General features: G+C 54.7%; 47 protein-coding genes, 3 tRNA genes, 1 rRNA gene and 1 other annotated feature (1 of these 52 running past the window's edge). Of the genes, 19 read left to right on the top strand and 32 right to left on the bottom strand.

The genetic code is table 11. The annotated features are described in order from the left end of the window. The 4 genes from GS12_RS13425 to rluD all read right to left on the bottom strand — a co-directional run. Positions 1-147: ribosomal RNA gene (locus GS12_RS13425) — 16S ribosomal RNA — on the bottom strand; the annotation flags it as partial. A gap of 454 nt (positions 148-601) precedes the next feature. Further along, positions 602-3175, bottom strand: a complete 2574-nt coding sequence (gene clpB / locus GS12_RS13430) for an ATP-dependent chaperone ClpB (protein WP_034947879.1) — start codon at positions 3173-3175, stop codon at positions 602-604. Between the two features lie 124 nt (positions 3176-3299). Further along, a complete protein-coding gene (gene yfiH, locus GS12_RS13435; protein WP_034947882.1) occupies positions 3300-4025 on the bottom strand; it encodes a purine nucleoside phosphorylase YfiH in 726 nt (241 codons plus the stop codon). Further along, positions 4025-5002: a 23S rRNA pseudouridine(1911/1915/1917) synthase RluD gene (rluD, locus tag GS12_RS13440; protein ID WP_034916503.1), complete on the bottom strand. Its 978-nt coding sequence runs from the start codon at positions 5000-5002 to the stop codon at positions 4025-4027. Before rluD ends, yfiH begins: the two co-directional genes overlap by 1 nt. 129 nt (positions 5003-5131) lie before the next feature. On the opposite strand from rluD, the gene bamD reads away from it, so the two are divergent. From bamD to GS12_RS13465, 5 genes are all read left to right on the top strand, one after another. Next, positions 5132-5863 (top strand): outer membrane protein assembly factor BamD, encoded by a 732-nt coding sequence (bamD, locus tag GS12_RS13445; RefSeq protein ID WP_034916504.1) that lies wholly within the window; start codon positions 5132-5134, stop codon positions 5861-5863. A 266-nt stretch (positions 5864-6129) separates the two neighbouring features. Further along, the gene (raiA, locus tag GS12_RS13450; RefSeq protein WP_034916506.1) at positions 6130-6462 is read left to right on the top strand and encodes a ribosome-associated translation inhibitor RaiA; all 333 of its coding nucleotides are present in this window, start codon (positions 6130-6132) and stop codon (positions 6460-6462) included. 92 nt (positions 6463-6554) lie between these two features. Continuing rightward, positions 6555-6680 (top strand) — a sequence feature (Phe leader region). A 20-nt stretch (positions 6681-6700) separates the two neighbouring features. Then, entirely contained in the window at positions 6701-7861 is a 1161-nt protein-coding gene (gene pheA / locus GS12_RS13455) for a bifunctional chorismate mutase/prephenate dehydratase (protein WP_034947885.1), read from the top strand. Positions 7862-7968: 107 nt separating this feature from the next. Beyond that, positions 7969-9027: an ABC transporter substrate-binding protein gene (locus tag GS12_RS13460; protein ID WP_034947887.1), complete on the top strand. Its 1059-nt coding sequence runs from the start codon at positions 7969-7971 to the stop codon at positions 9025-9027. Next, entirely contained in the window at positions 9020-9760 is a 741-nt protein-coding gene (locus tag GS12_RS13465) for a substrate-binding domain-containing protein (protein WP_034947890.1), read from the top strand. The genes GS12_RS13460 and GS12_RS13465 overlap by 8 nt, the downstream gene beginning before the upstream one ends. A 6-nt stretch (positions 9761-9766) precedes the next feature. Here the strand turns inward: GS12_RS13465 and tyrA are convergent, their stop codons facing one another. Both tyrA and GS12_RS13475 read right to left on the bottom strand, forming a co-directional pair. After that, positions 9767-10888 (bottom strand): bifunctional chorismate mutase/prephenate dehydrogenase, encoded by a 1122-nt coding sequence (gene tyrA / locus GS12_RS13470; protein ID WP_034947892.1) that lies wholly within the window; start codon positions 10886-10888, stop codon positions 9767-9769. A 2-nt stretch (positions 10889-10890) separates the two neighbouring features. After that, the gene (locus GS12_RS13475; RefSeq protein WP_034916514.1) at positions 10891-11961 is read right to left on the bottom strand and encodes a 3-deoxy-7-phosphoheptulonate synthase; all 1071 of its coding nucleotides are present in this window, start codon (positions 11959-11961) and stop codon (positions 10891-10893) included. Positions 11962-12316: 355 nt separating this feature from the next. Here GS12_RS13475 and GS12_RS13480 point away from each other — a divergent pair, with 355 nt between their 5' ends. Continuing rightward, positions 12317-12835: a GNAT family N-acetyltransferase gene (locus GS12_RS13480; protein ID WP_034916516.1), complete on the top strand. Its 519-nt coding sequence runs from the start codon at positions 12317-12319 to the stop codon at positions 12833-12835. A gap of 128 nt (positions 12836-12963) precedes the next feature. Here the strand turns inward: GS12_RS13480 and rplS are convergent, their stop codons facing one another. From rplS to ffh, 5 genes are all read right to left on the bottom strand, one after another. Next, a complete protein-coding gene (rplS, locus tag GS12_RS13485; RefSeq protein ID WP_034916518.1) occupies positions 12964-13311 on the bottom strand; it encodes a 50S ribosomal protein L19 in 348 nt (115 codons plus the stop codon). A gap of 32 nt (positions 13312-13343) precedes the next feature. Beyond that, a complete protein-coding gene (trmD, locus tag GS12_RS13490) occupies positions 13344-14126 on the bottom strand; it encodes a tRNA (guanosine(37)-N1)-methyltransferase TrmD (protein ID WP_052118457.1) in 783 nt (260 codons plus the stop codon). A 35-nt stretch (positions 14127-14161) separates the two neighbouring features. Then, positions 14162-14710, bottom strand: a complete 549-nt coding sequence (gene rimM, locus GS12_RS13495; RefSeq protein ID WP_034916519.1) for a ribosome maturation factor RimM — start codon at positions 14708-14710, stop codon at positions 14162-14164. A gap of 18 nt (positions 14711-14728) precedes the next feature. After that, a complete protein-coding gene (gene rpsP, locus GS12_RS13500) occupies positions 14729-14977 on the bottom strand; it encodes a 30S ribosomal protein S16 (RefSeq protein WP_034916521.1) in 249 nt (82 codons plus the stop codon). A gap of 135 nt (positions 14978-15112) precedes the next feature. Beyond that, complete coding sequence (gene ffh, locus GS12_RS13505; RefSeq protein WP_034916523.1) at positions 15113-16474, bottom strand: signal recognition particle protein; 1362 nt, start codon at positions 16472-16474, stop codon at positions 15113-15115. Between the two features lie 192 nt (positions 16475-16666). On the opposite strand from ffh, the gene GS12_RS13510 reads away from it, so the two are divergent. Beyond that, entirely contained in the window at positions 16667-17458 is a 792-nt protein-coding gene (locus GS12_RS13510) for a cytochrome C assembly family protein (protein WP_034916525.1), read from the top strand. Between the two features lie 25 nt (positions 17459-17483). Then, entirely contained in the window at positions 17484-18770 is a 1287-nt protein-coding gene (locus GS12_RS13515; protein ID WP_034916527.1) for an HlyC/CorC family transporter, read from the top strand. Between the two features lie 40 nt (positions 18771-18810). On the opposite strand, the gene luxS is transcribed toward GS12_RS13515, so the two are convergent. The 17 genes from luxS to GS12_RS13600 all read right to left on the bottom strand — a co-directional run bounded on the left by luxS (position 18811) and on the right by GS12_RS13600 (position 38001). Next, complete coding sequence (gene luxS, locus GS12_RS13520) at positions 18811-19326, bottom strand: S-ribosylhomocysteine lyase (protein ID WP_034916528.1); 516 nt, start codon at positions 19324-19326, stop codon at positions 18811-18813. Between the two features lie 152 nt (positions 19327-19478). Continuing rightward, positions 19479-21080 carry a glutamate--cysteine ligase gene (gene gshA / locus GS12_RS13525; RefSeq protein ID WP_034947959.1) on the bottom strand — a complete coding sequence of 534 codons (1602 nt, stop codon included), beginning with the start codon at positions 21078-21080 and terminating at the stop codon, positions 19479-19481. Between the two features lie 175 nt (positions 21081-21255). Then, positions 21256-21828, bottom strand: coding sequence for a fructose-1-phosphate/6-phosphogluconate phosphatase (gene yqaB / locus GS12_RS13530; protein WP_034947895.1), 573 nt, complete (start codon positions 21826-21828; stop codon positions 21256-21258). A 231-nt stretch (positions 21829-22059) separates the two neighbouring features. After that, positions 22060-22136, bottom strand: a tRNA-Arg gene (locus GS12_RS13535). 81 nt (positions 22137-22217) lie between these two features. Further along, positions 22218-22294, bottom strand: a tRNA-Arg gene (locus GS12_RS13540). A 3-nt stretch (positions 22295-22297) separates the two neighbouring features. Continuing rightward, positions 22298-22390 (bottom strand) — tRNA-Ser (locus tag GS12_RS13545). A 311-nt stretch (positions 22391-22701) separates the two neighbouring features. After that, positions 22702-22887, bottom strand: coding sequence for a carbon storage regulator CsrA (gene csrA / locus GS12_RS13550; RefSeq protein WP_026112062.1), 186 nt, complete (start codon positions 22885-22887; stop codon positions 22702-22704). Positions 22888-23134: 247 nt separating this feature from the next. Beyond that, the gene (gene alaS, locus GS12_RS13555) at positions 23135-25762 is read right to left on the bottom strand and encodes an alanine--tRNA ligase (protein WP_034947897.1); all 2628 of its coding nucleotides are present in this window, start codon (positions 25760-25762) and stop codon (positions 23135-23137) included. 138 nt (positions 25763-25900) lie between these two features. Continuing rightward, positions 25901-26416, bottom strand: a complete 516-nt coding sequence (locus GS12_RS13560; protein ID WP_034947900.1) for a regulatory protein RecX — start codon at positions 26414-26416, stop codon at positions 25901-25903. A gap of 136 nt (positions 26417-26552) precedes the next feature. Then, complete coding sequence (gene recA, locus GS12_RS13565) at positions 26553-27620, bottom strand: recombinase RecA (RefSeq protein ID WP_034916538.1); 1068 nt, start codon at positions 27618-27620, stop codon at positions 26553-26555. Positions 27621-27708: 88 nt separating this feature from the next. Continuing rightward, a complete protein-coding gene (gene pncC / locus GS12_RS13570) occupies positions 27709-28203 on the bottom strand; it encodes a nicotinamide-nucleotide amidase (protein WP_034947902.1) in 495 nt (164 codons plus the stop codon). A 128-nt stretch (positions 28204-28331) separates the two neighbouring features. Then, positions 28332-29411, bottom strand: a complete 1080-nt coding sequence (mltB, locus tag GS12_RS13575) for a lytic murein transglycosylase B (RefSeq protein WP_034947904.1) — start codon at positions 29409-29411, stop codon at positions 28332-28334. A gap of 192 nt (positions 29412-29603) precedes the next feature. Further along, the gene (gene narI / locus GS12_RS13580; RefSeq protein ID WP_034916543.1) at positions 29604-30281 is read right to left on the bottom strand and encodes a respiratory nitrate reductase subunit gamma; all 678 of its coding nucleotides are present in this window, start codon (positions 30279-30281) and stop codon (positions 29604-29606) included. A 2-nt stretch (positions 30282-30283) separates the two neighbouring features. Beyond that, positions 30284-31006 (bottom strand): nitrate reductase molybdenum cofactor assembly chaperone, encoded by a 723-nt coding sequence (gene narJ / locus GS12_RS13585; RefSeq protein WP_034947906.1) that lies wholly within the window; start codon positions 31004-31006, stop codon positions 30284-30286. Further along, the gene (gene narH, locus GS12_RS13590) at positions 31003-32547 is read right to left on the bottom strand and encodes a nitrate reductase subunit beta (RefSeq protein WP_034947909.1); all 1545 of its coding nucleotides are present in this window, start codon (positions 32545-32547) and stop codon (positions 31003-31005) included. Before narH ends, narJ begins: the two co-directional genes overlap by 4 nt. Further along, a complete protein-coding gene (locus GS12_RS13595; RefSeq protein ID WP_034947911.1) occupies positions 32544-36305 on the bottom strand; it encodes a nitrate reductase subunit alpha in 3762 nt (1253 codons plus the stop codon). Before GS12_RS13595 ends, narH begins: the two co-directional genes overlap by 4 nt. A gap of 301 nt (positions 36306-36606) precedes the next feature. Then, the gene (locus tag GS12_RS13600; protein WP_034947914.1) at positions 36607-38001 is read right to left on the bottom strand and encodes a NarK family nitrate/nitrite MFS transporter; all 1395 of its coding nucleotides are present in this window, start codon (positions 37999-38001) and stop codon (positions 36607-36609) included. A 328-nt stretch (positions 38002-38329) separates the two neighbouring features. On the opposite strand from GS12_RS13600, the gene narL reads away from it, so the two are divergent. The 3 genes from narL to dcuR are packed head-to-tail and all read left to right on the top strand — an operon-like array spanning position 38330 to position 41346. After that, entirely contained in the window at positions 38330-38977 is a 648-nt protein-coding gene (gene narL, locus GS12_RS13605; RefSeq protein WP_034916551.1) for a two-component system response regulator NarL, read from the top strand. Between the two features lie 18 nt (positions 38978-38995). After that, positions 38996-40627 carry a sensor histidine kinase gene (locus tag GS12_RS13610; protein ID WP_034947917.1) on the top strand — a complete coding sequence of 544 codons (1632 nt, stop codon included), beginning with the start codon at positions 38996-38998 and terminating at the stop codon, positions 40625-40627. After that, positions 40624-41346, top strand: coding sequence for a two-component system response regulator DcuR (dcuR, locus tag GS12_RS13615; RefSeq protein WP_034916554.1), 723 nt, complete (start codon positions 40624-40626; stop codon positions 41344-41346). The genes GS12_RS13610 and dcuR overlap by 4 nt, the downstream gene beginning before the upstream one ends. Here the strand turns inward: dcuR and GS12_RS13620 are convergent. Beyond that, positions 41340-42302, bottom strand: coding sequence for an FAD:protein FMN transferase (locus GS12_RS13620; RefSeq protein ID WP_034947921.1), 963 nt, complete (start codon positions 42300-42302; stop codon positions 41340-41342). The two genes, dcuR and GS12_RS13620, sit on opposite strands and share 7 nt — an antisense overlap. A 45-nt stretch (positions 42303-42347) precedes the next feature. Further along, positions 42348-45125 carry a flavocytochrome c gene (locus GS12_RS13625; protein ID WP_034947923.1) on the bottom strand — a complete coding sequence of 926 codons (2778 nt, stop codon included), beginning with the start codon at positions 45123-45125 and terminating at the stop codon, positions 42348-42350. A 579-nt stretch (positions 45126-45704) separates the two neighbouring features. Here GS12_RS13625 and GS12_RS13630 point away from each other — a divergent pair. Both GS12_RS13630 and fumA read left to right on the top strand, forming a co-directional pair. After that, on the top strand, positions 45705-47216 hold the full coding sequence (locus tag GS12_RS13630; protein WP_034947925.1) for an anion permease: 1512 nt from the start codon (positions 45705-45707) through the stop codon (positions 47214-47216). A 131-nt stretch (positions 47217-47347) separates the two neighbouring features. Next, positions 47348-48994, top strand: coding sequence for a class I fumarate hydratase FumA (gene fumA / locus GS12_RS13635; RefSeq protein ID WP_034916560.1), 1647 nt, complete (start codon positions 47348-47350; stop codon positions 48992-48994). Positions 48995-49010: 16 nt separating this feature from the next. Here the strand turns inward: fumA and GS12_RS24625 are convergent, their stop codons facing one another. Together GS12_RS24625 and GS12_RS13645 are read right to left on the bottom strand one after the other, a co-directional pair. After that, a complete protein-coding gene (locus GS12_RS24625) occupies positions 49011-49166 on the bottom strand; it encodes a hypothetical protein (RefSeq protein WP_160279917.1) in 156 nt (51 codons plus the stop codon). A 90-nt stretch (positions 49167-49256) separates the two neighbouring features. Further along, positions 49257-49838, bottom strand: coding sequence for a CGNR zinc finger domain-containing protein (locus GS12_RS13645; protein ID WP_034947929.1), 582 nt, complete (start codon positions 49836-49838; stop codon positions 49257-49259). Positions 49839-50071: 233 nt separating this feature from the next. Between GS12_RS13645 and GS12_RS13650 the strand changes: the two genes are divergently transcribed. The 6 genes from GS12_RS13650 to GS12_RS13675 all read left to right on the top strand — a co-directional run. Then, a complete protein-coding gene (locus GS12_RS13650; protein WP_034947931.1) occupies positions 50072-50944 on the top strand; it encodes an alpha/beta fold hydrolase in 873 nt (290 codons plus the stop codon). Between the two features lie 500 nt (positions 50945-51444). After that, a complete protein-coding gene (locus GS12_RS13655; protein WP_034947933.1) occupies positions 51445-51906 on the top strand; it encodes a GNAT family N-acetyltransferase in 462 nt (153 codons plus the stop codon). Positions 51907-52358: 452 nt separating this feature from the next. After that, positions 52359-53921: a pyridoxal phosphate-dependent decarboxylase family protein gene (locus GS12_RS13660; protein ID WP_034947935.1), complete on the top strand. Its 1563-nt coding sequence runs from the start codon at positions 52359-52361 to the stop codon at positions 53919-53921. After that, positions 53914-55206: a lysine N(6)-hydroxylase/L-ornithine N(5)-oxygenase family protein gene (locus GS12_RS13665; protein WP_034947936.1), complete on the top strand. Its 1293-nt coding sequence runs from the start codon at positions 53914-53916 to the stop codon at positions 55204-55206. Before GS12_RS13660 ends, GS12_RS13665 begins: the two co-directional genes overlap by 8 nt. A gap of 1 nt (position 55207) precedes the next feature. Beyond that, entirely contained in the window at positions 55208-57562 is a 2355-nt protein-coding gene (locus GS12_RS13670) for a GNAT family N-acetyltransferase (RefSeq protein WP_034947938.1), read from the top strand. A 94-nt stretch (positions 57563-57656) separates the two neighbouring features. Then, positions 57657-57671: the 5' end (the start) of an MFS transporter gene (locus GS12_RS13675; RefSeq protein WP_034947940.1), read on the top strand. The gene runs 1221 nt beyond the window's last position; 15 of the gene's 1236 nt are visible here — the first part of the coding sequence; the start codon lies at positions 57657-57659; its stop codon lies off the right edge, out of view.

Genomic DNA, 57671 nt, shown 5'->3' on the forward strand with positions numbered 1-57671 from the left:
CCCCTCTACCGGGCAGATCCCCAGACATTACTCACCCGTCCGCCACTCGTCACCCGAGGAGCAAGCTCCTCTGTGCTACCGTTCGACTTGCATGTGTTAGGCCTGCCGCCAGCGTTCAATCTGAGCCATGATCAAACTCTTCAATTAAAGTCTGATTTGCCATCACGTGGATGGCGGTGCTCTGTGAATTAAAACGTCGTAATGAATTACGTGTTCACTCAACAAAGACTTGATAGTTCATCTGCCCGAAGGCTGTGATATCAATCCTGCGAGTGCCCACACAGATTGTCTGATAAATTGTTAAAGAGCAGTGCGAACGCGGCTTAACCGGCGGTTCGCGAGGTGGCGTATATTACGCTTTCCTCTTACAGAGTCAACCCTGTTTTACAGAATTTTCTCTTCATCATTCAGCGCCGGGCGTCTGCCCTGCTGCCGTTCGATGGAGGCGCATTATAGGGATGCGTCCGGGGAAGGCAAGCGCTGATTTTAGAAAAACATACCGAACGCTTATTTTTTGCGCTGAAACAGGCGAATCCAGAGTTTCCAGAAGAATTTACCAACAAAAATGGGCCTTTCGGCCCACTTTGTTCACTAAAAATGTTTACTGGTGCGTAACAATTACACCTTCTTTCACATCCATTTCAATTGTTTTGCCCGGCACCAGTTCACCAGAAAGAATCTGCTGCGCCAGCGGATTTTCAATCTGTTGCTGAATCGCACGCTTGAGCGGCCTTGCGCCGTATACCGGATCGTATCCATTCTCGCCCAGTAATTGCAGTGCGGCATCGGTAATATGTAATGTATAGCCTTTGTCGGCCAGACGATCATAGAGCCGCTGAAGCTGAATTTTTGCAATAGAGGCAATATGCTGTTCGCCCAGCGGATGGAAAACCACCAGCTCGTCAATACGGTTAATAAACTCCGGACGGAAGTGGTGCCCGACAACGGTCATCACCATATCCTTCATTTCCGGGTAGCTCAACGCCCCAAAGCGCTCCTGAATCAGGTCGGATCCAAGGTTAGACGTCATGATCACCACCGTATTACGGAAGTCGACGGTTCTGCCCTGTCCGTCGGTGAGCCGTCCGTCATCCAGTACCTGAAGCAGAATATTGAACACATCCGGGTGTGCTTTTTCCACTTCATCCAACAGGATCACCGAATAGGGTCGGCGTCGTACGGCTTCGGTAAGATAGCCGCCCTCTTCGTAACCCACATAGCCGGGCGGTGCGCCGACCAGACGCGACACCGCATGTTTTTCCATAAATTCCGACATATCAAGGCGCACCATCGCGTCGTCGCTGTCGAACATAAAGTTTGCCAGCGCTTTACACAGCTCAGTTTTACCCACGCCGGTTGGCCCCAGGAACAGGAACGAGCCGATGGGACGATTAGGGTCGGCCAGGCCAGCGCGGCTGCGCCGAATTGCGTTAGAAACCGCCTCAACCGCTTCGTTCTGCCCGATTACGCGCTGATGAAGTTCCTGCTCCATGCGGAGCAGTTTGTCACGCTCGCCTTCCATCATGCGGTCAACGGGAATGCCGGTCCAGCGCGCCAGCACGTCCGCAATCTCTACGTCGGTGACCCGGTTACGCAACAGCCGCATGGTTTTGCCTTCTGCTTGCGTAGCGGATGCGAGCTGCTTCTCAAGCTCGGGAATTTTGCCATATTGCAGTTCTGACATCTGCGCCAGATCGCCGGAGCGCCGTGCCTGCTCCATTGAAAGTTTTGCCTGCTCCAACTGCGATTTTATGGTTTGCGTGCCTGAAAGAGAGGCTTTTTCCGCTTTCCACTCCTCTTCAAGCTCGGAATATTCACTCTCTTTTTGGCCCAGCTCATTCTCCAGCATCTCCAGGCGCTTGATGCTGGCATCGTCAGATTCCTTTTTCAGCGCCTGCTGCTCCAGCTTGAGCTGAATAATACGCCGCTCAAGGCGGTCAAGCGATTCCGGTTTGGAGTCGATCTGCATACGGATGCTGGACGCGGCCTCGTCAATCAGGTCGATGGCTTTATCGGGAAGCTGCCGATCGGCAATATAACGATGCGAGAGCGTGGCGGCAGCGACGATAGCCGGATCGGTAATCTGCACATGGTGATGCAGCTCATAGCGCTCTTTCAGGCCGCGCAAAATCGCGATGGTGTCCTCAACGCTCGGCTCGGCAACAAACACCTTCTGGAAACGACGCTCCAGTGCGGCGTCCTTTTCGATATACTGCCGGTACTCGTCCAGCGTGGTCGCGCCGACGCAGTGCAGTTCGCCACGCGCCAGCGCGGGTTTGAGCATGTTACCGGCGTCCATAGCGCCATCCGCTTTACCGGCGCCGACCATGGTATGCAATTCATCAATAAAAAGAATGACGTTGCCTTCGTGTTTGGCGAGATCGTTAAGCACGCCTTTCAGCCGCTCTTCGAATTCGCCGCGATATTTCGCACCCGCCACCAGCGCGCCCATATCCAGCGCCAGTACGCGGCGACCCTTCAGCCCTTCCGGCACTTCGCCATTAATAATGCGCTGCGCCAGCCCTTCGACAATGGCGGTTTTACCCACGCCGGGCTCGCCGATGAGCACCGGATTATTTTTCGTGCGGCGCTGTAGCACCTGAATTGTCCGGCGGATCTCTTCATCGCGCCCGATAACCGGATCGAGCTTGCCCTGCTCGGCGCGCTCGGTCAGATCGATGGTGTATTTTTTCAAAGCCTGGCGCTGGTCTTCAGCTCCCTGGTCGTTCACGTTCTCTCCTCCACGCATTTGCTCAATGGCCTGCGATAATTTATCGCTGCTGGCGCCGGCAGATTTAAGTAAATCAGCCAGTGAACCGCGTGAGTCCAGTGCAGCTAATACGAACAGTTCAGATGAAATAAAGTTGTCGGCGCGTTTTTGCGCCAGCTTGTCGCACAGGTTGAGTACACGGACAAGATCCGCCGACGGCTGCACGTCTCCGTCAGCGCCCTCGACCTGCGGAAGCCGTCCAATCGCCTGCTCTACACTGCTTTGCAGCGTTGAAACATTAACGCTCGCGGCGGTCAGTAAAGGACGAACGGAACCGCCCTCCTGATTGAGCAGGGCGCTCATCAGATGGAGTGGTTCGATAAATTGATTGTCGCGCCCGAGTGCTAAAGACTGGGCGTCGGCGAGAGCAAGCTGGAATTTGTTAGTAAGACGATCCAGGCGCATATTTCCCCCATTCAGGCCAAATTGCTACTGGAGATTAAATGAGGTCACCCCTCAAATTTTCAAGTTAATGGCCCAAATATTTTGGCGAAAAAAACAACAGCATGGATCGTCTTAGGGCGCCAGGTTACACCAACCAGATCAAACTTACCATACGGCCGGTGACGCCATCGCGTCGGAAGGAGAAAAATTGCTCAGTTGCGGAGAAGGTGCACAGCCCGCCGCCAGAGATATCACGGACGCCTTTTCGCGCCAGACGCAAGCGTGCGAGCTGCCAGATATCGGCGAAATATTTGCGGCCTGAAGGGCGAAAAGCGACGCCGTCGTGGCGATGCTGCGCCATAAACGCCTCGCGGACTTCAGGCCCGACTTCGAAAGCATCCGGGCCAATAGCCGGCCCCAGCCAGGCGATAATCTCTTTCGGCGGACACGTAAAGGCATCTATCGTATTTTCAAGCACGCCCGCGCACAATCCGCGCCAGCCTGCGTGCGCCGCCGCCACCTCTTTGCCGTCCTGCGAGCAAAACAGCACCGGCAAACAGTCAGCGGTCATCGCCGCGCAGACCATGCCGCGCCGATCGCTCCAGGCTGCATCCGCCTCCCCTTCCTGCCTCTCACCCGTCAGGCGCAAAACGCGCGTACCGTGAACCTGGGTCAGCCACGCAGGCATGGCGGGAAGATCGGCGACGGTCGCCAGACGTTCGCGGTTAATCTGCACATCATGCGGGCTGTCGCCCACGTGATCGCCAACGTTGAGCGACGACCAGGGCGCCTGACTGATGCCGCCAGCGCGCGTGGTGGAACAGGCACGCACGCTGGCGGGCGCGGGCCAGTCAGGAAAAATCAAAGACATCACCAGTCCATCTGATCTTTAAACTGTTCGGTATCATCCTTTAATGCGGCGATCAGATCGACCATATCCTGTGGAATTGGCGCATGCCACTCCATTTCGATACCGCTGATAGGATGGTACAGGCGCAGCATAGTCGCATGCAGCGCCTGACGATCGAACTGACGCAGCGTGGCGATGAAGGCGTCGGAAGCGCCTTTCGGCGGACGCGGGCGGCCGCCATAAAGCGGGTCGCCAACCAGCGGATGGTTGATATGTGACATATGCACGCGGATCTGGTGCGTACGGCCGGTTTCCAGACGCAGGCGCAGACGCGTATGCGCACGAAAGTGTTCCATGATGCGGTAGTGCGTGGTGGCCGGCTTGCCCATCGGATGCACCGCCATGTGCGTACGTTTGGTTGAATGACGACTGATGGGCTCGTTCACGGTGCCGCCGGCGGTCATGCGGCCAATGGCAACGGCTTCATACTCGCGGGTTATCTCCCTCAACTGAAGCGTTTCCACCAGATGCGTCTGCGCAGGAACCGTTTTAGCGACCACCATCAGGCCGGTTGTGTCCTTATCCAGACGGTGTACGATACCGGCGCGAGGCACATCCATAATGGCAGGATAGTGATGCAGCAGCGCATTCAGCACCGTGCCATCGGGATTTCCGGCGCCGGGATGCACAACCAGATCGCGCGGTTTATTGATCACCAGAATATCGTCATCTTCATAAACGATATCGAGCGGAATGTCTTGAGCCTCCCAGCGGGCGTCTTCTTCGATTTCTGCATCAAGAGTGATTTGTTCGCCCCCCAGTACTTTTTCTTTGGGTTTGTCGATAATTACGCCGTTGACAGCGATACGACGGTCGAGAATCCACTCTTTTATGCGAGATCGGGAATAGTCAGGGAACAATTCGGCCAAAGCCTGATCTAAGCGTTGTCCGAGTTGCGATTCGGAGACCGTTGCGTTGAGTTTTACTTGTTGTGCCATAAACAGCTTCTTCGTTAACGTTGGGTTTTCACGGCGATGCCGTTTAATATAATGTGCTATCGTACTGGTCACTATCGGGAGCTTAATGGACAGCTTCCTGAATAACACTCTGAGGATAATCAAATCGTCATGACGCGTATGAAATATCTGGTGGTTGCAGCCACGTTGAGCCTGGTATTAGCGGGTTGTTCCGGCTCGAAAGAGACGGTGCCTGACAACCCGCCTTCCGAGATTTATGCTACAGCCCAGCAAAAACTCCAGGACGGTAACTTTAAAGGCGCCATAACGCAACTGGAAGCGCTGGATAATCGCTATCCGTTCGGGCCTTACTCTCAGCAGGTTCAGCTTGATCTGATCTACGCTTACTACAAAAATGCCGATTTGCCGCTGGCGCAGGCCGCCATTGACCGCTTTATGCGTCTTAATCCAACGCATCCGAATATTGATTACGTGATTTATATGCGTGGTCTGACGGACATGGCGCTTGACGACAGCGCATTGCAGGGCTTTTTCGGCATCGATCGCTCCGACCGCGATCCCACGCATGCGCGCGACGCGTTCCATGACTTCTCTCAGCTGCTGCGGGGTTACCCAAACAGCCAGTACGCGACCGATGCCAGAAAGCGTCTCGTGTATCTGAAAGATCGTCTGGCTAAATATGAACTATCCGTGGCGCAATTCTACACTAAGCGCGAGGCGTATGTCGCTGTTGTTAACCGCGTAGAGCAAATGATGAAGGACTATCCTGATACGCAGTCAACGCGTACGGCGCTGCCGCTGATGGAAAACGCCTATCGTCATCTGCAACTGAATGCAGAAGCGGAGAAAGTCGCGAAGATTATCGCGGCCAATCCTGCGTAACTCTCAATGACGTAAAAGGCAGCCCGCGGGCTGCCTTTTTTATTCTTAAAGCCCGGAGTTCTGCGCGAACCCGCTGGATTATCTCATCAATAATGCCCATCTTACTGGCTCGCAGCAACCTCATTTTGCAGGTTTACCGTGATGTCTCACAAATTTGTCATGATTGACAAAAAGTGACAAAAAAACACGATCTCAATCACCTGCCAGGGGCTTTTTAGGGTTATGCTAAATCTACATTTGACGGAAATGACAGAGAGGTAAGTACTATGGTTCTGAACATTACCAGCAAGCACATGGAGATCACCCCGGCGATCCGCCAACATGTCGAAGACCGTCTTGCCAAGCTTGAAAAGTGGCAAACCCATCTGATTAACCCGCATATCATTCTTTCAAAGGAGCCGAAGGAATTCGTCGCCGATGCAACAATCAATACGCCGAATGGCCCGCTGGTCGCCAGCGCCAAGCATGATGATATGTATGTCGCCATTAATGAACTTATCAATAAGCTGGAGCGACAGCTGAATAAAGTTCAGCACAAAGGTGAAGCGCGCCGCGCGAACGCCAGTGTGAAAGACCTTAGCATCATTGATGAAGAGTAGAACGGCAAAACGACGCGCCTCAGGGCGCGTTTTTTATTGACAGAAATAAATTGCAGCGGTTACTTTACCCTTTCGACCATGCCGGACATGACGATGACCAGATTCCCGTTTTTCTTCGCATTCTTTTTTACCTTCCCCCGATCGGGAGGCCATTCGTCGTGTAAGAAGCCATGCGAAGACGAACAATAAAGCCTCCCGAAAAGGGAGGTTTTTTTTTGCATACCAGACAGGAAAGACTATGACCACTGACAATCCCTTGCTGGCTCTGCGCGATAAAATCACCGCGCTGGATGAAGAGCTGTTGAGTCTGCTTGCTCGCCGCCGTGAACTGGCGATCGACGTTGCTAAAACTAAAATGAACACACGCCGTCCCATTCGCGATATCGATCGCGAGCGCGACCTGCTTGAACGCCTGATTGCCTCCGGGAAAAATCACAAGCTGGACGGCCATTTCATTACCCGCGTTTTTCAACTTATTATTGAAGATTCCGTGCTGACTCAACAGGCGCTGCTGCAAAAACATCTCAACAATACCAGCGCTCAGTCGGCCCGTATTGCGTTTTTAGGGCCAAAAGGCTCCTATTCACATCTGGCAGCGCGCCGCTACGCCGCCCGTCATTTCGACAATTTTATTGAAAGCGGCTGTCAGAAGTTCCATGAGATTTTTCAACAGGTTGAAAGCGGGCAGGCAGACTATGCGGTGGTGCCGATTGAAAACACCAGCTCCGGCTCCATCAATGACGTTTACGATCTGTTGCAGCAAACCAGCCTCTCTATTGTTGGCGAAATGACGCTGCCCATCGATCACTGCGTGCTGGTGACCGGCACCACCGATCTGCAAAAAATTAAAACGGTTTACAGCCATCCGCAGCCTTTTCAGCAGTGCAGCCACTTCCTCCAGCGCTATCCGCACTGGAAAATCGAGTACACCGAAAGTACCGCGGCAGCAATGGAGAAAGTAGCCGCGCTCGATTCACCGGAAGCTGCCGCGCTGGGAAGCGAAGCAGGCGGCGCGCTGTATGGATTACAGGTTCTTGAACGTAACCTGGCGAATCAGCAGCAAAACATCACCCGTTTCATCATTCTTGCCCGCAAAGCGGTGGAGGTGACGCTTCAGGTGCCGGCTAAAACTACGCTGATTATGGCAACCGGCCAGCAGGCTGGCGCGCTGGTGGAAGCGCTGTTGGTGCTGCGTAAGCACAATCTGGTAATGAGCAAACTGGAATCGCGTCCCATTAACGGCAATCCCTGGGAAGAGATGTTTTATATTGATTTTCAGGGCAATCTTCGCGCCGAAGAGGTTGAGCAGGCGCTGCACGAGTTGATGCCTATTACGCGTTCACTGAAAGTGCTGGGCTGCTATCCCAGCGAAAATATTGTGCCGGTAATACCGGAGTAGTCCCGCGCCCGGCAGACGGCCGGGCGTCATCTACCTCTTGAGAGTCATTCCCATGGAAACGCCATCGTTATATCATAAGGTATATAACGATATTTCAGAGGTTCTCTATGCGCGTTTTTTCCAGGGTGTGCTCGTCTGCTCTCTTTGCTTTACTCCTTCCTTTTGCCGCCCACGCCGACCGGCAGGTGACTGACCAGCTTGGCCGGCAGGTTACCGTTCCCGATCGCGTGGATCGCGTGGTTGTCCTTCAGCATCAGACCCTGAATTTACTGGTACAGCTTGATGCCACTGATACGATGGTGGGCGTTATGGCTAACTGGAAACAGCAATTGGGCGAGGGCTATGCGCGCCTGGTTCCTCAACTCAACAACATCCCTACGCTCGGTGACCTCACCCACGTCGACCTGGAAAAGCTGGTTGCGCTGCATCCACAGGTGGTTTTCGTCACCAATTATGCGCCGCAGGCGATGATCGATCAGATCCAGCATCTGGGCATCGCGGTGATTGCCATTTCCCTGCGTGCCGGTGATAAAGAACAGCAGAACAAACTCAACCCCGATCTGATTAGCGAAGAGCAGGCCTACAACCAGGGGCTGAAAGAGGGCATTCGTCTGATAGGCAACGTCGTGAATCATCAGAAGCAGGCAGAAACGCTGATTGAGGCAACGTTTCGGCAGCGCGCACTTACCGAAGCGCGTCTGAAGTCGCTGCCTGACGCACAGCGCGTTCGGGCATATATGGCAAATCCCGATCTTACCACCTACGGCTCAGGTAAATACACGGGCCTGATGATGGCGCATGCGGGCGCGCTCAACGTCGCGGCGGCAACGGTAAAAGGCTTTAAGCAGGTGTCGATGGAACAGATCCTTGCCTGGGATCCTCAGGTAATATTTGTACAGGATCGCTACCCGCAGGTCATCGCCGAAATTAATCAGCAGCCCGCCTGGCAGGCCGTAGACGCCGTGCAGCACCATCGCGTTTACCTGATGCCTGAATATGCCAAGGCATGGGGTTATCCGATGCCGGAAGCAATGGCCCTTGGCGAACTGTGGATGGCGAAAAAGCTGTATCCTGAAAAATTCAGCGATATCGATATGCAGAAAAAAGCTGATGCGTGGTATCAGCAGTTTTACCGCACGCACTATGTCGGGGGAGCAAATGAATAAGATCCGCGTGCTGGCTGCCGGAAGCTTGCGGCTGGTCTGGCCCGTTCTGGTAGACGCATTCGAAAAACAGCATCCTCCGCTGACCGTTGAGACGCTGTTTGGCCCGGCGGGGCTGTTGCGGCAGCGCTTTGAACAGGGAGAACGCTGCGATCTTTTCGCTTCCGCCAATGTTGCTCATCCGCACACGCTGCTTCAGGAGGGCAACGCACTGAGCGTCAGCGTTTTTACCAGTAACCGGCTTTGCCTCACGCTGCTGCCGCACCTGAAGGCGCGATCACCGCTGGATCTGCTGAGCGATCCGAACCTGCGTATTGCAACCTCCACGCCGCTCAGCGATCCCTCCGGTGACTACACCTGGCAGCTTTTCGACCGCATTGAGCAGCAGCATCCTGAGGTGGGAAACGGGCTGAAAAAGCGTGCATTGCAACTGGTCGGCGGTGCACAGAGTTCCCCGGTTCCGCCCGACGAGGTGGCCGGTTGCTGGCTGCTCAAAACTGGCCAGGCGGATATATTTATTGGCTATCGAAGCTATGCGCAGCGGGTAGAACAAGATCGGGCGTTTGCCCTCGTTGACCTTCCTGAATCGTGGCAGATCCGCGCAGATTATGCGTTCGCGATGTGCGAAGCGAAAGCCCGACCGCTGGCGAATTTTTTGTTATCGCCTCGCGCACAGGAAATTTTACAGGCAAGCGGTTTTGATCAGATAAGGAAAGGCCATCCGTTGGCCTTATGAATCAGATTAACGACGACTGTCGTTGGCCTGTCGCAGCAGGGCGCGGCTCTCTAACATGAAACGCTCAGCATAATCGCCAAACCAGTGCTCCACTTTACGAAAGCTGTCGATAAAGGCCTGTTTATCGCCCTGTTCCAACAAGGCAATGGCTTCACCAAAACGCTGGTAGTAACGCTTAATGAGCGCCAGATTGCTTTCAGAAGACATAATGATGTCCGCGTACAACTGCGGGTCCTGCGCAAACAGCCGCCCCACCATCGCCAGCTCCAGCCGATAAATTGGAGAAGAGAGCGCCAGCAGTTGCTCAAGCTGGACGTTTTCTTCAGCAAGATGCAGGCCGTAAGCGAAGGTGGCAAAATGGCGAAGCGCCTGAATAAACGCCATATTTTGATCGTGCTCCACCGCGCTGATGCGATGCAGCCGCGCACCCCAAACCTGAATCTGCTCAAGAAACCACTGATAGGCTTCCGGTTGACGCCCGTCGCACCACACCACCACCTGTTTCGCCAGGCTGCCGCTGTCCGGCCCAAACATCGGATGCAGGCCCAGTACCGGGCCGTGATGCGCCGCCAGCATCGCCTGAAGCGGCGAATTTTTCACCGATGCAATGTCAACCAGAATGCAGTCTTCCGGCAGTGGAGGCAGCTCCCTTATCACCTTTTCAGTCAGGTGGATCGGCACGCTGACAATGACCATTCCGGCATCGGAGAGCAGGCTCTCCGCCTCAGGCCACTCCTCTTTATCGAGGATCTTCACCTGATAGCCGGAAAGCGTAAGCATTTTTTCGAACAGGCGCCCCATCTGCCCCTTACCGCCAACAATTACTATCGGCCGCAGCGTCGGGCAAAGCGTTTTAAAGCCCTTGTCGTTTTCGCTGGAATAGGATTCGCGCATTACCCGGCGCAAAACGTCTTCGATCAGGTCGGGCGGAACGCCCAGCTGCTCTGCTTCTTCGCGCCGCGAGGCCAACATCGAGGCTTCGCGCTCGGGCACGTAGATCGGCAGCCCGTAACGGCTTTTAACCTCGCCAACTTCAGCAACCAGATTCAGACGCCGCGCCAGAAGGTCGAGCAGCGCTTTATCCACTTCATCAATTTGATCGCGCAATGCGGTCAGTTCAGCCACCATAATCAGTCCTTACGTGAAGCCAGTACGCCGTCCAGATCCTGATGTATTTCACGCAGCAGCGTTTCGGTCGTTTCCCAGTTGATGCAGGCATCGGTGACGGAAACGCCGTAGCGCATCTCGCGCTTTGGCTGCTCGGAAGACTGGTTGCCCTCGTTCAGATGGCTTTCCAGCATCAGGCCGATAATTGAACGGTTGCCGTCTTTGATCTGCGCAATGGCAGATTCAGCAACGCCAGGCTGGCGGCGATAGTCTTTGTTCGAATTACCATGGCTGCAATCTATCATCAGTGACGGACGGAGTCCTGCCTGGCGCATCTCTTTTTCACACTGCGCCACATCTTCCGGGCCATAGTTCGGATTTTTTCCACCGCGCAGGATCACATGACCATCCGGGTTGCCCTGCGTTTGCAGCAGACAAACCTGACCGCCCTGGTTAATACCCACAAACCGGTGAGGCATGGCGGCGGCGCGCATGGCATTGATGGCCGTTGCCAGGCTGCCATCGGTGCCGTTTTTGAAACCGACAGGCATAGAGAGACCCGAGGCCATTTCCCGGTGCGTCTGCGATTCCGTGGTTCTGGCGCCGATTGCTGACCAGCTGAACAGATCGCCCAGGTATTGCGGGCTATTGGGATCGAGCGCTTCGGTCGCCAGCGGCAGGCCCATTGCAACCAGATCGAGCAACAAACGACGGGCAATATGCAGCCCTGCTTCCATATCGAACGAGTTATCCATATGCGGATCGTTGATCAGACCTTTCCAGCCAACGGTGGTGCGGGGTTTCTCAAAATAGACGCGCATAACGATATACAGCCGATCCTTCAGCTGTTCTGAGAGCGTTTTCAGGTGGCGGGCATAGTCCAGAGCGGCTTCGGTGTCATGAATCGAGCAAGGGCCACAGACAATAAGCAGGCGCGGATCTTTACCACTGATGATATTGGAAATCGTCTCACGGGAAGCAGCAACCTGCTGCTCTAAGGCAGCGTTGAGCGGAAACTGCTTTTTCAGCTCTTCCGGCGTGATTAAGATTTGTTCATCAGCGATATGTACGTTATTCAGCGCATCTTTTTGCATGGTCGTATCCCTTAGCTCTCATTATGCTCGTTTCAGTCTTGGTTAAGATGAGGAGTAATGTATCATAATGCGTACAATACTCAAGGCTACCGTGTACATATATTATTACCACCATTGATAGCCTAAAAATACACTATATAAATCAAGTTATTAACTTTTAGAGCAAAGTCGAGGCGCGCACCAAGTGTAAATATAATATTACAGTAGAGATTTTCTTGTGATGCGCAAGCGCCATTTTCCTCTGATATAAACGGATTGGGTTTACGTCATAAGGTAACTTCGCGCAATTGAACATCTCGTAAAATCCCGATATAAATCAAGGTAACCCAGCGTAAAGATTGTCCGGAGAGATAATATGGAAATAGTGCTTCGTCCTTACCGTGAGGAAGACGCAACAGCCTTTACCCACGCAGTCCACGAATCGTTAGATACCCTTACTCCCTGGATGACCTGGGCACATGCTGATTTCACCGAGCAGGAAGCTCGCTGCTGGTTTGCCGTGACCCGACTGATGCGCGAAAAAGGCAGCGCGGACGAGCTTGGGCTGTTCGCGAAGGACGGCCGTCTGCTGGGCGGCGCGGGGCTGCGCTTTTCGCCCGAAGAACCTCATCTCTGCTCTATTGGCTACTGGGTGCGCAGCAGTGAACAACGGAAAGGGATTGCCAGCGAAGCGGTGCGACGGCTGGTCGCGCTGGCCTGGCAAACGCCGAACCGTGACACCGTCGAAATTCTGGCGGCAGAGGATAACGTTGCCAGCCGTGGCGTTGCGGTGCGAAGCGGCGCGAAGTTTATGGGTATTCTGTACGGACTGGTGGTGTTAGACAGCGGGCCGGTCAATACCGCCGTTTACCATTTCCTGCGTCCTGAACGGTAAACGCAGCCTTCGTAAACTGCTCTCGCTCTGCCGTTGCAAAAATGGCGTGACCTGTAACTTAAAAAAAAGGGCTGACCCTGCGGTCAGCCCTCATGCTATTAACTTTCAGATGTCGCGTTAGCGAAACCTTAGTTAAGACGCTCTTTGATACGAGCAGACTTACCGGTACGCTCACGCAGGTAGTACAGTTTGGCTTTACGCACGGCACCACGACGTTTCACAGTAATGCTGTCGATTACCGGAGAGTGAGTCTGGAATACACGCTCAACGCCTTCGCCGTTAGAAATTTTACGAACAGTGAATGCAGAGTGCAGACCGCGGTTACGAATAGCGATAACCACGCCCTCGAATGCCTGCAGACGTTTCTTGGAGCCTTCAACGACCCATACTTTCACTTCCAGGGTATCACCCGGGCGGAAGGAAGGTACGTCCTGCTTCATCTGCTCTTGTTCAATTTGCTTGATAATGTTGCTCATAATTTAATCTCTTATCCTGGGTAAACTGATATTCAGGCGCCGCGGCCGTAGCCATCGTGCCCATCATCGTTATGTTGCTGTTTACATTCCTGCTGGAACTCTTTCAGCAACCTTGCTTGCTCTTCAGTCAGAGCCAGGTTTTCCAGAAGTTCAGGTCTTCTAAGCCAGGTGCGGCCCAGCGACTGTTTCAGACGCCACCGGCGAATTTCAGCATGGTTGCCCGACAGCAGAACTGGCGGTACTTCCATCCCCTCTAACACTTCAGGTCGGGTGTAGTGCGGACAATCCAGCAACCCCTCGGAGAATGAATCCTCTTCGGCCGACGCCTGTTTGCCCAGCACGCCAGGTATAAACCGGGCGACAGAGTCAATCAACGTCATTGCTGGCAGCTCGCCACCACTGAGAACGTAATCACCAATCGACCATTCTTCATCGACTTCGGTTTTGATTACGCGCTCGTCAATCCCTTCATAGCGACCACAAACAAGAATTAACTTCTCGCTGGTCGCCAGTTCGCACACGCCCGACTGATCGAGCCTGCGACCCTGAGGTGACAGATAAATCACCTTCGCGCCTTCTCCTGCCGCCGCTTTTGCTGCGTGGATGGCGTCCCGTAAAGGCTGCACCATCATTAGCATTCCCGGCCCGCCGCCATAAGGACGTTCGTCCACGGTGCGGTGCCGATCATGAGTGAAGTCACGAGGACTCCAGCTCTGAATGCTGAGCAGGCCATTTTTTACTGCCCGGCCGGTGACTCCGTAATCGGTAACAGCGCGAAACATCTCCGGGAAAAGGCTGATAATGCCAATCCACATCGATTTTGCCGGTGCCGTACCGCTCAGTTCGGAGCTCAAAAACCAGGATCCCAATCTACTTCAACGATGCGAGTAGTGAGATCGACATTCTTGATAACCTGTCCATCAAGGAACGGAACCAGCCGCTCCTTCGCACCAAATGCATCCTTCAGGTTTGCCTTTACGACGAGGACGTCGTTCGAACCGGTTTCCATCAGCTCAGTGATTTTCCCCAGATTGTAGCCTTCAGTGGTGATGACCTGGCAACCGATAAGGTCTTTCCAGTAATAATCACCGCTTTCCAGCTCAGGCAGCTGCTCAGAATCCACGACAATTTCGCAATTAGTCAGCAGACCGGCAACTTCGCGATCGTCAAAGCCTTTGACCTTGATGATCAGATCCTGATTGTGGCGCTTCCAGCCTTCCAGCTCGACAAGCTGCCATTGACCTGCGCGTTGAATAAACCACGGCTGATAGTCAAAAATGCTTTCGGCATCTTCGGTGGAGGAAAACACTTTGAGCCAACCACGGATGCCGTAGGCCGATCCCATCTTCCCTACGGTAATAGGGTTAGCAGGGGGCTGCGCGGCGAGTTGCTTGCTCATTTTCACCACCGTGACAGATTAAGCTGCTTTCTTAGCTTCTTTGATCAGCGCGCCAACGCGATCAGAGAGAGTAGCGCCCTGGCCAACCCAGTGCTCGATGCGATCCAGATCCAGACGCAGTGATTCAGCCTGACCTGATGCGATCGGGTTGAAGAAACCTACGCGCTCGATAAAGCGACCGTTACGTGCATTACGGCTGTCAGTAACGACTACCTGATAAAACGGACGCTTTTTAGCGCCGTGACGTGCCAAACGAATTGTTACCATAACATCCTCTTTAGTTAATAAAACAACCGGGCCCCATTGAGGGAACGGGGCCCGGATGCAATATAAAAAGCCCGAAAATTTTACTCATTTTGGCGTAAAAAGCAATCTAATTCGCCCTGAACCTTTTCGGCTGACTTAACGACCCGGGAAGCCAGGCGGCATCATACCCTTCATGCCGCGCATCATCTTCGCCATGCCGCCCTTTTTCATCTTCTTCATCATGCGTTGCATGTCGTCAAACTGCTTGAGCAGGCGGTTAACATCCTGCACCTGTAAACCGGAACCGGTCGCAATGCGGCGCTTGCGGGAACCTTTAATAATTTCAGGCTTTTCGCGCTCTTTGCGGGTCATGGAGTTGATCATCGCTTCCATGCGCACCAGCACCTTATCGTCCATCTGTGACTTCACGTTGTCCGGTATCTGTCCCATGCCGGGCAGCTTGCCCATCAGGCTGGCCATGCCGCCCATGTTGCGCATCTGCTTGAGCTGGTCCAGGAAGTCATTGAGATCGAAGCCGTCGCCTTTTTTCAGCTTGCCGGCCAGTTTTTCAGCCTGAGCGCGATCGACTTTGCTTTCGATATCCTCAATCAGCGACAGCATATCGCCCATGCCTAAAATGCGTGAGGCGATACGGTCAGGATAGAACGGCTCCAGCGCTTCGGTCTTCTCGCCGACGCCCATAAATTTGATAGGCTTGCCGGTAATGTGACGAATGGAGAGCGCCGCACCGCCGCGCGCATCGCCGTCCACCTTGGTCAGCACCACGCCGGTCAACGGCAGCGCTTCATTAAACGCCTTCGCCGTGTTGGCGGCGTCCTGACCGGTCATGGCATCGACCACAAACAGCGTTTCAACCGGATTGATGGCGGCATGAACCTGCTTGATTTCGTCCATCATCGCTTCGTCAACGTGCAGACGACCGGCAGTATCCACCAGCAGCACGTCATAAAACTTCAGCTTCGCCTGCTGTAATGCGTTTTTAACAATATCAACCGGCTTCTGACTGAGATCGGACGGACAAAAATCGACGCTGACCTGCTCTGCAAGCGTTTCAAGCTGCCGGATGGCCGCCGGACGGTAGACGTCGGCAGACACCACCAGCACCTTTTTCTTATGCTTTTCACGCAGGAATTTACCAAGCTTGGCGACGCTGGTGGTTTTGCCGGCGCCTTGCAGGCCCGCCATCAGCACCACGGCGGGCGGTTGGGCAGCAAGATTGAGCGTATTGTTTTCCGCGCCCATCGCCGCGACCAGCTCGCTCTGCACGATCTTGATGAACTCCTGACCCGGCGTCAGGCTTTTATTAACGTCCTGCCCGACCGCACGATCTTTCACGCGGCCAATAAAATCGCGCACCACCGGCAGCGCGACATCCGCTTCGAGCAGCGCCATGCGCACTTCGCGCAGGGTGTCTTTGATATTGTCTTCGGTCAGCCGTCCGCGACCGCTGACGTTTCGGAGGGTTTTCGACAGTCTGTCAGTTAAATTATCAAACATCGTCTCTCGCTCTGCGTAATGAGAGGTCGCCAGGCGACACAATGGCGCGGATTATAACAGAAGCAGCCTGGCTTGTGACCCGCAATTGAAAGCGAACCTTGCACAAACCTGAAACCCCGCTGAGATCGTTTGGAGCCAGGCGTCGCTGGCGCTATACTGCTCTTTTCCCGGACCGGCGGTACTGACACCTATATGTCTGTTTTTGCGATTCTGGCGCTGTTCGCCTACTCTTTCAGCCTTGCTCTGATTATTCCCAGCCTGCTGCGCAAACAGAGCGCGTGGCGTCGTCTGGCTATCCTTTCTGCGATTATCGCGCTTGTCTGTCACGCCGTGGCGCTGCAACAGCGCATCTTTGCCATGGACAGCGGACAAAACCTCAGCCTGCTGAATATCGGCTCGCTGGTGAGCCTGCTGATTTGCATCATTATGACCATTGTGGCGTCGCGCAACCGCGGTTGGATACTGTTGCCAATCGTTTACAGTTTTGCCTTGATCAATCTGGCGTTTGCCACCTTTGTGCCCAATGCGTTCATCACGCATCTTGAAACGGCACCGGGCATGATGGTGCATATTGGGCTGGCGCTGTTTGCCTATGCAACGCTGATTATTGCAGCGCTCTATGCGCTTCAGCTGGCGTGGATTGACTATCTTCTCAAACATAAAAAGCTGGCGTTCAGCAGCGATATTCCTCCGCTGATGACCATTGAGCGCAAGATGTTCCACATTACCCAGGTTGGCGTGGTGCTGCTGACGCTGGTGCTCTGCACCGGCCTGTTTTATATGCAGGATCTCTTCACTCGCGAAAACGTTGATAAGGCGGTTTTGTCTATTCTCGCCTGGTTTGTCTATATTGTTCTGTTGTGGGGACACTATCACGAAGGCTGGCGTGGACGCCGCGTGGTCTGGTTCAACTGTGGCGGCGCGTTTTTGCTGACCATGGCCTACTTTGGCAGCCGGACGCTGCAACATTTCCTGACCTCCTGATCCCTGACTACAAGGAACCTCCTCGTTGGAACATGTTTCAACCACTGCCCTGATCATCACCCTGTTCATCATGATTATTGTTTCCGCCTGGTTCGCCGGTTCAGAAACCAGTATGATGACGCTGAATCGCTACAAGCTGCGCCACCTGGCGAAAAACGGCAATCGCGCCGCCCGTCGCGTAGAAAAACTGCTACGTCGCCCCGATCGGCTGATCAGCCTGGTGCTGATCGGCAACAACCTTGTCAATATTCTCGCCTCCTCGCTGGCTACCATTGTGGGTATCCGTCTGTATGGCAATGCGGGCGTGGCGATTGCCACCGGCATCCTGACCTTTGCCGTACTGGTTTTCGCCGAGGTATTGCCTAAAACCATCGCCGCGCTCTACCCGGAAAAGGTTGCCTATCCCAGCAGCTTTCTGCTTGGGCCATTGCAGATCGTGATGATGCCGCTGGTTTGGCTGCTGAATACCATCGCGCGCATGCTGATGCGGATGGTTGGTATTAAAACCGAAGGCGCAATCAGTGCGGCGCTCAGTAAAGAAGAATTACGCACCATCGTTTATGAGTCGCGTTCGCTGATGTCGCGCCGCAATCAGGATATGCTGCTCTCGGTATTGGATTTGGAAAAGGTCAACGTTGACGACATCATGGTGCCGCGCAATGAAATTGTCGGCATCAACATCAACGATGACTGGAAATCTATTGTCCGCCAGCTCACCCACTCTCCGCACGGGCGCATCGTTTTGCACCGCGACTCGCTTGACGACGCCATCAGTATGCTGCGCGTGCGTGAAGCTTATCGCCTGATGACTGAAAAGAAAGAGTTTACCAAAGAGGTGATGCTGCGCGCGGCCGATGAAATTTATTACGTGCCGGAGGGCACGCCGCTGAATGTGCAACTGGTAAAATTTCAGCGCAATAAGAAAAAGGTGGGACTGGTCGTTGATGAATATGGCGATATCAAAGGCCTGGTGACCATCGACGACATCCTTGAGGAGATCGTTGGCGATTTCACTACCTCCATGTCGCCCACGCTGGCAGAAGAAGTTATGCCGCAGAACGATGGTTCGGTATTGATTGAGGGGAGCGCCAACGTACGCGAGCTGAATAAAGCCTTCAACTGGACGCTGCCGGAAGAAGAAGCGCGTACGGTTAACGGCATGATACTGGAAGTATTAGAAGATATTCCGCTGCCGGATACCACCGTGCGTATTGGTCATTACGCGGTAGATATTCTCGCCGTGCAGGAAAACATGATTAAACAGGTGAGAATTACGCCGCAGACCTCGCTGAAGGATTCAGTGGGTTCATAAAGGATATAGCGGGCGAACGCGCCGCCCGCTGTGGCATCGACTAAATGTGCAGCTCTTGCAATTTTTCCTGCGGTAGCGCCAGCTCATCGTTACGATTGACACGAATATCATTACCAATAATATGACGCGCGATATCCTGCGCTTCATCCAGCGAATGCATCTGATACGTACCGCACTGATACTCGTTCAGTTCCGGGATCTTGTTCTGATCGCTCACTTTCAACACGTCCTGCATGGCTTCTTTCCACGCTTTCGCCACGCGCGCTTCGTCAGGCGTGCCAATCAGGCTCATATAAAAGCCGGTGCGGCATCCCATTGGGGAAATATCAATAATTTCAACGCCGTCGCCGTTCAGGTGATTACGCATGAAGCCGGCAAACAGGTGCTCAAGCGTGTGAATTCCCCGCTCGGGCATCACTTCTTTATTGGGTTTGCAGAAGCGCAGGTCGAACACGGTCAGCGTGTCGCCATGAGGCGTTTTCATGGTCTTGGCAACGCGCACAGCAGGCGCTGCCATGATTGTATGATCAACGGTAAAGCTATCCAGCAATGGCATATGATTACCTCAACTTAAGAATTTATTTGTACGTCGGTGAAACTTTTTCTGTGGTGGCCGGTCTGAATTAATGAAAGACGCGCATTTTGTTATCATCATCCCTGACAACACAGAGATGTTACTTGGGCCACAGTGACGTGGCCTTTTTCTTTTCAGCTTCGGCTCTTCAGAAAATCTTCAAAACTAAGCGTATCACTCTCTTCAATTTCCTGCTGATTAACCTTCGAGCGTACGGCTTCCTGCATGAGCTGTGGTTCATTGAGGATCTCCAGCGATTCTTCCGTAAGCTGATGCCGATATTGCTCCGCCAGCGCCAGGCCGGTTCCGCAGAGACCATGCTCTTTCATCTGCGCCAGAATGCGCGCCGAGTAGGTTAACTCCGGATCGTCAAACGAAGCGACCAGCCGATCGCACACGTCCTGATAGTGACGTTCGCCCTGCTGACCGTCGAGCGTTTCAGCCACGCGACGCAGATCCTTAAACAGCAGCTTGCCAGTATCTGCCAGCAGCGTCTGCGCTTCACCGCAGCCAACGCCCAGCAGCAGACCCGGCTTGCGTCCTTCCAGAATCACGCGGTTCCAGTTTGCGCGGGTACAGAGCAGTTCTTCGCTGCTCATCTCCGGCGCCTCCGCCAGTGCGCACCAAATCAGGAACAGATCGAGAAAACGAACCTGGTTGGCATCCACGCCCGTTGCTGAGAACGGGTTAATATCCAGAGAGCGCACTTCAATATACTCAATGCCGCCGCGCAGCAGCGCATCGGAAGGATTTTCACCAGAGCGGGTGACGCGCTTAGGGCGAATCGGCGCATACAGTTCATTTTCAATCTGCAAAACGTTGGTATTAAGCTGGAGCCAGTTGCCCTGCGCATCTTTGGTTCCCATGCGGGCATACTCTTCCGACGGCGTTTTTATTGCCGCCTTCAGGGCTTCCACATAGCCCGCCAAGCTGTTAAAGGTGATACCAAGGCCGCTTTGCGACTTGTTGGTATAGCCCAGATCGCTCAGGCGCAGCGAGGTTGCCCACGGCAGATACATTGTGCCATTTTCGGTGCGTTCGAAAGGCAGTCTGGTCTCTTTTCCCTGTAAAAAAGAGGAACAGATGGCAGGCGACGCGCCAAATAAATAGGGAATAATCCAGCCGAACCGATAGTAGTTACGGATCAGGCGCAAATAGCCGTCTGAGATCGCTTCCTGACCGCTTTTTTCATCTTTCACGCCGGCCCAGGCCTGCCAGAACGTTAGCGGAAGAGAAAAGTTATAATGCACACCGGATATAACCTGCATCAGCGCGCCATAGCGATTCTTTAAGCCTTCGCGATAGAGCGTTTTCATCCGGCCGATATTCGATTTGCCGTATTGTGCCAGTTGAATAGTCGCACTGTCTTCAATCATGCACGGCATACTCATTGGCCACATATACTCTTCGCCCAGCTCGCGCGCCGTGTGACGATGAATATCGCGTAAAAAAACCAGCAAACGATCGATATCGTCATTTACCGGCGTAATAAACTCCAGCAGCGTTTCAGCAAAATCGGTGGTGATCCACTTGTGCGTTAACGCAGAACCAAGTGACTCAGGGTGCCCGGTCGTGGCCAGATGGCCATCGGGTCTGACGCGCAGGGTTTCGCGCTCAATGCCGCGACCAATACCTTTTAATGCGTCAGGATGCGCTTCCAGCCAGGATAGCGCTTGTGATACGTCCGGGATCAAATTGACCTCCCGCTCGGAGATTGATTTATTATTGTTAAGCATAATGTTAATCGCAGCGCCGATTATTCGCGAATCATTGCCGCTTTTCCATGCCATAAATGTATCAGCCATTAAGCTGTTGCTGTGTTGTGCCATCGCTCCCGCCATCTGCGGCAGAGAGCGGGCAATGATAATATGAGTCAGAAAGCCGGGCGTGGTATGACGTGCGGTCTCCAGCCTAACGCAGGCGAACATCCACAAAATCCATCCCTGCCGCCTGCGCTGCCTGAATGCCGAAATCCGCGTCTTCAAAAACGATGCAGCGCTGCGGAGCAACATTCATCAGTTCGGCGCAGCGCAAAAACGTTTCAGGCTCTGGCTTGTGGTGGGTGACATCATCTGCGCCGACGATAGCGTCAAAGTAGTCGCGCAGGCCGAGATGTCTGAGCAACGCATCCGCCATGGCGTGTTCGCTACCTGTGCCTACAGCCATTGGCCTGCGGCCTTTATAGGCCTTGACCACATCAATTAACGGCAAAGGGCGCACAGAATCGCCATCAAGCAGCATCTCTTTTACCGTCGCCGTTTTTTCCGCAGCCAGCGCTTTCGGATCGAGATCGGATTGATAGCCGGCGATCAGTACCTGAGCGATGCGCCAGCTTGGCGAGCCGTTCAGGCCGATAATGGCGTTTTCATCAAACGCCATGCCATAGCGCCCTAAAACAATATGCCAGGCTTCACGATGCGTCGGTTCGGTATCGAGGATGGTGCCATCCATATCAAATATCAGGCCTTCATAGCCATCGTACATAGCCTACTCCACCCTTGATTCAGTAAACCGATACTTTAGCGCAAAGAGCGCCCGTTGTCGCGGTCAGCGGAGTAGCGTAAATCCCTTGATATACAAAGGTATTTTTATTATCAGAATTTGGCGAGGCTCAAAACGTACGCAAAATGGAATGATTAAACATAAGAAAGAGTGTTGAAAGGCGAATTATGTAATAAGAAGAGAAAGAATATAAATATTGCCGACACAAGCAAATGGTGCATCCGGGAGGATTCGAACCTCCGACCGCTCGGTTCGTAGCCGAGTACTCTATCCAGCTGAGCTACGGATGCAGTGTAAATTCTGCGATGACGCCAGGTGCCGACTGCTCACCATTGATACAGGCTGCTAACGCTGCATCGTACTAAAAAATATGGTGCATCCGGGAGGATTCGAACCTCCGACCGCTCGGTTCGTAGCCGAGTACTCTATCCAGCTGAGCTACGGATGCAAATGGCGGTGAGGCGGGGATTCGAACCCCGGATGCAGCTTTTGACCGCATACTCCCTTAGCAGGGGAGCGCCTTCAGCCTCTCGGCCACCTCACCATACGCACTCTTGCGAGCTGTGCCTCTGAACGTTTCTGCTCATCGGTACTGCGTGGCGCACATATTACTTTGGCGGACTTATAAGTCAAACAATTTTTCCCCTTACGTGTTTGATTGCACAATTCCCACGCAATCCGGGTATTTCAGCGACAAAAAGGGTGATTTATCAACAATGAGAGTTTCATCGACGTGCAGAAAAGTGGGTAAGAAAACGTGAGCAAAAAGGGAGGAAACAGCGAAAAGCGGGAAAATCGAAGGGTGCGGGACAAAACCGGTAGCGCCTCGCTAAAAACAGCGAGACGCCTGATCCGTTAGTAACTCGTTGGCTGAGTTTTTTCGGCCTGAATACGCTGATAAATTTCTTCACGATGGACCGATACTTCTTTAGGGGCGTTCACACCAATGCGAACCTGGTTCCCTTTAACTCCCAGCACCGTTACAGTCACCTCATCACCGATCATGAGGGTTTCACCAACTCGACGAGTTAGAATAAGCATTCTTTGCTCCTTGAAAGATTAAAAGAGTCGGGTTAACTGTCTCCCGGCATTATCCATCATATAACGCTAAATGTAGACTATGACAATTACATCACAACTGCACCATCATACTCATACATTCTGCTGATAGTTAGTTTAGCCGAAATACACACCGCCAACCTGACTTTATGTTTATAGAGGCGCATCAATACAAGAAACGCCGCGGAGAACGCTCCTGCGGCGCCTTCTGAGACGCATTTTTATAGTCTTACAGTTTTGTATCAACCCATGACGCAACGCTGGACAGGGCCGCAGGCAGCGCCTGCGCATCGGTTCCTCCGGCCTGAGCCATATCAGGACGGCCTCCGCCTTTACCCCCGACCTGACGGGCAAGTTCGCCCACCAGCTCGCCCGCTTTGACGCGATCGGTTAAGTCTTTTGTAACCCCGGCAATCAGTGAAACTTTTCCGTCTGCGACAGTTGCCAGCACAATAATGGCGGACTTCAACTGGTTTTTCAGTTCATCCACCATCGTGCGCAGCATTTTTGGTTCTACATTGGCAAGCTCGCTCACCAGCAGCTTAACGCCGCGAACGTCAACAGCCTTGCTGCTTAACGATGCGCTCTCCTGCGCCGCCTGCTGATCCTTCAACTGCTGTAGTTCTTTTTCCAGCCCGCGCACCTGCTCAAGCATGGCGCGGACTTTCTCATTCAGATTGCTGCTGTTCGCCTTGATCAGGTGTGCAATGTCCTGAAGCTGTTCGCTTTGCGCATAGATCTGCGTCAGTGCGCCTTCGCCGGTTACGGCTTCGATACGGCGTACGCCTGCCGCAGTACCTGACTCAGAAAGGATACGGAACAGGCCAATGTCGCCTGTGCGACTGGCATGCGTACCGCCGCACAGCTCGGTGGAAAAATCGCCCATCGTCAGCACGCGTACACGGTCGTCGTACTTTTCGCCAAACAGCGCCATTGCGCCCTGCGCCTTCGCGGTGTCGAGATCCATAATGGTGGTTTCAACAGGAAGATTGCGACGGATCTGCGCGTTGACGATCTCTTCAACCTGACGAATTTCCTGTGGCTTCATCGCTTCAAAATGTGAGAAGTCGAAACGAAGATACTTGTCGTTAACCAGTGAGCCTTTCTGCGCCACATGATGGCCCAGTATCTGGCGCAGCGCGGCGTGCAGCAGGTGCGTGGCGGAGTGGTTCAGACGAATGCGATCGCGGCGGGCCTGGTTGACCTCAGCGGCAAGCCGCTCGCCAACGCGAACATGGCCGGAGGTCAGGCTGCCAATATGCCCTATCGCCTGCCCGTATTTTTGCGTATCGGTGACGGCAAAGCTCGCCGTTTTGCTTTTCAGCTCGCCGGTATCACCGACCTGACCGCCTGACTCGCCGTAAAATGGCGTTTCATCAAGCACGATGACGCCTTCCTGACCGGCAGCGATTTCACTGGCCGCCTGGCCGTTAACGAAAATCGCCTTCACCGTCGCGTTCAGTTCAAGCTGCTCATAGCCTTTAAAGCCTGACGCCTGATCAATGCGGATCACGTTATTGTAATCGGCGCCAAAACCGCTGGCGTCGCGCGCGCGCTGACGCTGCTGCTCCATTGCCTGCTCAAAACCTGCTTCATCGATTTTCAGATCCCGTTCGCGGCAGACATCCGCCGTCAAATCAACCGGGAAACCGAAGGTGTCATAAAGGCGGAAAACGGTTTCGCCGTCGAGCGTGTCGCCCTTCAGGTTATTCAGTTCTTCATCCAGCAGCGCCAGTCCGCGCTCAAGCGTTCTGGCGAACTGCTCTTCTTCGGTTTTCAATACCTGCTCGACCTGAGACTGCTGCCGCGCCAGCTCTTCACCGGCGGCACCCATCACCTCAATCAGCGGCGCAACCAGCTTCCAGAAAAACGTACCTTGCGCGCCAAGCATGTTTCCATGTCGAACCGCGCGACGAATAATACGGCGCAGCACGTAACCACGATTTTCGTTGGATGGAATCACGCCATCCGCCACCAGGAAGGCGCAGGAGCGAATATGATCGGCAATGACGCGCAGCGATTTACTGGTCAAATCCGTTGCACCGGTGACGGCAGCAACAGACGCAATCAGCTTCTGGAAGAGATCGATTTCGTAGTTGGAATTAACATGTTGCAGTACTGCCGTAATACGCTCCAGCCCCATACCGGTATCAACAGAAGGCTTAGGCAGCGGCAACATCGTGCCGTCGGATTGACGGTTGAACTGCATAAAGACGATATTCCAGATCTCAATATAGCGATCGCCGTCCTCTTCCGGGCTGCCCGGAGGGCCGCCCCAGATGTGCTCGCCGTGATCGTAAAAAATTTCGGAGCATGGGCCGCACGGACCGGTGTCTCCCATCTGCCAGAAGTTATCGGAAGCGTAAGCGCTGCCTTTGTTGTCGCCGATGCGAATAATGCGCTCGCGCGGCACGCCGACTTCGTTTGCCCAGATATCAAACGCTTCATCATCGGTTTCATAAACCGTCACCCACAGTTTTTCTGCAGGCAGGTTGAACCACTGCGCACCGGTCAGAAGTTCCCACGCAAAGCCAATCGCTTCGCGCTTGAAATAGTCCCCGAAGCTGAAGTTACCCAGCATTTCGAAGAAGGTATGATGACGCGCGGTATAGCCGACATTCTCCAAATCGTTGTGCTTGCCGCCTGCGCGCACGCAGCGCTGCGAGGTGGTCGCGCGCGTGTAGTTGCGCTTGTCGCCGCCGAGGAAAACGTCTTTAAACTGGTTCATCCCTGCGTTGGTGAACAGCAGCGTCGGGTCATTGGTCGGGACAAGGGAGCTACTCGCTACAACCTGATGTCCTTTACTATGAAAAAAGTCGAGAAACGTCTGGCGAATCTCCGCCGTGCTCTTGCTCATAATTATCCTGGAATCTCGCTAACGGACGTCTCGTGCGTTTACTCCACCGGCAGAAAAGTGCTCCCTGCGGCGACACACGAACAAAAAGTGGTGAATAAGATAAATTTTCTTCAGTGGGAAGTAAAATCCCAATGGCGGTCATTCGTCAAAATTTGAGAAAATCTCGCGAATATCTTCAGAAAAGAAGCCCTTGCTCATTAAATAGCGCTGCACTTTTGCTTTTTCTTTCCACTCCGTGGGGAAAGGCAGGCCGAACTTACGTTCCGCCACCTCAAAAGCGCGTTTTGCCCAGTCGATGTCTGCTTCATTAAGCGCCTGGTCGACCAGCGCTTTATCCACCCCTTTTTGACCCAGCTCCATACGAATACGCTGCGGCCCGTAACCTTTGCGGCTACGGCTGACCACGAACCGCCCGGCAAATCTCGCATCGTCCAGATAGTGATTTTCATAGCACCAGGCAACAACGCGCTCAAGCAGTTCTGGTGAGAGCGGTTCTGGTTCGCGCGACTGCGTTTTCGCAAAGGTGGCGGCGCGTTCAGCCGATAGCGACAGCTTGCGCCGAAGCTCTGCCTCGCTGTGATCACGCATAGCGAGAATACGTATCGCCTTGTCAAGAAAGCGCGAAAACTGGCTACGTTCAGTGGTGTCTGACATTCAACTCCCTGCGTTTATGCTGCAAGCAGATTAAGGGTAGCGGGAAGAGATAAAAGAAGGAATAAAAAAAGAGCGGCTTTCAGGCCGCTCTGTCGTGTTAGTGCATTCATCGGCCGATAGTCTACGACCTGCGAACTCAGAAGTTTTCGTCAGCTTCGCTGGGTTCGTGAGCTTCCGCTTCAGTTGGGGTGAAATCGGGTTTGCTGTCTGCGCTGTTCAGCAGCGTAGCACGCAATTTGGTATCGATTTCGTTCGCAATCGCCGGATTTTCCTTCAGGAAATTACCGGCATTGGCTTTACCCTGACCGATTTTGTCGCCATTGTAACTGTACCAGGCACCCGCTTTTTCAATCAGCTTATGCTTCACGCCCAGGTCGACCAGTTCACCGTAAATATTGATGCCCTCGCCGTACATAATCTGGAACTCGGCCTGCTTAAACGGCGCCGCGACTTTATTTTTCACGACTTTGACGCGGGTTTCACTACCAACCACTTCGTCGCCTTCTTTGATCGCACCGATGCGGCGGATATCCAGACGGACGGAGGCATAAAACTTCAGCGCGTTACCGCCGGTCGTTGTTTCCGGGTTACCAAACATCACGCCAATTTTCATACGGATCTGGTTGATGAAGATCAGCAGCGTGCCGGAGTTTTTAAGGTTACCCGCCAGTTTACGCATCGCCTGACTCATCATACGTGCCGCCAGGCCCATATGTGAATCACCGATCTCACCTTCAATTTCCGCTTTCGGCGTCAGCGCTGCAACGGAGTCGACGATAATAACGTCTACCGCACCGGAACGCGCCAGCGCGTCACAAATCTCCAACGCCTGCTCACCTGTATCAGGCTGAGAGCAAAGCAGGTTATCAATATCCACGCCCAGTTTCTTGGCGTAGACCGGATCCAGCGCATGCTCGGCATCGATAAACGCACAGGTTTTGCCTTTGCGCTGCGCTGAAGCGATGACCTGCAACGTCAGCGTCGTTTTACCGGATGATTCCGGGCCGTAGATTTCGACAATACGCCCCATTGGCAGGCCGCCAGCGCCCAGCGCGATATCCAGAGAGAGCGAGCCGGTGGAGATAGTTTCCACATCCATGGTACGGTCTTCACCCAGACGCATGATAGAGCCTTTACCAAATTGCTTTTCAATCTGGCCCAGCGCTGCTGCCAGTGCTTTTTGCTTGTTTTCATCAATAGCCATTTCAACTCCTAATCAGGCGGGTAAAGCGTTCGCGGCTTTATTCGGTTAACTGAAAGCAATTATACTGTATAGCCATACAGTATCAAGTTTATTTTTTAAGAAAAAGGTCACGCAGCGTCAGGAGCGCGCAGGCCGTGGCCTGGCGGCGAACCGATTCGCGGTCACCGGTGAAAATTTTGCACATGGCCTGCGTTGGCGATGTCTTGCAGGCGAAGCCAAACCAGACCGTGCCAACGGGTTTTTCCGCTGAACCACCTTCCGGCCCGGCGATACCGCTGACCGAAACGGCAAAGTGCGCATTTGCTTTTTGCCGCGCGCCTTCCGCCATTTCCCGCACCACCTGTTCGCTGACCGCGCCATAAGCCTCAAGCGAAGCCGTCGCGACGTTAACCAGTTCCTGCTTGGCGTCGTTGCTGTAGGTCACGAAGCCGCGCTCAAACCAGCCTGAGCTGCCGGGAACGTCGGTAAGCACTTTAGCAATCCAGCCGCCGGTACAGGACTCCGCCGTGGTGACGGTCGCTCCGCCGGCTTGCAGAAGCGTGCCAATTTCAGTGCTGAGCTGCATGAGTTCTGCATCTGTCATGGGTGTTCCTTATTTCTTCAGGTAGGGCGGCCAAGCCTATCACCTTTCACCGTCGGATCACGCTACAGGCAGCTGTTTTGCGAGCCTTTTCCCAATATCGCCCTTCATAAAGCAGTCAGGCGAACACCTTATAAACTGTCTTTCGCTTCACGTACCGCCAGCCCCAACTGCCAGACGGCCATCGCATAGTGGTTGCTGTGATTATAGCGGGTTATGGCATAGAAGTTCGGCAACCCGAACCAGTACTGATAGTCAGTGCCCATATCGAAACGCAGCAGGCTGACCTGCTGGTCGCCAGCCAGTTTCACCTGCGGCGTAAAGCCTTCTGATGCCAGCGAAGCAACGGTGTAGCGCGTTTTAAAACCGGTTTCGCGCGTGGTGGCGAAGCCAGTCACCGGCACCGCGACCGTGCCGTTTTTCTGCCAGCCGTGCGCGTTAAAGTAGTGGGCCACGCTGCCAATCGCATCAACCGGATCCCACAGGTTAATGTGACCATCGCCGTTAAAATCAACCGCATAGCTTTTGAAAGAGGACGGCATAAACTGCCCGTAGCCCATTGCGCCCGCGTAGGAGCCGCGAAGATCGAGCGGATCGTCGCCCTCTTCCCTCGCCATCAGCAGGAAAGTTTCCAGTTCGGCACTGAAGAAGTCGGCGCGGCGCGGGTAGTTAAAGGCCAGCGTGGCAAGCGCGTCGATAATGCGCGTTTTGCCCATCACCCGTCCCCAACGGGTTTCCACGCCAATAATGCCGACAATAATTTCAGGCGGTACGCCGTATACCTGATAAGCGCGCTGGAGAGCATCCTGATACTGATTCCAGAACGCTACGCCGTTTTGCACGTTTGAAGGCGTGATGAATTTACTGCGGTAGCGTATCCAGGCACCGTTCGGGCCGATCGGCCCCTGAACGACGGGCGCCTGCCTGTCCATCAGCCGGATCACCCAGTCGAGGTTTTTGGCCTGTGCAAGCACGTCGTGGAGCTGCTGGCGCTGAAAGCCATGCTCGCGCACCATCTTATCGATGAACTGCTCCGTCGAGGAGTTGTTGGCGAAATCGCCCGTCAGAGGGTGGTAATCGTGAGTAGGTTCAAGCTGAAAGCCGCCGCCAAACGGATTGCCCTGCGGCTCAACGGCCTGAGGCGGCTGATGCTTGCTGCTACAGGCGGCAAGCATCAGCACGGCGGGAAAAATGAAAGCCAGATAGCGCATTGAATATCTCTGATGCGATGCGAAAAAGTAGTCGTCATGTTAATTGATTGAATAAGCAGAAGGAACGGGACACAGAAGATATTAGTGATTTTCGTTACTTTTTAACGCGCCGCAGCATCAGAGAGAAACTTACAGAGGATAAGAACGGAAAAGGCCGGATTTCTCCGGCCTCAGGCTTACTGTTTCTGACCGCTAGCGACGATTACGCACCAGTTGATAGCGACGCGTAAGATACTCCACCGGCGCGCTCCAGATATGCACCAGGCGGCAGAACGGGAAGAGCAGGAACAGCGTCATGCCCAGTACCATATGCACGCGGTAAATCAGCGCCACGCCCTCAAGGTGCGCGGAAGCGCCGCCCTGGAAGGTGACCACCGCCTGCGCCCATCCCACCAGCTTCATCATTTCGCTACCGTCCATATGGTGGGCGGAGAAAGGAATGGTTAACAGCCCGAGGAGTGCCTGCGTCACCAACAGCACCATGATCAGAATGTCTCCGACGCTGCTGGTTGCCCGCACGCGTGGATTGGTCAGACGGCGCTTGAGCAGCAGCAGCCCGCCCGCCAGCGTCATCAGCCCGCACACGCCGCCGGCAATCATCGCCAGCTTCTGCTTCACGTCGATCGGCAGGAAAGATTCGTACATCCAGTGCGGCGTCAGCAGGCCGACGAGGTGACCAAAAAAGATACCGATGATGCCGATATGAAACAGGTTCGACGCCAGCCGCATCCCTTTTTTGTCCAGCATCTGGCTGGAGCCGGCGCGCCAGCTGTACTGACCGTAGTCGTAGCGTAACCAGCTACCGATCAGGAACACCGATCCCGCGATGTAAGGATAGATATCGAAGAATAAGCGAGAGAGAAATTGCATAATTAGTTTCCTGTAGATCGCGTTGTGGCCTGTGCCACGTCGAGATACTGTGGCGCAACCGCCCCGGCAAAGCGGCGCTGATGCGCGGCCTGCTGAGCAGATGCGCAGCCCTGTTCGCCAAGGAACTTAACCTGTTCCTCTTCCCAAACGGCATCCAGCGCCGCCGGCGTGTCGTCGCGGGCCTCTTTCGCCACCTGCGGTTGCAGGCTGGCGGCGTCCACCTCGGCGCCGGAGAGCGACACCAGCGCATCGAACAGCCCGGCGTACGGGCTTTGACGCTGCTGCAACCGGGCCGCTAACAGCGCGAGGATCGGCGCAATATCCTGCAATCCGCCGCGTGCGCGGTCAGCGCTGCCGCTGGAGAGGTACTCCAGATAGAGCGGCAGAAAGTCCGGCAGCTCTTTAGAATCAAGCTCCAGGCCATCTTCCCGATACTGATTGAGCAGATCGACCATCGCCTGTCCGCGATCGCGTGATTCACCGTGGACGTGCTCAAACAGCAAAAGCGACGTGGCGCGTCCACGATCGAACAGCTCGCAGTATTCCGCCTGCACGTCCAGCAGCGGACGTGCGCAAAACGTGTTGATAAAAGCAATCAGGCGGGCACAGTGCCGCGTCTCCAGCTCGCTGGCGGACGCCAGCGCGGCGATCAGTTCCCGGTGATTGTCGAACAACGCCCGATCGGGATAGTCGAGCAGCCGTGCGATAACGCGAAGTGCGATCATGACGCATCCTCCTGACGCGGAGTTCTGACCGTCACGTCGATAGCATCGATACGGCGGCTGTTGAACAGGTTGAACGTTGAATCACTGCCGCGACAGCCGTCGCCGAAACTGAAGCCACAGCTTTTGCTTTCCGGGAAGGCTTCACGCGCCAGTTCACGATGGCTTGACGGCACCACGAAGCGATCCTCGTAGTTGGCAATGGCGAGATAACGATACATCTCCTGCGCCTGTGCTTCGCTCAATCCCACCTGCTCCAGCGCGGTGGTATCCACTTTGCCGTCAACGGTTTCGGCGCGTTTGTAGTGACGCATCGCCAGCATGCGCTTCAGCGCCAGCAGTACCGGCCCGGTATCGCCCGCAGTCAACAGGTTTGCCAGATACTGCACAGGAATGCGCAGGCTTTCGACGTCGGGCAGCACGCCGGTGTGCGCCAGCGCGCCCGCATCCGCCGCAGACTGAATCGGCGACAATGGCGGCACGTACCACACCATCGGTAGCGTGCGGTATTCCGGGTGCAGCGGCAGCGCCAGCTTCCAGTCCATCGCCATTTTGTAAACCGGCGAACGCTGCGCGGCGTCAATGACGCTTTGCGGCACGCCGTCTTTCAACGCCTGCTCAATTACCGCCGGATCGTTGGGATCGAGGAAGATGTCCATCTGGCTCTGATAGAGATCTTTTTCGTTTTCTGTCGATGCCGCCGCTTCAATGCGGTCGGCGTCGTAGAGCAGCACGCCGAGGTAGCGAATGCGACCGACGCAGGTTTCTGAGCAGACGGTAGGCTGGCCCGCTTCGATGCGCGGGTAGCAGAAGATGCACTTCTCAGATTTACCGCTCTTCCAGTTAAAGTAGATTTTTTTGTACGGACAGCCGGTCAGGCACATTCGCCAGCCACGGCATTTGTCCTGATCGATCAGCACGATGCCGTCTTCGCCGCGTTTGTAAATCGCGCCGCTCGGACAGGTCGCCACGCACGCCGGGTTGAGACAGTGCTCACACAGGCGCGGCAGGTACATCATGAAGGTGTTCTCGAACTGGCCATACATCTCTTTCTGGATGTTGTCGAAGTTCTTATCCTTCGAACGTTTTTCGAACTCGCCGCCCAGAATCTCTTCCCAGTTCGGCCCGTTCTCAATTTTCTTCATCCGCTGGCCGGTGATCAGCGAGCGCGGACGCGCAATCGGCTGATGTTTGCCTTCCGGCGCGTTGTGCAGATTCTGATAGTCGTAGTCAAACGGCTCGTAGTAGTCATCCAGCGCGGGAACGTCCGGGTTGGCGAATATTTTTGCCAACAGGCCGACGCGGCCGCCCATGCGCGGTTCCAGCTTGCCGTTGATTTTACGGATCCAGCCGCCCTTCCACTTCTCCTGATCCTCCCAGGCGTGGGGATACCCGACGCCGGGTTTACTTTCGACGTTATTGAACCAGGCGTACTCCATGCCTTCACGGCTGGTCCAGACGTTTTTACAGGTAACCGAACAGGTATGGCATCCGATGCATTTGTCCAGGTTCAGCACCATACCGACTTGCGAACGAATTTTCATTGTTTTTTCTCCTGCTGACTGCCCTGGCAATCGTCGGTGCCTTCGCCGTCTAACCAGTTAATGTTATTCATTTTTCTGACCACCACGAACTCATCGCGGTTAGAACCGACGGTGCCGTAATAGTTAAAGCCGTAAGAGAGCTGTGCGTAGCCGCCGATCATGTGGGTTGGCTTCGGACAGGTGCGCGTCACCGAGTTATGGATACCGCCGCGCTGGCTGGTAATTTCCGAACCGGGAATGTTCACGATGCGTTCCTGCGCGTGGTACATCATGGTCATACCGGCCGGCACGCGCTGGCTGACCACGGCGCGCGCGGTTAATGCGCCATTGGCGTTAAAGACCTCGATCCAGTCGTTATCAACGATGCCCAGTTCACGCGCGTCGTCTTCACTCATCCACACAATCGGGCCGCCGCGCGACAGCGTGAGCATCAGCAGGTTGTCGCTGTAGGTGGAGTGAATGCCCCATTTCTGGTGCGGCGTCAGGAAGTTGAGCGCCTTCTCCGGGTTGCCGTTCGGTTTTTTGTTCAGCAGTGGTTTGGCCGCGCGGGTATCAATCGGCGGACGATAAACCAGCAGGCTTTCGCCAAAGGCACGCATCCACTCATGATCCTGATAAAGCTGCTGTCGGCCGCTCAGCGTACGCCACGGGATCAGCTCATGAACGTTGGTGTAGCAGGCGTTATAGGAGACGTGCTCATCTTCCAGGCCTGACCAGGTCGGGCTGGAGATGATTTTGCGCGGCTGCGCCTGGATATCGCGGAAGCGAATTTTCTCGTCTTCTTTGTTCAGGGCCAGGTGCGTATGGTCGCGTCCGGTAATGTCGCTCAGCGCCTGCCAGGCCTTAACGGCGACCTGACCATTGGTTTCCGGCGCCAGCGCCAGAATGACCTCGGCGGCGTCGATAGCGCTCTCAATTTTTGGCCGACCGGCTGCCGGACCTTCCGCTTTGGTGTAGTTAAGCTGTCCGAGGAAATCGACCTCTTTCTGGGTATTCCAGCTGATGCCTTTACCGCCGTTGCCCAGCTTGTCCATCAGCGGGCCAAGCGAGGTGAAGCGATCCCAGGTGGCCGGGTAGTCGCGTTCAACCGCGATAATATGCGGCGCCGTTTTGCCAGGAATCAGTTCACATTCGCCTTTTTTCCAGTCTTTCACGTCGAAAGGCTGGCCCAGTTCGGCAGGCGAATCGTGCTGAATCGGCAGCGTAACGACGTCGGTTTCCACGCCAAGGTGGCCCACGCACAGTTCAGAGAACGATTTGGCAATGCCTTTGTAGATTTCCCAGTCGCTTTTGGACTCCCAGGCGGGATCGACAGCGGCTGAGAGCGGATGAATAAACGGATGCATATCCGAGGTATTCATGTCGTCTTTTTCATACCAGGTTGCCGTTGGCAGCACGATATCGGAGTAGAGACAGGTGCTGGACATGCGGAAATCAAGCGTCACCACCAGATCCAGCTTGCCTTCGCCGCCCTGGTCGAGCCACTCAACCTCTTCCGGCTTCATGTCGCCCTGCTGGCCAAGATCTTTACCCTGAATGCCGTTCTCCGTGCCCAGCAGGTACTTCAGCATGTACTCATGCCCTTTACCCGAAGAGCCGAGCAGGTTGGAGCGCCAGACGAACAGGTTACGCGGGAAGTTTTGCGGATCGTCCGGCTGTTCGGCGGCAAAGCGCAGCGAGCCCTGCTTCAGGCTCTCCACCGTAAAATCAACCGGCGACTGGCCTGCGGCCTTCGCCTGCGCGGCGAGATGGAGCGGATTCACGTTCAGCTGTGGCGCAGAAGGCAGCCAGCCCATCCGTTCGGAACGTACGTTAAAGTCGATCAGGCTGCCGCTGAAGCGGGATTTGTCCGCCAGCGGAGAAAGCAGGTCGGCCGGTGACGTTTTTTCGTAGCGCCACTGACTTGAGTGGTTATAGAAAAAGGACGTGCCGTTCATGTGACGCGGCGGACGCTGCCAGTCTAGCGCGAACGCCAGCGGCGTCCAGCCGGTTTGCGGACGCAGTTTTTCCTGACCCACATAGTGCGCCCAGCCGCCGCCGCTCTGGCCGACGCAGCCGCAGAAGATCAGCATATTGATCAGGCCGCGATAGTTCATGTCCATGTGGTACCAGTGGTTCATACCGGCACCGACGATGATCATCGAGCGACCACGGGTTTTTTCGGCGTTTTCTGCAAATTCACGCGCAATGCGGATGATGTTCTGACGCGATACGCCGGTGATCTGCTCCGCCCACGCCGGGCTGTAGGCTTTCACATCGTCATAGCTGCTGGCGCTGTTGGCATCGTCCAGACCGCGCTCCAGGCCGTAGTTGGCCAGCGTCAGATCGTAAACGCTGGTGACCAGCGCTTCGCTGCCGTCGGCCAGTTGCAGGCGTTTTGCCGGCAGCTTGTGCAACAGGATCTCTTCCAGCGCTACGTTGGTGAAGTTTTCATTAACGATGCCGCCGAAATACGGGAAGCCAACCTCAGCCACCTCGTCGTGGCTGCCGAGCAGGCTGAGCTGAAGCTCAACGTCCTGCTGCGTCTGGCCGTCGCGCTGCTCCAGATTCCACTTCCCTTTCTCGCCCCAGCGATAACCGATTGACCCCTGCGGCGCGACCAGTTCGCCATTTTGCTGATTAATGGCGATCGTTTTCCACTCAGGGTTGTTTTCCTGGCCCAGCCCGTCAACAAGATCGCTGGCGCGCAGCATGCGGCCTGCGGCGTAGTGACCGCCTTCACGCGGTTCCAGCAGAACCAGCATCGGCATGTCGGTATAGCGGCGGACGTAGTCGGCGAAGTAGCTCACCTCACGACTGAGGTGGAACTCTTTCAGAATCACGTGGCCCATCGCCAGCGCCATGGCGGCATCGGTGCCCTGTTTTGGATTCAGCCACTGATCGCACAGCTTGGCGACTTCTGAGTAGTCCGGGGTCACGGCGACAGTTTTGGTGCCTTTATAGCGTACTTCAGTGAAAAAATGCGCATCTGGCGTACGGGTCTGCGGCACGTTAGAGCCCCAGGCCATAATATAAGAGGAGTTGTACCAGTCTGCGGATTCCGGCACGTCGGTCTGCTCGCCCCAGGTCATTGGCGAGGCAGGTGGCAGGTCGCAATACCAGTCGTAGAAACTCAGGCAGGTGCCGCCGATCAGCGAGAGATAGCGCGCGCCGGACGCATAAGAGACCATCGACATCGCCGGGATCGGCGAGAAACCCACGATGCGATCCGGGCCGAAGGTTTTTGCCGTATAAATGTTGGAAGCAGCGATCAGTTCGTTGATCTCCTGCCAGCTTGAGCGAACAAAGCCGCCGCGACCGCGCGCGACTTTATAGCTTTTCGATTTTTCAGCATCGCTGACGATAGAACCCCACGCCTCAACCGGATCGCTGTGCAGCGCTTTTGCTTCACGCCACAGTTTGATCAGACGCTTACGCATCAGTGGATATTTCAGGCGGTTCGCGCTGTAGAGATACCATGAATAACTGGCGCCGCGAGGGCAGCCGCGCGGTTCATGGTTCGGCAGGTCAGGACGGGTACGCGGATAGTCGGTCTGCTGGGTTTCCCAGGTGACCAGGCCGTTTTTAACGTAGATTTTCCAGCTACAGGAACCGGTGCAGTTAACGCCATGCGTCGAGCGCACGATTTTATCGTGCTGCCAGCGGCTGCGGTAGCCATCCTCCCAGTCGCGGTTGGTATTCAGTGTCTGGCCGTGATTGCCAGAAAAAGGTGTCGCACCCTGTTTAAAGTAGCGAAACCGTTCGAGAAACTTGCTCATCCGGAGTTCTCCTGAAGGCTCTGTTCTTATAAGTGAAGCCTGGTGACATTGCTTAATCTGTGCGCAAGCGTACTGACGCCTGTACCGGTGCAGATTGACGGCGATCAACTGTTGCGGGTTGTAAAACCGAGGGATTTAGTCGGATTACCACTTCAGTGGTATAAAGCCAACCAATAATAACCACATGAAAAATAAGTGAAAAAATCAGCATTCATTGTGGGTTTCCGCTTATCACTCCTCACCCGGTTATTTAGGGGTAGAAGCCGATCGGCACGCTTTTCGCTGCCGATCGGTTTATCAATCAGCGGGCCTTTTTACGGCCATAGGCCAGCCAGGTGATCGCCACGCAGAGCAGGTAGAAGGCCAGGAACACCTTCATCGCATCGGCAGGCGAGCCGGTTAACGCCAGCGACATACCAAAGGTCTGCGGAATAAAAAAACCGCCGAGCGCGCCGATGGCAGAGATAAAGCCCAGCGCCGCAGAGGTTTCCGTCACGGCTTCATGCTGCGCGGTTTTGTCGCTGCCGCCGGCGGCTTTAACCCGCTCGATCGTCTGCTTACGGAAGATCGCCGCAATCATCTGGAAGGTTGAACCGCTGCCCAAACCGGCGTTAATGAACAGCACCATGAAGACGCTGTAGAAGGCGATAAATGAGCCAGGCTGGCCCTCGCCCGGCAGCGTGGTGAACAGCAGCGCGGTGAAGATCGCCATCACGATGAAGTTGAGCAGCGTCACGCGCACGCCGCCGAAGCGGTCAGAGAGCATGCCGCCTGCCGAACGCGCCAGCGCGCCGAGTAGCGGGCCGAAAAACGCATAGCGAAGAATGACCACGTCAGGAAACTGCGTTTTTGAGAGCATGGCGAACCCGGCGGCGAAGCCGATAAACGAGCCGAACGTTGCCAGATAGAGCACCGCCATGATCCACAGGTGAACCCGCGTCAATACGGGCAGCTGCTCACGCAGGGAGGATTTCGCCGCAGAGAGATCGTTCATGCCGAACCAGGCGGCCAGCGTAGCCACAATCAGAAACGGCACCCAGATCCACGCCGCGTTTTCCAGCCAGATCGCCTCACCGTCGCCAATATCCTGCGATGTACCACCGAAAAAGCCGAATACTGCAAAGGAGATAGCCAGCGGCGCAAAGAACTGCATTACGCTGACGCCAAGGTTGCCCAGACCGCCGTTGATGCCAAGCGCGCCGCCCTGCTTCTCTTTAGGAAAGAAGAAGCTGATGTTGCCCATGCTCGACGCAAAGTTCGCACCGGCAAAACCACACAGCAGTGCGATGATGACGAAGGTCTGGAACGAGGTGCCGGTATCCTGTACGGCAAAACCCAGCCACAGGCAGGGAATAAGCAGAATACCGGTGCTGAACGCGGTCCAACGGCGGCCGCCGAAAACCGGGATCACAAAAGAGTAAGGCACGCGCAACAGCGCGCCGGAAACGGCAGGCAGCGCGGTCAGCAGAAAAAGCTGATCGGTGGTAAAGGTGAAACCAACTCTGGAAAGGTTAACCGCAACGGCACTGAACAGCATCCAGACGCAGAACGAAAGCAGCAGACAAAATACGGAGATCCATAAGTTGCGACGAGCAATACGCTTGCCGCGATGCTGCCAGAATTCGGCATCTTCAGGCTGCCAGTCGGTCAGCACCGCGCCATTTTCAGGGCGTCGGGAGGGAGCAAGTTGTGACATAATCTTCTCATGAGTAAGGGAGTATTTGCCCACATCCTGCTTACCGCGTCCTGCATGCAGGTTGATGTAAATCAACGCGCTTGCAGGTAATTTTGCCGTGGTTTATGCCAGTTAACACCTGATAGGTAGAGGGTAATGATCGAGGATAGTGATGACTTTCATAACCTTACTAACGTCATTGCTTTTTCCGGAACCGCTCTTCCCTTTCAAATGAAATTAATGATTAACCCTTTAGTGGTATAGGGTTGGCTGTCGTTATGCGTAAAATAACGCCTCTTACTTTTTCCCCGCCCGGCTCGCCGTGGCACAGACCTGACGGAGAGCCGCCGTGAAAGAAGATGCCGCTACCATCTTACTGATTGACGATCACCCTATGCTGCGCAACGGCGTCAAGCAGCTGATTGGGCTGGACGATCGCCTGGAGGTGATTGGCGAAGCCAGCACCGGCGAACAGGGCGTCGCGCTGGCGGAAGAGCACGATCCCGATCTGATCCTGCTTGATTTGAACATGCCGGGAATGAACGGTCTGGACACCCTATTGCAACTGCGTATGCTTGAGCTTTCCGGCCGTATTGTGGTGTTCAGCGTCTCTAATCATGAAGACGATGTGGTGAACGCGCTTAAACGTGGCGCGGATGGCTATCTGTTAAAGGATATGGAGCCGGAAGAGCTGCTAAAATCGCTGCATCAGGCCGCTGCCGGACAGATGGTGCTGAGCGAGACGCTGACCAACGTGCTGATTGCCAGCCTGCGGGAAAACCGTCCGGCTGAAGAGCGCGATATTGAGCAGTTGACGCGACGCGAGCGCGATATTCTTAAGCTTATCGCTCAGGGCATGACCAACAAGGCGATTGCGCGCCGCCTGTCGATCACGGAAAGCACGGTCAAAGTACACGTTAAACACATGTTGAAGAAAATGAAGCTTAAATCCCGCGTGGAAGCTGCGGTGTGGGCGTTGCAGAGCGGAAACGATTAACGGTCTTGCGGAGGCCAAATGGGCGAGACAGAGCAGTCATGGACGGTGCGCAAGCGCCCGATGAAACTCAGCACCAGCGTTTTTTTAATGGTCAGCTCGGTAATTATTTTAGTGCTGCTGAGCGTCCATTTACTCTACTTCTTTCAGGTCAGCGACATTGCCCGCGACAGCGTAAAAGATAAGGCGCTGGCGGTGGCGCGCACCCTGGCCACGTCCACTGAAATCCAGCGCGCGCTCACGCGGCCCCCGTCTGACAATATCATCCAGCCTGTCGCCACCGCGGTGCAAAAAAACAACAATCTGCTGTTTGTGGTGGTCACCAGCATGGACGGCATTCGCTATTCGCATCCCAATCAGCGTGCTATCAACCAGCATTTCATCGGTGATGATATTGATGCGGCGCTGAAGGGAAAAGAGAATGTCGCCATCAACCAGGGCATGCTGGACAAAGCGCTGCGCGTCTTTACGCCGGTTTATAATGCGCAGCGTCAGCAGATTGGCGTGATCGCCATCGGCATTTCACTGAGCAAAGTCACCCAGCAGATCAACCATACGCGCTGGAGTATCCTCTGGACGGCGCTGTTCGGCGCGATCGTGGGCGCGCTGGGTACGGTTTGTCTGGTGAAGATCCTGAAGCGCATTCTCTTCGGGCTGGAGCCCTACGAAATATCCACGCTGTTTGAGCAACGCCAGGCGATGCTGGAATCAATTAAAGAAGGCGTGATCGCCGTTGACGATCGCGGCCACGTCACGCTGGTGAATCATCAGGCGCGGCGACTGTTTGAAAGCATGGACGATGACGACAGCGTCGGCATCATGCAGCGACGCGCCTCCGGCCCGCTACTGGATAACCTTTGCGACGTGCTGCGCACCGGTAAGCCACGGCGGGATGAAGAGATCAGTTTCAACGGCAGGCTGCTGCTCAGTAACACCGTGCCGGTGCGCAGCAACGGGCTGCTGCTGGGCGCGATTTGCACCTTCAGGGACAAAACGGAAATCAGCCAGTTGATGCAGCGCCTGAGCGGCATGGTGAATTACGTTGATGCCCTGCGCGAGCACTCCCACGAGTTTATGAACAAGCTGCACGTCATCCTGGGTTTACTGCATTTACAAAGCTATGAGAAACTGGAAGAGTACATTCTCAAAACCGCCAATAATTACCAGACGGAAACGGGATCGCTGCTTCAGCGCATTAAGTCGCCGGTCATCGCCGGTTTTCTGCTGAGCAAGATCAATCGCGCATCGGATAACGGGCTGCGGCTGCTCTTCAGTGACGACAGTTTTCTGCCTGACAGCGGCAATGAGCAGCAGGTTACCGGGCTTATCACTATCCTGGGCAACCTGATTGAAAATGCGTTTGATGCGCTCGGCCAGCAGCCGGACGGGGAAGTCAGCGTGCTGCTGCACTACCAAAACGGCTGGCTGTCCTGCGAAGTGAGCGACGACGGCCCCGGTATTCCGGAGGAAAATCTGGAAGCGATATTTGAAAAAGGGTTCTCATCGAAGGGAGAGCTGCGCGGCGTAGGGCTGTTCCTTACCCACCAGCAGATTCAAAACCTTGGCGGTAAAATTATGGTCGAATCTGAACCGGGCGTTTATACCCAGTTCTTTGTGCAACTCCCCTGGGATGGAGGTAACGTAAGCGGATGATTAATGTGTTAGTGGTCGATGATGATGCCATGGTTGCCGAGCTGAATCGCTGCTATGTGGAGCAGATTTCGGGCTTTACCTGCTGCGGCACCGCCTCGACGCTACAGCAGGCAAAAGATATCGTGCTGAACGGTCAGCGAAGCGTCGATCTGATCCTGCTTGATGTCTATATGCAACAGGATAGCGGGCTTGACCTGCTGCCTGCGCTGCGCAATGCGCGTCGCGCTGTCGACGTTATCATCATCTCTTCTGCGGCAGACGCCGCAACCATCCAGCAGTCGCTGCACTATGGCGTGGTGGACTATCTGATTAAGCCGTTTCAGTTTTCCCGGTTTGAAGAGGCGCTCACCGGCTGGCGTCATAAGAGATCGCTGACGGAAGGCCAGCAGTATTTCGAGCAGGCCGACCTCGACGCGCTTTTACACGGCGCGCCCGTGCAAAGCAGCGCGGATTCCCAGCGGCTCCCGAAAGGACTGACGCCGCAAACGCTGCGCACGCTGTGCCAGTGGATTGATGCGCATCCGGGCAGCGAGTTCTCAACGGATGAGCTGGCGGCGGCGGTAAACATCTCGCGCGTTTCCTGCCGGAAGTACCTGATCTGGCTGGCGAAATGCAATATTCTTTCCACCAACCTGCACTATGGACTGACGGGGCGGCCGGTGTATCGCTATCGCCTACAGGCGGAATATCAGGATCTGCTCAGGCAGTTTTGTCAGTAAACGCTCAGGCTGTAGTGGTTGTCGAGTTGAGTAAAGGTAAACTGCCGGGGCGAAGAGAAAACAATCCTGCCGTCTTTGGTAACAAAGATGGCTTCAATGTGCGGAACGTCAGCGAGATAAGCCAGGCCCTTCTCCACGCCCAGCCCGTAAATCAATGTGGTCCAGATATCGCCATCAAGCGAACGGTCGGAAACGATGGTCACGCTGTCGAGTTCGTTATCAAGCGGATAGCCGGTTTGCGGATCAAGAATGTGATGATAGCGACGTCCGTCATGCTCAAAGTAGCGTTCGTAGGTGCCGGACGTCACCACGGATTTGTTGTTAACGCGAATGATACCAAGCAGCGCGTCGTTGTCGCTGAAGGGCTTTTTCAAACCCACCGCCCATCCTTCGCCGCCCGCATCACCAAGCGTCTGCACGTTGCCGCCCAGGTTGATTAACGCGCTGACGACCTGCTGCTGCGCCAGATACTTCCGCACCAGATCGGCGATATAACCCTTGGCGATGGCACCCAGATCGATCTCCATACCCGCCTGCTGAAGAAAAACCGACTGCGCATCGTCGTCGAGCACCACCTGATGCGGGTCGGTCAACGCCAGCAGCGCGATGATCTCGTCAGCGGGAGGAACCGTACTGCCCTGAAAACCGATTTTCCAGCGTTTCACCAGCGGGCCAATCGTGAAGTTAAAGCAGCTGCCCGGCAGGGCGCTCACCTGCCGGGCCTGTTTGATCAATGCAAAGACGGCAGGCGAGACGCGGACGGGATGCCGACCGGCGGCATGGTTAACCGCCATGACTTCGGAGTGAGCCCGGTTAACCGTTAACAAATCTTCCTGCTGCTTGATCAGACGAAAAACGCGCGCCGCGAGCTTTTCATCATGTTCAAACAGCTTAAGAAGGACAGGCGATCCCATCAGTACGGCGGAATAAGCATAAACGCCCTGCTCTGCGGTCATGATGCTTCTCAATCAGTTAAAGCGTCGGGCCCGAGGACCCGACGATTAGCGCCGTGCCAGGGCAGCAGCGTTGCGGCCTGCCAGAATACCAAAGATGATGATATCCGCCACCGCATTCCCGCCGATGCGGTTCGCGCCGTGGATACCGCCAACCACTTCACCCGCTGCCCAGGCGCCGGTGATCACCTGTTTCTGCGCATCGAGAACCGCCGTATCAGTATTGATCGTGACACCGCCCATAGTATGGTGCACGCCGGGCGCAATGCGGATGGCGTAGAACGGGCCTTCACTCAGCGGATGACGCAGCGCGGTTTTGCGGCCAAAGTCTTCATCATTCTGATAGCGCACGAAATGGTTGTAGCGATCCAGCGTAGCGGTCAGCGCCTGTTGATCCATATTCAGCTTCACCGCCAGCTCTTCCGGCGTTGGCGCAACCTGAACAAAGCCTTTGGCGATATACTCATCGGCTGCTTTGTTGGCGGCGCGAACCTGATCGTCAAACACCACCCAGGCGCTTTTTTCCGGTAGCGCGATGATTTCTGCCGAAACTTTGTCGCGGGTTTCCATTTCATTAAAGAAGCGCTGACCGGCCTGGCTGACCAGAATCGCCCCGCCGCCGCGAATGGCTTCAGAAATCAGGTAAGAGGTGGTCTGTTCCACGGTCGGGTGAATCTGAATCTCTCCCATATCTACCGTGTCTGCGCCCAGTTTCTGCAACATCGCAATGCCGCTACCGGTTGCGCCTTTGTGGTTAGTGGTCACAAAACCGTCCAGTTCAGGGCGATATTTCACCACCATTTCACGGTTGGCGCTGAAGCCGCCGGTGGCAACAATCACGCTTTTCGCATTCAGAATGCGGCTGTCATTGTATTCGTCCACCACTCTGACACCGGTTACCGCGCCGTTTTCATACAGGATTTCGTCAACGGCGGTTTCCAACAGCACTTCAATGTTGCGCTTGTTGATATTTTTCACCAGCCCGCTGATCAGGAAGCCGCCGACCGCGGAGCGATCCGCCGGACGGTGGGTGCGGTCGATGCTCATGCCGCCGGTAATGGTGATGTCGTTCAGTTCGATATCATGGCCTGCCAGCCACTCAATGGCTTCCGGCGCCAGTTCAACAAACTCCTTCAGCAGCACAGGATTGTTTTTGAATTTACCGCCCTTCAGCGTCTCTTCGTAGAACAGCTCTTTGCTGTCATTGATGCCTTTCAGCTTCTGGAAGCGCGTTTCGGCGGCGTTCATGCCCACCGAGGCCTTAATGGTGTTGCCGCCAATGGTTGGCATCTTCTCGATGATCACCACGCGCGCGCCCTCATCACAGGCCTGAATCGCAGCGGCCAGACCGGCGCCGCCGCTGCCCACCACCACCACATCGTAATTTTGCGGCGCCATCGGGTTGCCGCCTTCGTCAATCACATGCTCTTTACTGGAGGTGGCCAGCGCGCGCGATACCGCTTTTTTCAGCGCCTCGCTCTGTGTGGTGGCGCCGGTGATGGCATCAACGTGCGGGCTGTTTGCCACCAGAATGCGCGTGCGCAGACTTTCAAAGGTGGTGGTAAAGTCCACGTCGAGCGAGTCGTCTGGCACCAGCATGATATCGGTGATGCGATCGGTATCCAGAGTAACGTTGATTTTCAGTTTCAGCGCTTCGGCTTCAACTTTTTCCTGATAGACGCCGGCTTTATATTTACGTCCGGCGGTGCTCATATCGCGGATCATGGCGTCGACCAGCGAGAAACGCCATAGCGGTTCAGGGATGTTCAGCGCTTCGCGTTTGGTGCTGTCAATAAACAGGTCGAGATGATCGTTATTAATGATGCGATCGGCCCAGTCCGGGTAGGCAATGCAGGCTTTACCGACGGCGATCAGGTCGAAACCTTTTTCCAGCCCCAGTTCCGCATCGGCCTTGTTCACCACGCCGCCGACGCCGATGACCGGCACTTTCGCCAGCGTCTCTGAACGCATGGCGCGATATTTCTCAATCAGCGGCGTCGGGTCATCACGATCGACGATTGAAGAACGCAGCAGCTGACCCACGGAGAAGTGCACGTAGTCCAGCCCGCGCGCGGCAAGTTTTTCCAGCAGGTACATGGTGTCGTCGAAGCGGATACCGGGAACTTCAATCTCTTCCGGCGAAAAGCGGTAACCAATAATAAAGGTATCATCGGCAAAGCGCTCCGCCATTTTATGGGTGATTTCGAGCACTTCCAGCGGGAAACGGGCGCGGTTATCGCGGCTGCCGCCCCATTTGTCGTCGCGCTGGTTAGAGTTAGGTGAATAAAACTGCTGGATCAGATAGGTGTTCGCGCCGTGGATCTCCACGCCGTCGAATCCGGCTTTGATCGCGCGGTTTACCGCATCGCCGAATTTAGTGATCATCACGTCAACTTCTTCAGCGGTAAGAGCTTTCGGCGTGGTGGCGCCTTCGCGCGGCGCGGCAATAGCGCTTGGCGCAACCGGGGTTCTGCCGCCGATCAGCTGGGGCTCAACCATCCTGCCGCCGTGATAGATCTGCAAAATCGCTTTCGACCCTTCGGATTTAATCGCCTCAGCGATTTTCGCCAGTCCGGAAATTTTGTTATCGCTGTCGATGGCGATAGCGCCAGGAAAGGCCGGGCCGAGCGGATCGATGAAGCAGCATTCAACGATCACCGTACCGATACTGCCCGCGCGATCGCGATAGTATTCAACCAGTTCGCTGGTAACGGTGCCGTCGTAAAAGCCTGTGCAGGTGGTCATAGGCGCCATCAGCAGTCGATTTTTCAATACGGCGCCGTTTGGCAACGTAAGGGGATTGAGAATTGGCGTGAGCGTATTCATAAGATTAACTCCAAATATTAAAAGCCGGAATTCTTTATCGGTTTCATCTGTTATTCGTTTTTATTTAAAACCGATGACATGGGGTTAATATAACGGTGTTTTTAGTTTCAAAACCTGCAACTTTAGTTAATTAACTAATTAACCCCTTAATTTGAATTAATACCCCTTATGGGATAAATTTTAGTTTACGAGCTGTTAAATTAATAACGTTTTTTAGTAACATTTTATTTACCTCGATTTTAACAGGTAATGTCCACATGTTACAGGTATGCAAAAAACCTATGTCAATCGCACCGTTAGAGCACATTTCATCCCAAAATAAGACGCCAGCCTGCAACATTTGTAACGTAGCGGTGCGCTTTTTTCTAAATTAAAATCCGCCGCTTTCGAGCTTGATTCAGATCAAAATTTGCTGCAAAGAAAGGCGCATTATGTAATCATTAATGAGTAGCAGATGATTTATCTCTTTTTTAATAAAGAATCATCTACAGTTTGCCGATAATGCGCCTAAATAGAATTAAACGAATACGCGTTATTCCGCTCATCGCCGAATTTTCTTAACTACAAAAGACCAAGACTATGAAACAAATATCAACACCCACCGCTCCCGGAAAAGCGCCAGATGCGCCGAAAGGGAAAAAGAATGCACTGATATTTATGTTGCTCCCGATAGTGGTATCCGTAGTGCTGCTGTTGATCCCGGTTCCTGAAGGTCTGGAACCCTATGCCTGGCACTTTTTTGCTATCTTTGTCGGCGTCATCGTTGGCCTGATCTTCGAACCGCTGCCCGGCGCCGTAATCGGTCTGACCGGCGTGGTGGTCATTGCGCTCTTCAGCCAGTGGCTGCTGTTCAGCCCGGCAGAGATCGCCGATCCGAAGTTCAAAATGGCCGCACAGTCTTTTAAATGGGCGGTGAGCGGCTTCGGTAACTCGACCGTCTGGCTGATCTTCGGCGCCTTTATGTTCGCTGCGGGCTATGACAAAACGCAGTTTGGCCGCCGACTGGCGCTGGTTCTGGTGAAGTATCTTGGCCGCCGCAGCCTCACGCTGGGCTATGCCATCACCTTCGCCGATCTGCTGCTCGCACCGTTCACCCCGTCTAACACCGCGCGAAGCGGCGGCACCATCTACCCGATTATCGCCAACCTGCCGCCGCTGTATGGCTCAAAGCCCAACGATCCCAGCGCGCGCAAAATTGGCTCGTACCTGATGTGGGTCGCCATCACCGCAACCTGTATCACCAGTTCAATGTTCTTGTCCGCGCTGGCACCGAACCTGCTGGCGCTGGCGCTGGTGAAAAGCATCGTGGGCTTTGACATCTCCTGGGGAAGCTGGTTTATCGCCTTCCTGCCGCTGGGCGTGCTGCTGATCCTGACCATGCCGCTGCTGGCCTACTGGTTCTATCCGCCAGAAGTGAAAGTTAACGACGAAGTACCGCGTTGGGCGAGCAGTGAACTGGAGAAGCTGGGCCGCCTTTCACGTAACGAAATTCTGCTGCTGGTGTTTGTCTGCTGCGCGCTGCTGATGTGGATTTTTGCCACCGCCTGGATTGAACCGGCGATGGCTGCGCTGCTGGTGATTGTGCTGATGCTGTGGACCGGCGTGCTGAACTGGAACGACATTACCAGCAACAAACCGGCCTGGAACACTTTCGCCTGGTTTGCCACCCTGGTGGCGTTGGCAGATGGTCTGGCGCGCGTTGGCTTTATCGCCTGGCTGGGCAAAGAGGGCGGCTCGCTGCTGACCGGTATTCAGCCGAACGTGGCGGCGGTGATGCTGCTGGTGGCGTTCTTCCTGCTGCACTATCTGTTTGCCAGCACCACGGCGCACACCACCGCGCTGCTGCCTGCCATGCTGACCATTGCGGCTTCCATACCCGGCATCAACATGCCCGTTTTCTGCCTGATGATGTGTACGTCGCTGGGCGTGATGGGCATCATCACGCCGTACGGCACCGGCCCAAGCCCGATTTACTACGGCAGCGGCTATCTGCCTACCAAAGACTACTGGCGGCTGGGCACCATCTTCGGCGGCATCTTCCTGCTCGCCATGATGCTGATTGCCTATCCGTGGATGGTAATGATGTTCTGATCCCGCAGTGGAATGAACGGTAATACTCCTTCACCTGTCGGCCCTGAAGGGTCGGCAGGACAACAACAAAAATGTCGCCGTGATGTTGTCCGGCCAGAAGCGCGGGCAACCTGTCATTAAGTGAGAGCACAATGTCGAACAAGCCGTTTTACTATCAAAATCCCTTCCCGCTACACCATGATGATACCGAATACTACCTGCTGAGCAGCGAGCATGTTTCCATCGCTGATTTTGACGGCCAGGAGATCCTGAAAGTTGAACCTGAAGCGCTGACGCTGCTGGCGCAGCAGGCTTTCCACGATGCATCCTTTATGCTGCGCCCCGCGCATCAGCAGCAGGTTGCCGATATTCTCAGCGATGCAGACGCCAGCGAAAACGATAAATACGTTGCCCTACAGTTTTTAAGAAACTCAGAGATCGCCGCCAAAGGCATTTTGCCAACCTGCCAGGATACCGGCACGGCCATCATTATGGGCAAAAAAGGCCAGCGCGTCTGGACCGGCGGCGGTGATGAAGCGGCCCTTTCTCAGGGCGTGTACAACACCTTTACAGAAGACAACCTGCGCTATTCGCAGAATGCCGCGCTGGATATGTATAAAGAGGTCAACACCGGCACTAACCTGCCCGCGCAGATCGATCTCTACAGCGTGGACGGCGACGAGTACAAGTTCCTGTGCATCGCCAAAGGCGGCGGCTCAGCCAATAAAACCTACCTTTATCAGGAAACCAAGGCGCTGCTCAGCCCCGGTAAGTTGCAAAGTTACCTGGTGGAGAAAATGCGTTCGCTGGGTACGGCCGCCTGCCCGCCTTACCATATCGCCTTTGTGATTGGCGGAACCTCCGCTGAAAGCACGCTGAAAACCGTTAAGCTGGCCTCCACCCACTACTACGACACGCTGCCTACCGAAGGCAACGAGCACGGACAGGCATTCCGTGACGTTGCGCTGGAGCAGGAACTGCTGGCTGAAGCGCAAAATCTGGGGCTGGGCGCGCAGTTTGGCGGCAAATACTTTGCGCATGATATCCGAGTGATCCGCCTGCCGCGCCACGGCGCTTCTTGCCCGGTCGGCATGGGCGTTTCCTGCTCGGCGGATCGCAACATCAAAGCGAAAATCAACCGCAGCGGCATCTGGATTGAAAAGCTTGAGGCCAATCCGGGTCGTTACATTCCTGCCGAACTGCGCCAGCAGGGCGAAGGCAATGCGATACAGGTCAATCTGAATCGCCCGATGCCGGAGATCCTCGCACAGCTTTCGCAGTATCCGGTATCAACTCGTCTGTCGCTGAGCGGCACTATCATTGTGGGTCGCGACATTGCTCATGCCAAACTGAAAGAGCGCATCGATCGTGGTGAAGGGCTGCCGCAGTACGTGAAGGATCATCCGATTTACTACGCCGGACCGGCCAAAACGCCGGAAGGTTACGCGTCAGGATCGCTTGGCCCGACAACAGCAGGCCGCATGGACTCCTACGTTGATTTGCTACAGGCCAATGGCGGCAGCATGATCATGTTGGCGAAGGGCAACCGCAGCCGTCAGGTTACGGATGCCTGTCATAAACACGGTGGATTCTATCTGGGCAGCATTGGTGGCCCGGCAGCCGTGCTGGCGCAGCAGAGTATTAAAAGCCTTGAATGCGTGGAATACCCGGAACTGGGAATGGAAGCTATCTGGAAAATCGAAGTTGAAAACTTCCCGGCGTTCATTCTGGTGGACGACAAAGGCAACGACTTCTTTGAGAAGATCCAGCAGAACCAGTGCGCGAAGTGCGTGAAGTAACCCTTCTCCCCTCCCGTTAGCGGGAGGGGGTTTTTCCTCTTTTTATCTCACGCCCGCATAGCGCAGTCCTGCCGTCACCCGCGCGGCGCGGCGTATCCGTCTGCTGCGACAGGCCGACCAGCCCATCCGCCAGGCAAACCAGCACACTGCCTTTAACAACGCCCCTGCTCAAACACGCGTTTCTGAAAAACATAAACACACCCACCTTCACTGCCGCGCCTGGCACCTTAACGGTAAGGGTTTGAAAAGCACATCGAAGACGCTATTTTTGCTGCTGCCGGAAGCGGCTGACCTTGGCACGATTTCCACACAGCGCCATGCTGCACCAGCGGCGGCGATGCGCTTTGGTTCGATCATAAAACCACAGCGTGCATTCCGGATGTTCACAACGCCGCACCAGTTCAAAACGATTTTCGGCCAGCAGCGAGGCGGCAAGTTCGGCAACGGGCGCTAACAATGCTTCCGGCGAAGGCGTGCTATAACGGCGCTCCGTATGCAGCTCGCCATTGTCATCAGCCACTAATTGTTGATAGCTGCGGGCCGAGGCCAGAAAGCCGTTCAACGCCGCAACATCGACAGCTGCGCCCGTTTTTTTCTTTTCCACCCCTTCCCTTATCGTCTCCCGCAGCCGTCGCGCCTGATGCAAAAGTTCACCCGGATCAAATTCTGCATTGCCAGCCGACACATTAACCGCCCGCGCCAGCCAGGTCAGAACATCCTGATCCGATTGCCAGAAGTCATAAGGCTGTCCTTCAACCTGCGCAACCGTATTCAGAAAATCGAGCGCCGGGTGATCCGCCACCAGCAGCGGCCCGCCAGCCTGTACGTGCGAATGAGTAGTCATGTCGTCTCCTTCATAATCTGTTAATACGAATTGTAACCGATAAAAATTAAATTAAACAGTTACAAAGATGAAACAGATAACCTGCTGAAAAATGAAAGTTTTCACGCGCCGCACGGCGGTAAGCACCGGCCGCCCATCATGTAACCATTAAAAATACACTTGAAAGGTTACAGAATTCAGTTAGGCTGTAACTGTTAAATAAAAACTTTATCAGTTACCAAAAGAGCGAAATTATGACCATGAATACTCACTATCCGGTTCACTACCGCGTTGTTGAAGCAGACAACCTTCAGGTTTTCTATCGTGAAGCAGGCGAGCCAACTCATCCCACGCTGCTGCTGCTGCATGGCTTTGGCGCGTCCTCTCACCAGTTCCGCGAACTTATCCCACTGCTGGCCGACAAATTTCATCTGATCGCGCCCGATCTGCCGGGTTTTGGTTTTACCGACGTGCCGGCTGAGCGTGATTATCACTACAGCTTCGACGCGCTTGGCCAGACGCTGACGCATTTTGTCGATGCGCTGGCGCTGAAAAGTTACGCGCTTTATGTTTTTGATTACGGCGCGCCTGCCGGTTTACGCCTCGCGCTCAATTATCCCGACCGCGTCACCGGGCTGATTTCGCAAAACGGTAATGCCTATCTGGAAGGTCTGGGCGAGGCATGGGAGCCCGTTCGCGCTTACTGGGCCGATCCCTCTGCGGAGAATCGCAGCGTCGTTAATGATGCCGTGCTGAATCTGGAAGGTATTCGCTGGCAGTATCTGCACGGCGTGAAAGAGGCGGAGCGCGTGGCGCCGGAAACCTGGCATCTCGCCACCCGGTTTGTTGAACAGGCAGACAACAGGGATATTCAGCTGGATCTGTTTCTGGATTATGCCAATAACCTGAAGCGCTATCCTGACTTTCAGGCTTTCTTCCGAGAAACACAGTTGCCCACGCTGGTTATCTGGGGCAAGCACGATCCCTTTTTCATACCGGCCGGCGCAGAGGCGTATAAACGGGATAATCCCAACGCCGTCGTTGAATTACTGGATACCGGACACTTTGCGCTGGAAACGCACGTGGCGCAGATAGCCACGCGCATCCGCGAGGTACTGGACAACTAAGAAGGATTAAGGGTCTTCAGGCCCGTGGCGTTTGGTTTTTTTGTTCGCCGCGGGCCTGAAGAGGTGAGCTTTAATGAAATGAATTTCCCTGGTGCTGGTGTTGAAAAAATTCCCCGGTGCTGACATGCAATAACAAATAAAGAACGCTTTTATCGTGTACGATTTAATTAATATCGCTTTTGTTAATATTGATTCTGGCAGCAATTTTATTAAATTAAAAGCGCTTATCGATTGTTATTTCCTATCGACATAACGAAATAAATTGATTAAAGGAAAAAGCAACACACACATCTCTATGTTTATTAATACATTTCACTGAATGCATTAAATTAATCACTTTTCCCTCTCGTTGAGATAGTGCTTACCATGCTCTTTGCCGCAATAAAGCTTCTCTTTTTTATTTCATAACGAAATCACTGGTCAGAGGTTTTTTCGATTACCCGTTTTTTTTATAATTTGATAAAACAGATACTGACTTTACCATCGCTAACGAGGTTCCGATGTTCTTGATCAGAGAAGATGATTTGTCAGGTGAAGACGTTCGCGCTCTTCTGGCACTGCATCTTGAAGGCATGCAGGCCAGTTCACCGCCAGAAAACGTCTTCGCGCTCGATCTGTCTGGCCTGCAAGTGCCAGAAATCACCCTCTGGTCGGCATGGCAAGGCAGCAACCTTGCCGCTCTGGGCGCATTGAAGATGCTGCCGGATGGCAATGGTGAGGTGAAATCAATGCGCACCCACCCGGATTTCATTCGCAGAGGGGCGGCTAACGCTATCCTTAACACGATTATTGCCTCGGCAAAGGCAAAAGGCGCCAGACGACTGAGCCTGGAGACCGGCCGCGGCGAATCCTTTGAACCTGCACTTGCACTCTATCGTCGACAGGGTTTCAAAGACGGTGCGCCTTTCTCACACTATGAACCCAACCCGTTCAGCCAGTTCCTCCATCTTGAGCTGACTTAAGCTCCGCACGGCGCGCTTTGTAGGGCGTAAAAATCTCCTGTCATCTACAGCCGCAAGAGGTTGTCAGGCATGCGCTTCAGCCAGCCGCGACACCTCACCTTGCTTTCAGAAAAGCCTCCCCCTCTCTGCACGCGCCGGCTCAGGCAATCTTCTTCTGAATTAAGCGTTAACAATACTTATAAGAAAAAGTTACAACAACCCTATTGAATGATAATGATTGCTATTTATAATAGCATTCTCACAACAAACACCCGAGAATATGCATAAAAACCACACTAAATGAGTATATTTTTACGTAATGCAGCTAATTACTCTCATTTAATGAGGGTTTAGCTTTTTTCCGCTGGGAACGGAAGTTAGAAAAATTTAACTGTCGATTTTTCACCAGATGTTCACGCTGCCATTTTTCTGTGGCGGCAGGGCCGCTTACGTCTTCAATAAAGGAACAGGATATGGTCTTACGTTCGCAAATTCAGCCGGCGCCTCGCCTGCATCTTTCTCATCAGGCTACCAAAGCTGAAGATTATATTTTCAGCGACCGGCAGTTGTCGGCATGGACGCAGCAGACGCAAGAAGTGCTGGCGCTGATGACTCACACGCTGAAAGGCGTTGAGAAACCCTTCAGCGGCATTCTTCCCCACGAGCTTGCCAGCCAGTTTAGCGAAGTGGATCTCGACAGCCCGCTGGGCAGCAACGATGCGGCGCTGGAGGAGTTGAAAACGCTCTACCTTCGCGACGCGGTCTGGTTCCATCATCCTAAATATGTCGCGCACCTGAACTGCCCGGTCGTGCTGCCTTCCCTGTTGGCTGAGCAGATTATGGCTGCGGTGAACAGTTCGGTGGATACCTGGGATCAGAGCGCCGGCGGCACGCTCATTGAGCAAAAGGTGATTGACTGGACGCTCCAACGGATTGGTCTGCCTGCTTCTGCTGATGGAATTTTCACCAGCGGCGGCACCCAGTCCAACCTGATGGCAATGCTGCTGGCGCGCGATAGCTGGTGCGCATCTCACCATCCGGGTCACCTGATTAAACACCAGGGGCTGCCGCCGGACGCCGCGAAATGGCGCGTCTTTACCTCAAAACTCAGCCACTTCAGCATTCAGAAATCGATGGCGATTCTTGGGCTGGGCTACGATGCAGTCATCGCGGTGGATCACGATGAGCATTACCGCATGGATGCATATCAGCTGGAACAGGAGATCCAGCGCTGTTATCGCGAAGGGCTGATCCCGATTGCGGTCGTCGCAACCAGCGGCACCACCGATTTCGGCAGCATCGATCCGCTTGAAGCCATCTCGACGCTGTGTCGGCATTACGGCCTGTGGATGCATGTTGACGCCGCCTATGGCTGCGGTCTGCTGGTGTCGGAAAATCACCGTCAGCGCCTTTCCGGCATTGAACGCGCAGATTCGGTCACCGTGGATTACCACAAGTCGTTCTTTCAAACCGTCAGCTGCGGCGCATTTTTCGTCCGTGACAAGCAAAACCTGAAGCATGTGACGCACCATGCCGATTATCTCAACCCGCTCAGCGCACAGCAGGACGGGACGCCAAACCTGGTGAATAAAAGCATTCAAACCACGCGCCGTTTTGACGCGCTGAAAATGTGGCTGACGCTGCGCATCATGGGCCCGGCCGCGCTGGGTGAAGCGTTTGACAACATTCTCAACCTGACGCAGACCGTTCATCAGATGTTAAGCGAACATCCGTCGATTGAGGTGCTCCATGCCCCCGAACTGACCACACAGATTTTCCGTTACCTTCCCCGACAGGGCATGAACGAGGCACAGGTCGATGAGATCAACGCCAACATTCGCAAGGCGCTGTTCCGCTCCGGCAACGCCGTGATTGCCGGTACGAAAGTGGACGGTCGCCAGTATCTGAAATTTACCCTGCTGAATCCCACCACCACGGCTGCCGACGTTGAAGACGTCATCAGCCTGATTGTGCACTACGGCCGTGAACAGGTCCGGGCCGCTGCGCTGAACCAGCGAGAAATGCGTTATGAATAATACTCTCTATGATTTTATCGGCATTGGTATCGGCCCGTTCAATCTGGGCCTGGCCTGCCTGAGCGAACCGGTCGACGGGTTAAACGGCGTTTTCCTTGACCAGAATGCCGGCTTTGACTGGCATACGGGCATGATGCTGGAAAGCGCGCATTTGCAAACGCCCTTCATGGCGGATCTGGTAACGCTGGCCGATCCTACCAGCCCTTACAGTCTGCTTAACTACATGAAGGTGACCGGGAAAATATACTCTTTCTACATCCGTGAAAACTTTTTCCTGATGCGTAAAGAGTATAACCAGTACTGCCAGTGGGCCTGTTCACGGCTCAGCAATCTGCGCTGGAACACCCGGGTGGAGTACGTCAGCTACGACGCAGAGCTGGAATGCTATCGCGTCCGCGCGGTGGATACGGTGAGCGGCAGGCAGCAAACATGGCTGGGAAAACGTCTGGTCCTTGGCACCGGCCCCAGCGCATGGATGCCCGCCTGTAGTCGTCCGCACCGCGAACACCTCACCCATTCCAGCCAGTACCTGTTCAATAAGGCGGAATTGCAGAAGAAACGCTCGATTACCGTGCTGGGAAGCGGCCAGAGCGCGGCCGAGATCTATTACGATCTGTTAGGCGATATCGATCGTTTCGGTTATCAGCTGAACTGGATAACCCGCGCGCCGCGCTTCTATCCGCTTGAGTACACCAAGTTGACGCTGGAGATGACCTCACCGGAGTGGATCGACTACTTCCATAGTCTGCCAGCGGCAAAACGCGATGAGCTTAATGCGCGTCATAAGAATCTCTATAAAGGGATTAACAGCACGCTGATCAACGACATCTATGACCTGATGTATGTGAAGCAGCTTGACGGCGAACTCGACGTTAATCTGTTCACGCACGCCGAACTGACCGCTATGCGCTGGCTGCCGGAGGGCGAGTTTGAACTGTCGCTGCATCACCAGGAGCAGGATCGCGCCTTTACCCGCCGCAGTGAAGGCATCGTGATGGCGACGGGTTATCACTATTCTCCGCCGATGTTCCTGGAAGGGATTGCTCAGCGTCTGCGCTGGGATGAGAAAGGCCGTTACGATGTGCAGCGTAACTACAGCATCGATCACCACAATCAGATCTTCGTGCAGAACGCCGAACTGCACACGCACGGCTTCGTCACCCCGGATTTGGGTATGGCCTGCTACCGCAACGCCGTTTTACTCCGCGAGATGACCGGACGCGAGGTCTATCCTGTCGAACGCCAGATCGCCTTCCAAACCTTTCCCGCAAAATCGGAGCGTTAAGATGTCACCACTCCCCCTTTTCAGCACCTCACGGCCGGCGGGCCGGTTTACGCTCCGGCCCATGCGGGCGGACGACGCCTCGCTGATTCACAGCTGGGTTACCCGCGACTACGCCCGCTTCTGGGGCATGCAGAACGACAGCCTCGATCAGGTTACCGACTTTTATCAACGGCTGACCGCTGATAATCCCCACGCCGCGCTGATTGGCTGCTGCAACGATCGACCGGCTTTCCTGATGGAGTTTTATCGCGCCAGCGAGGATGAGATCGGTAAGTTTTATCCGGCCCGGCCGGACGATTACGGCATGCACATTCTGATTGCGCCCGCCAGCACGCCAGTGAAGCAGTTCAGCTGGCAGGTCTTCACCGTAGTGATGGACTACATGTTCAGCCTGCCTGAGGTGAAGCGCGTGGTGGTTGAACCGGACGTGCGCAATAACAAAATTCACCCGCTCAACAAGCGCGCTGGCTTCCGCTACCAGCACACCATTGATATGGGCCACAAAACCGCGTGGCTGGCCTTTTGCCAGCGCGACGATTATCAACACGCCTTGCTACAGGAATCTCTGACGATGAACCAGACAACGCCACTGCTTACCGGCACCCACCTTTCCGGTGACAACTGGGCGCAGGCGAACCGCCTGCTGATCCGCAAAGCCATTGCCGAATTCAGCCATGAAAAGATCCTCGCGCCAGCCGATTTAGGCGCGGGTCGCTATGCGCTGGCCGTGCCGGGCGGTGAAGCGGAATACCACTTCAGCGCCCGGCGACTGGCGCTGGATCACTGGGAAATTGACGCCGCTTCGCTCGGCAAACAGGAAAACGGTCGCGCCCTGCCGCTGGATGCGTTGCAGTTCATCGTCGAATTCAATGAGCAGGCAGGCATTTCACAGGCGCTGCTGGCGACCTACATGGAAGAGATCAGCAGCACGCTGTGCAGCAGCGTATTTAAGCTGCAAAAAGATAATCCGGACAGCCAGGCGCTGGTGAAAGCGGACTTCCAGACCGTCGAAGCCTCAATGACCGAGGGCCATCCGTGCTTTGTTGCCAACAACGGTCGTATCGGCTTTGATGCACGCGACTATCTCGCTTTTGCACCGGAAGCGGCCGCACCAATCGCTCTGGTCTGGGTGGCGGTTCACCAGCGCAATGCACACTTTTCCAGCCTCAGCGATCTTGAGTACGAGCAACTTATGCGTGAGGAACTGGGCCAGCCCGCCGTTGATCAGTTCAATGAGCGGCTGGTTGAGAAAGGGCTTCAGCCGAAAGAGTACCTCCTGATGCCGGTTCACCCGTGGCAGTGGCAGAACAAGTTGTTAACCGTCTTCGCGGCGGACATTGCCAATAACGACATTGTTTACCTGGGCACCGGCGACGACCGCTACCAGGCCCAGCAGTCAATTCGCACCTTTTTCAACCGCAGCCAGCCTGAAAAACGTTACGTCAAAACGGCGTTGTCGGTACTGAACATGGGCTTTATGCGCGGGCTGTCTCCGTATTATATGGCCACCACGCCAGCGATTAACGAATGGCTTGAGGATCTGGTTAAAAAGGATACCTGGCTACAGCGCTGCGGCTTCCGCATTCTGCGCGAGGTGGCGGCCATTGGCTATCATAACCGCTACTATGAGAAGGCCGTTAAGGGCGACTCCGCCTATAAAAAAATGTTTGCCGCGCTGTGGCGCGATAACCCGGTTTCCGACCTCAAACCCGGCCAGCGCCTGATGACTATGGCCTCTTTTCTTCACCTTGATCGGCATCAGAACGCGCTGCTGCCCGCCCTGATTGCTGATTCCGGTTTACCGGCGGAACAGTGGATAGCACGTTACCTCACCTGCTATCTCAGCCCGCTGCTGCACTGTTTTTATCAGTACGATCTGGTGTTCATGCCGCACGGCGAAAATCTGATCCTGTTGCTGGAAAACAACGTGCCGGTTAGCGCGTATATGAAAGATATTGGTGAAGAAATTGCCGTGATGAACCCGGATGCCGAACTGCCAGAAAGAGTACAGCGTCTGGCGGTAGACGTGCCGGAAAACCTCAAGCTGCTGTCAATTTTCACCGACGTTTTCGACTGTATTTTCCGTTTTGTCGGGGCGATCCTCGATCAATCCGGCACGCTGCCTGAGGAGAAATTCTGGCAGGCCGTCGCCCATTGCGTGAAGGACTATCAGCAGGCGCATCCGCAGTTTGCCGGTAAGTTTTCCCGCTACGATCTGTTTACGCCTGAGTTCAGCCGCTCCTGTCTGAACCGCCTGCAACTGGCCAATAATCAGCAGATGATCAATCTGTCCGATCCGGCAGAAAACCTGAAGTTTGCCGGCACATTAGCGAATCCCATTGCCGGATGGCGTTAAAATTTCAGTAATGCGCACGTGATATGCTGTATGTTGGCGCGGCCGCTTTCCCGGCCGCGTTTTTGATCGTTTCACCTTCGGAAAAGGATCCCCAATGGCTTTTTTTGTA

The sequence above is a fragment of the Erwinia oleae genome (assembly GCF_000770305.1).
Classification (GTDB): domain Bacteria; phylum Pseudomonadota; class Gammaproteobacteria; order Enterobacterales; family Enterobacteriaceae; genus Erwinia; species Erwinia oleae.

Coding starts and splice junctions, on each gene's coding strand:
- clpB (WP_034947879.1), bottom strand. CDS start 3,175: ATGCGCCTGGATCGTCTTACTAACAAATTCCAGCTTGCTCTCGCCGAC.
- yfiH (WP_034947882.1), bottom strand. CDS start 4,025: ATGTCTTTGATTTTTCCTGACTGGCCCGCGCCCGCCAGCGTGCGTGCC.
- rluD (WP_034916503.1), bottom strand. CDS start 5,002: ATGGCACAACAAGTAAAACTCAACGCAACGGTCTCCGAATCGCAACTC.
- bamD (WP_034916504.1), top strand. CDS start 5,132: ATGACGCGTATGAAATATCTGGTGGTTGCAGCCACGTTGAGCCTGGTA.
- raiA (WP_034916506.1), top strand. CDS start 6,130: ATGGTTCTGAACATTACCAGCAAGCACATGGAGATCACCCCGGCGATC.
- pheA (WP_034947885.1), top strand. CDS start 6,701: ATGACCACTGACAATCCCTTGCTGGCTCTGCGCGATAAAATCACCGCG.
- GS12_RS13460 (WP_034947887.1), top strand. CDS start 7,969: ATGCGCGTTTTTTCCAGGGTGTGCTCGTCTGCTCTCTTTGCTTTACTC.
- GS12_RS13465 (WP_034947890.1), top strand. CDS start 9,020: ATGAATAAGATCCGCGTGCTGGCTGCCGGAAGCTTGCGGCTGGTCTGG.
- tyrA (WP_034947892.1), bottom strand. CDS start 10,888: ATGGTGGCTGAACTGACCGCATTGCGCGATCAAATTGATGAAGTGGAT.
- GS12_RS13475 (WP_034916514.1), bottom strand. CDS start 11,961: ATGCAAAAAGATGCGCTGAATAACGTACATATCGCTGATGAACAAATC.
- GS12_RS13480 (WP_034916516.1), top strand. CDS start 12,317: ATGGAAATAGTGCTTCGTCCTTACCGTGAGGAAGACGCAACAGCCTTT.
- rplS (WP_034916518.1), bottom strand. CDS start 13,311: ATGAGCAACATTATCAAGCAAATTGAACAAGAGCAGATGAAGCAGGAC.
- trmD (WP_052118457.1), bottom strand. CDS start 14,126: ATGTGGATTGGCATTATCAGCCTTTTCCCGGAGATGTTTCGCGCTGTT.
- rimM (WP_034916519.1), bottom strand. CDS start 14,710: ATGAGCAAGCAACTCGCCGCGCAGCCCCCTGCTAACCCTATTACCGTA.
- rpsP (WP_034916521.1), bottom strand. CDS start 14,977: ATGGTAACAATTCGTTTGGCACGTCACGGCGCTAAAAAGCGTCCGTTT.
- ffh (WP_034916523.1), bottom strand. CDS start 16,474: ATGTTTGATAATTTAACTGACAGACTGTCGAAAACCCTCCGAAACGTC.
- GS12_RS13510 (WP_034916525.1), top strand. CDS start 16,667: ATGTCTGTTTTTGCGATTCTGGCGCTGTTCGCCTACTCTTTCAGCCTT.
- luxS (WP_034916528.1), bottom strand. CDS start 19,326: ATGCCATTGCTGGATAGCTTTACCGTTGATCATACAATCATGGCAGCG.
- gshA (WP_034947959.1), bottom strand. CDS start 21,080: ATGCTTAACAATAATAAATCAATCTCCGAGCGGGAGGTCAATTTGATC.
- yqaB (WP_034947895.1), bottom strand. CDS start 21,828: ATGTACGATGGCTATGAAGGCCTGATATTTGATATGGATGGCACCATC.
- csrA (WP_026112062.1), bottom strand. CDS start 22,887: ATGCTTATTCTAACTCGTCGAGTTGGTGAAACCCTCATGATCGGTGAT.
- alaS (WP_034947897.1), bottom strand. CDS start 25,762: ATGAGCAAGAGCACGGCGGAGATTCGCCAGACGTTTCTCGACTTTTTT.
- GS12_RS13560 (WP_034947900.1), bottom strand. CDS start 26,416: ATGTCAGACACCACTGAACGTAGCCAGTTTTCGCGCTTTCTTGACAAG.
- recA (WP_034916538.1), bottom strand. CDS start 27,620: ATGGCTATTGATGAAAACAAGCAAAAAGCACTGGCAGCAGCGCTGGGC.
- pncC (WP_034947902.1), bottom strand. CDS start 28,203: ATGACAGATGCAGAACTCATGCAGCTCAGCACTGAAATTGGCACGCTT.
- mltB (WP_034947904.1), bottom strand. CDS start 29,411: ATGCGCTATCTGGCTTTCATTTTTCCCGCCGTGCTGATGCTTGCCGCC.
- narI (WP_034916543.1), bottom strand. CDS start 30,281: ATGCAATTTCTCTCTCGCTTATTCTTCGATATCTATCCTTACATCGCG.
- narJ (WP_034947906.1), bottom strand. CDS start 31,006: ATGATCGCACTTCGCGTTATCGCACGGCTGCTCGACTATCCCGATCGG.
- narH (WP_034947909.1), bottom strand. CDS start 32,547: ATGAAAATTCGTTCGCAAGTCGGTATGGTGCTGAACCTGGACAAATGC.
- GS12_RS13595 (WP_034947911.1), bottom strand. CDS start 36,305: ATGAGCAAGTTTCTCGAACGGTTTCGCTACTTTAAACAGGGTGCGACA.
- GS12_RS13600 (WP_034947914.1), bottom strand. CDS start 38,001: ATGTCACAACTTGCTCCCTCCCGACGCCCTGAAAATGGCGCGGTGCTG.
- GS12_RS13610 (WP_034947917.1), top strand. CDS start 38,996: ATGGGCGAGACAGAGCAGTCATGGACGGTGCGCAAGCGCCCGATGAAA.
- dcuR (WP_034916554.1), top strand. CDS start 40,624: ATGATTAATGTGTTAGTGGTCGATGATGATGCCATGGTTGCCGAGCTG.
- GS12_RS13620 (WP_034947921.1), bottom strand. CDS start 42,302: ATGACCGCAGAGCAGGGCGTTTATGCTTATTCCGCCGTACTGATGGGA.
- GS12_RS13625 (WP_034947923.1), bottom strand. CDS start 45,125: ATGAATACGCTCACGCCAATTCTCAATCCCCTTACGTTGCCAAACGGC.
- GS12_RS13630 (WP_034947925.1), top strand. CDS start 45,705: ATGAAACAAATATCAACACCCACCGCTCCCGGAAAAGCGCCAGATGCG.
- fumA (WP_034916560.1), top strand. CDS start 47,348: ATGTCGAACAAGCCGTTTTACTATCAAAATCCCTTCCCGCTACACCAT.
- GS12_RS13645 (WP_034947929.1), bottom strand. CDS start 49,838: ATGACTACTCATTCGCACGTACAGGCTGGCGGGCCGCTGCTGGTGGCG.
- GS12_RS13650 (WP_034947931.1), top strand. CDS start 50,072: ATGACCATGAATACTCACTATCCGGTTCACTACCGCGTTGTTGAAGCA.
- GS12_RS13655 (WP_034947933.1), top strand. CDS start 51,445: ATGTTCTTGATCAGAGAAGATGATTTGTCAGGTGAAGACGTTCGCGCT.
- GS12_RS13660 (WP_034947935.1), top strand. CDS start 52,359: ATGGTCTTACGTTCGCAAATTCAGCCGGCGCCTCGCCTGCATCTTTCT.
- GS12_RS13665 (WP_034947936.1), top strand. CDS start 53,914: ATGAATAATACTCTCTATGATTTTATCGGCATTGGTATCGGCCCGTTC.
- GS12_RS13670 (WP_034947938.1), top strand. CDS start 55,208: ATGTCACCACTCCCCCTTTTCAGCACCTCACGGCCGGCGGGCCGGTTT.